The following is a 57,671-nucleotide window of genomic DNA, read 5'->3' as shown; positions in this document are numbered from 1 at the left end:
GACGGCTATATCAAGGTTCTGGTGAACGGTCAGGAAGTCAAATCGATCCGCCTGAACACCGAAACCGGCAAATGGATGGATGTGTCCGTCGATGACCTGAACCTGAAATATGGCGATGTCATCACCCTGAAAGGGTCGGGCAAGGGGTGCGAATATGCGATCATCGACAAGATCAAGCTGTGCCCGTCCGAGCCGGAAATCAAACCGGGTGCGTTGGAAGGCCGCGTGTTCATCGACGCCAACAAGGACGGCATCGACAATAACGAAACCGGTGTTTCGGGTGTCACCGTTCAGTTGCTGAATGCGGCTGGCGCGGTTGTTGCCACGATGCAGACCGGTGCAGATGGTTCCTACAAGTTCAACAACCTGCAGCCGGGCGACTACAGCGTCGTGTTCCCGACCGAAGTCGACGGCATGAAGCTGACCGATGCCAATGTCGGCGGCGATGACACCGTGGACAGCGACGCCAATGTGACCACCGGCGCGACGGGCAGCTATACCGTTCCTGCTGGCGGTCTGGTTTCGCATGTCGATGCTGGCCTCTATGTGCCGAACGCCGGTCCTGATGCGTCGGATGACGCCTCTGGCACTTGTGTCAGCGTTGCGAAGACGGTGAATGTTCTGGCGAATGACACGGATGCGGATGGCGACAGCCTGACGATCACCAAGGTTGACGGCCAGGCGATCACCGAAGGTCAAAGCGTGACGCTGGATGACGGGGTGATTGTGACCTTGTCGACGGGTCAGCTGGTCTTTGATGCCAGCGGTTCGGATTATGCAAGCCTGACCATCGGCCAGAAAGCCAACGCGACCTACAGCTACGAGATCTCGGACGGGAATGGCGGCATCGACACGGCGAATGTGGACATGTCCTATTGCGGTTCGCTGAACACGCTGGAAACCATCAAGGCCAGCCTGCCGGAAGCCGGCGTGATCAAGCTGTCGATGGATACGACCGGGGGTGAATTCTATACCGCAGCCGTTTCGGGCACCGGGGATCAGCGTTTCGACGGCAAATCCTTTGATATCGTGTTCTGTGGCGCAGCCCAGCTGCCGATCAAGATGGGCGTCAATGTGCCTGTGACCTTCCATCTGGCGACCGCGGAAGATGCGCCTGCATCGATCGTGAACGAACAGAACCTGGATCTGGTCAACTGGATCCTGAACCAGGATTTCACCTCGATCGACAATGGCGACGGGACTGGCAAGACCTATACCGAAGCCGAAATTCAGGGCGCCATCTGGGGCCTGACCGACAACTTCCTGTTCGTGAACGAAGCCAACCCGACCTTTGGCACCAAGGCGAATGCACAGGAAATCTACAATCTGGCCCTTGCCAATGGCGAAGGCTTTGAAGCTGGTGAAGGCGATATCATCGGCCTGATCGTCGACCCGACCGCCGCGGCCATCGCTGCCGGAAACAAGCAGCCGATGATCATCGGGGTCGAGTGGAACGATCTGGCAGAAGATTGCCTCTGCTTCTGATCAAGACCGGGGCTGGCCCGATCCGGGTCGGCCCTGTTTCAGTTCCGGTTTGTCCAAGGACCGGGACCGGATCGCACACTTGCGCGATCCGGAGTTTCGATGGCGAAGCGCTTGGATCTTCGCCGCTTTTCAGGAGTCAAGACACGTGAAATACCTTAGCCTTGCTGGCCTTTCGGCCGTCGCCTACAGCCTGATCAACTCGGCCGCTGTGGCGTCGACCTGCGAGATCAACCCGACCATGCCGGAATGCCAGCCGACCGCTGTTCCGGAAATCAGCGCATTGGAAGGCACCGCCGCTTTGGCCGCGCTGACCGCTATCGTGCTGCTGACCTGGGAACGCCGCCGTCGCGCCCACTAAGCTGGTCCGGTCGTCGCGACCCGATCATCGACAGGCCCGCCAAACGGCGGGCCTGATCGTTTCGAAAACTGAGGTCTGAAGTTATCCGTCATGAGTAATTCTCGCGCTATCGACTCTCGTCTGCCCGCCGCGCCGATCATCTGGGTGGGGGTGTTGATCGTGGTGGAATTTCTGATCATCGGGCTGACCTTCAAACATGGCATCGATTTTGAATGCCAGGCCAATTGGGGTGTTTCGGCCTGTGCGACTGCCAGCAAAAGCCTGGCGGCGCTGTATTGCGTGATTGCTGCGGCCGGGTTGTTTGCCTTGTTGCGGCCTGAATTGTTTCGCGCACTTCTGACAGATGCGGGCCGCAGCCCGCACCCGCTGATCCTGAACGCCGCGGGTTTCGTGCTGGCGATGCTGCCGGCGCTTTTCATGCGTGAAGGGTCAGGAACGGCGATGCTGTGGCCGGCCTTTTTGCTGTGGACCTGCGGTATGGGGCTGATCCTGCTGGGGGTGCTTGGCTGGCTGGCCCCGCGCCCTCGTTGGGTTGCGTTTCTGAAACAGGCGGGCTTCCCGCTGCTTGTGGTCATCGCGGCAGGGGCTATTGCCCCGGCACTGGCCGTCAGGCTGCAGCCGATCTGGCAACTGGATACCATTGCCGATCTGACCTTTCGTGCCGTGACATGGCTGATCGACCTGATGGGCTATGAGGTGTTTTCTGATCCGGTGCGCAAGCATATCGGCACCGACGGTTTCGTGATCTCGGTCGCGCCGGTCTGTTCCGGGGTCGAGGGGATCGCCCTGGTCACGATCTTTGTCACGCTGTATCTGTGGCTGTTCCGCGAAGAACTGCGTTTTCCGCGGGCCTTGCTGTTGTATCCTTTGGGGATCGTGGCCAGTGCGCTGCTGAATGTGGTGCGGATCGCGGTCCTGCTGGCCATCGGGATGGAAGGACATCCCGAACTGGCTGTCGGCGGGTTTCACAGCCATGCAGGCTGGGTGATGTTCACCGCCGTGGCGCTTGGTATCATCGTGATTGCCCGCCGCGTGCCATGGCTACACAAACATGCCATGCGGCAACAGGTCGCCGCCCCTGCCGCAAAACCCCTGCCGCCCCTGCGGCAAGACCCGGTGGCGGCACGCATCCTGCCCTTTGCGGTGTTCATGCTGACGGCGGTGATCGTGCCCGCGATCAGCCAGAACCCATCCAGCTTCTACCCGCTGCGGGTCTTGCTGCTGGCGGCGGTTGTGACGCTGGTCTGGCCTGCTTTGCGCGGGATTGTCTGGCGCGTCGATCCGCTGTCCTGGCTGGCCGGGGCTGCCGTGGGGGCCATGTGGGTCGCCATCCCCGTCGCGCCGCTGGATGGCCCGGCCCCTTACGGCGCCATATCGGGCGGACTGCTGATCCTGTGGTTCCTGCTGCGCGGTGTGGGCACGGTCTTTCTGGTGCCGCTGGTCGAAGAGCTGTTCTTCCGCGACTATCTGGAAAGCCGCCTTCGCGGTGCCGCAATCGACGCACCGGCCCCGCTGTGGCGCAATATCATGGCCATCCTGGTGACTGCCGGGCTGTTCGCTGCCCTGCATGACCGCTGGGCCGAGGCTTTTGTGGCCGGTGTGGCCTTTTCACTGGTGACCCGCAGGAATGGTCGCATCGCCGATGCGATCGCCGCCCATGCGCTGGCCAATCTGATCGTCTTTGCCGTGGCCGTGGTGACAGGAAACCTGGCGATTATCTGACCATGATCGAAAGGCGGGGCTGAAAGCCGTGTCCCGGCTTTCAGCGGGTTTCAGGGCAGCCAGTCAAAGGTGCGGCTGATGCCCAGATAAACACGTTCGTCATCATTGTCGTCGTCATTGCGGTTATCACTGGAGGAGCGGGTGATATTTGCCCCCGCGACCAGCGACAGGTCGGAATACAGCGCCCGGTTATAGCTGATATCGAGCGAGACCGTTTCAGCATTCGCATTGTCGCCGGTCTGCACGTCGGTCGCCCGATAATTGATGGCGGCGTTTAGCCCGGAGATTTCGGTAAGCTGGCGGCTGTAGCTGGCTGAAAGAGTGGTATTCAGCGCCTCATCACCATCACTGGCCGTGACAGACCGATGCGTCAGTGATGCCTGGAATTTGGAAATCCGGTTCAGTTCGCGGCTGTAATTAACCTCGAAGATCGGATCGTAATTGCCCTGAAAATGCGTCATGCCAACGGCGGCAGAAAGTTCATAGGTCTGCATTTCAAGGCTGCGACCCAGCATCATATTGTCCCGCCGCCCCGAGGTGCCGGGCGTGGAATCATAGCTTAACCGCCAATCTCCAAGCGGGCGTGACCGGGTCAGCGCCAGACGATAGCTCGGGCCGGTGGCCTCTTCGATCGTGCCATCCTCTTCTTCGCGGCGGATGCGGGTATGGGTGATTTCGGCATCCAGATTGGTCACCTTGTCGATTTGCATCGCGGCGCCAACCCCGGCATCCGTATTGCGGCTGTCGGTGCCGCCATCGGATTCGATACGGGATTGCGTGGCCACGATCCGCGCCCGGATCAGGGGCGTCGGCTCCAGATACAGCTTGATATCCCCGCCATATGTCTTGCTGTCATACAACGAGGCGCTGTCCGTGCTGAGATCGGTATAATCGCGCCGTGAATAGTTCAGGCCAACTTCGCCCCCGATCTTGCCCTGCTGACCAAAGACATAGCCCAACCGGCCCGATTTGGTGGCGACGCTGCCCCGATCCACGCTGACGAATTCATTGGTCACGTCGTCATAGACCAGTGAATCGTCCAGATCGCTTTCGCGATAGTTGAATTCGGTCTCGAAGGCCGAATTCTTTGCCCCACGCCGATAGAATAACCGGGCCTGCCGGTCACCAAAGCTCAGGAAGTCGTCTTCGTCCGGATCCCCCTGATTGATGGGCAGGGACAGCGAAAACTGCAAAAGCTGGGCTCTGGTGCCGGTCTGGATGTTCAGGTCCAGCGGCGTGATGCCAATGACATCGCCATTGTCGACGGCAATCTGCTGGCCAATGGTGAATTCCGCCTTTGGGGCCAGGGCGGAATCCTGATCGCTGTCCTGCGCCCATGTCAGCTGTGGCAGCAGGGCGACCGTTGAAATTGCCAGAACCCGATATCCGAATGCGCCGCCGAAACCGGCGCGCGCCTGTAATCTGGCGCGCTTTGGCATTATTCGAACAGGCTCCGCTCTGGCACGATGATGACATCACCTTCGGCCAGAACCGGATCGAGGTTCATCGTCGCGCCCCGCATGATGGCGGAATAGTTCACCGTGATGACCTGACCGGGCATGGAGGCGCGGCGCAGCTGGATGCGTTTGGTGGCGGCAAAGGGCGTCAGGCCACCCGCCTGCGACAGCGCCTGCAGGAATGTGGTGCCCGGCAGCACGGCCTTGGCGCCCGGTTGGGCGGCCTCACCCATGATATAGATATTGATGACCGCTTCCTCGACCTCTTCCGCGGTCGGCACAGGTTCGATCGGGACGACGTTGACGAAAACCGTTGGCGGCGAGGCCATGATGCCTGCCAACGATTGCGAGATGCGATTGGCGATGGTGGTGGCGGATTGGCCGCCCACATTCATGTTGCCGGCATAGGGGAAGGTGATCGACCCGCCCGGCAGCACGGTCACGGCGCGGTTCAGACTTTCGTCTTCCACGACTTGAATTTCCAGCCGGTCGCCTGCACGGACGCCATATTGCTGCGCCGAGGCAGCAGGGGCAAAGGCCATCACCATGACCAGTGCAATCGAAAGCACCGGTGCAAGGATGAAACGCAGCAGGGTTTTCATTGTCTTGTCCCTTTATCCTGTCATCCTGCGGGGCGGGGATTGGCCCTGAACCGCAGGTGTTCTTTATCTACTAACACATAGCCTTGGCGAAGCGGCAAAGGGTAGAAAAAATACTGCAATCTGTCACTACAGGACCACAATTATCGTGATCCTGCCAAGGGTTACTCGCCCGGAAGGCGATTGAAGCTTCAGTTGTCCGGCGCGGATACCGGTTGGGTTGTGGCGGCGGGGGCAGGGGCGTCAGCCGGGTCTGCCTCCGTTGCCGGGGCGGTCCCGCCATCTGCCGGTTGCGGCGCGGCGGGGTTTTCCAGCCGCGCCAAGGTCTCGCGCGCCTGTGTAATCGACGGTCCTTCCTGACCTTCCGGCAGCATCTCCAGACCTTTTTGCAGCTGGGCCTTGGCATCCTCGGCCTTGCCGATGGCGTCCTGCACCAGTCCCAGATGGATCTGCACCATCGGGTCTTCCGGCAGACCGGCGGCAGCACCTTCCAGATAGGGCAGCGCGGCCTGGCTGGCACCGTTCAGATGCTGGATCCAGCCATAGGTATCCATGAAGGCGGGCTGATCGGTATCCTTCAACCGCCGCGCCACGGTCGAGGCCCGGGTCACGGCCGCCGGATCATTGGATTTCCACGTCGCCAGCAGGCTGGCAAGGTTGTTGGCGATGACGATTGAATCCGAATTCTGGGCATAAAGCTGATCATAGATGGCAATGGCTGCATCGATGTCTCCGCGCCCCTCGGCCAGGCCGGCCTTGCTCCATAGCAGGTCGGGATTGCCGGGCATTGCTTCCAGTGCCTGATCAATCATTGCCGTCGCGCCATCGGTATCACCCTGGGCCACGGCCAGACGCATCAGCATTATATAGGGCCGGGGATCGGTGGGCTGATCCTGAACCAATCTGGTCAGAATATCGCGGGCTGCGGTATCGTCGCCCGCCGCGGATTCGGCCACGGCCAATGTCATACGAACGGCGGGATTGTCGGGCTGCTCCCCGGCCAGTTTCTGCGCCAGCTCCTTGGCCGAGGCCACATCGCCCGAGGCCAGGCGGACCCGGATCAGTTCCAGCCGTGGGCCCAGACCCGCATCGGCCTGTCCGGCCAGTTCTTCCAGATAGCCGATGGCAGCTTCGTTCCCATCGGTGCCCGCAAGGCGGCTCAGTTCCAATTCGTCCGCCATGGTCTTGGCACGCTCTCCCCCCGGCTGGGCGCCCAGTTCGCGCAGACGATTGATGACGCCTTCGGCGCGCGGGATGTCGGGCATGGCCAGATAGGTCCGGCCCAGCAGGTTCAGCAGGTCGATATTGTCCGGCTGCTGACGCAGGGCGGGCAACAACGCATCTTCTGCCGGGCGGTAGCGGCCTTCCTGAAACAGGCTTTGCGCCAGCCGCAGGGCCTGTGCGGGCGCATTGTTGGCGGCATTGGCCGCCTGCGTCAGGTAATCGCGCTGCAGATCGGGCTCGCCCGCGCGCTGATAGGCATTGGCCATCAGGCTCATCGCCTCGATATCGTCGGGATGCTGGTCCAGCACGCTGCGCAAGGACATGATCGCGTCATCGGTTTTATCGGCGTCGATATTCCAGCCGGCCTGCATCTTCAGCGCGGCAGGATGAGCCGGGTTCTGGGCCAGGATTTCATCGACCAGCTGACCGGCGCCCGCCTGATCGCCGGTTGCGTTCAGCATCCGCGCCAGTTGGGCCTGAACGTCGCGGGACCGGTCGCTGGGCTCGGTCACGGTGTCCAGAACCTTGCGGATTTCGGCAATCGCCTCGTCCCGCTTGCCGTCCGAGAAGTCGAACCCGGCCCGCAGGGTCTGGAAGATCAGGGGATCGCCACCTGCGGCGATGATCCTGGTCAGTTCCTCTTGTGCGGCGGGCACGCCACGCTGCATTTCGATAAAGCGGACCAGATCGACCTTGGGCGCGGGATCTTCGGCGGGGGCGGCGTCAGCCAGTTCCCGCAGATAGGCCTCGGCATCGTCGGGGCGGTTATCCGACATCAGGAACCGGACCAGATCGGCCTTGGCTTCGGGATCGTCGGGAAAACGGTCGATGGTGGTGCGCAGATGCTGTTCAATGCCAGGCATGTCGCGCTGCTCCACAAGCAGCGCCAGCCGCTGCTGATAGCGCCGGCGATTGTCCGGTTGCAGTTCAAGCAGATGGGTGGTCAATTCATCCGCACGGTCCAGATCCTTGTCGCGCGCGGCCTTGTCCAGCAGGATGCTGAGCAGCAGCGGATTATCCGGCTGTGACGGGATCAGCGCTTCGGTTTCTTCGGCAATCTGATTGCGGGTCTGATTATCCTGCGCGGCGGTGGCATCGCGATAGCGGCGGGCAATATCCAATGCCTTGACCCGCGGATCATCGACGGCCAGTTCGACCGCGCGGGTCACATGACGTTCAAATTCGGCGACCTGTGATTGATCAAAGGCGATCTGCGACAATGCGATCCGCGTTTCCAGATCGTCGGGATATTGTTCGGCCAGACGCAGATACTGGCTATAAGCCTGTTTCGCATCGCCCCGTGCCAGCAAGGTCTCGGCCAGCTTCTTGCGGGCCTCGTAATGGGTGCCTTCGATGTCAAAGACATTGCGGAACTGGACGATGGCGCGATCAACATCGCCCTGTTCCAGCAGCGCCAGCCCTGACTGGTAATATTCATCCGCGCGTTCTTCGGCCGTTTTGCATCCTGCAAGGGACAGTGTCAGCCCGGCTGCCAGCGCGGCAGGCAAGAAAATACGCAAACCCTTCTTGCGTGAAGGGGCGGTGCGGGGGTCTTTTTTGGCGGTCATGATCTGTCGGTCTCGGGATGAAAACATGGCGGATGCGGCCTCTGCCATCCACCACGCGAAAAATGCGGAACCAGCCTAGTAACCGGTGCCGCGCAAGACGACCAGCACGGTTCGGGCCAGTATCCGCAAATCGGTCCGCAGGGACAGAGTACGGTAATATTCATCATCATAGCGCACACGGGCCACGAATTCCGATTCATTTCGTGCCGAAATTTGCCACAATCCGGTTATCCCGGGACGCAGACGACGATATGTCTGCCCGACATACAAGTGGCGTTGATCCACCATCATCGGGCGCGGGCCGATCAGTGCCATGGTGCCGTTCACCACGTTCAGCAGCTGCGGCAGCTCATCCACCGAGGTTTTGCGCAAAATCCGGCCCAGACGGGTGATCCGTGGATCCTGTTTCAGTTTCTGGGTCCGTTCCCATTGCTCGCGGGCCTCGGGGTCCTGGGCCAGATGGTCTTCAAGCTGGTTTTGGGCATTTTTGACCATCGTGCGCAGTTTCCAGATCCGGAAAACGCGACCGTTCCGTCCGATTCGTAACTGAACGAAGAAAGGGTTGTGTCCGTCCAGCGCGATCAGAAGGGCCAGAATCAACACAAGCGGAAGGCAGATCGGGGCAGCCATCAGAACCAGCAGGGTCTCGAACAGGCGCTTGCCACCATTCCGATAAAGGCCACGCTCATGCATGTCTTCGACGGCCAATGCATGCTTGAACGCGGAAGCGCGAAAATCGATCACCACCAAATTTCCCTTTCTTTGGGGAACACCATGAAAACAACGCATCTTATTGTGCCGGTTTCGCGGCGCAAGACATAGCCCGTCCCCCAGAACAGCAAGACGCTATCACGGAGAACACCCAAGCTGAATAAGCAGTTCAGTCAGCAAAACGTGACGCGCGCGGTTTCGCGCATCATGCTCGGATTTCCGCACATGGCTGCAACTCATGGGATTTCATGATGCAGTAAAAACAACTTTTAGTTGTAAATCCGATCACGACCACGCGCAAAGCCGTGATCGATCCCGGCGGAGTCGTCACAATTTGTTAGATTAAATTTTACCGCCTGCCCCCTATACTGGTCAATGAGGTGCTAAGTAGGTATAGCGACCCGATGTTTTCGATGTGGGTTGTAGGGTGAGCCAGTTTTATCTTGACCATTTCGGCTTCTCGATCCGCCCGTTTTCGATCTTGCCTGACCCCGGCATGTTGTTCTGGTCAGACAAGCATCGCAAAGCTTTTGCGGTGCTGGAGTATGGGCTGATGACGCGTGCACCGCTGACTGTCGTCACTGGCGAGGTCGGAGCGGGGAAAACGACGCTGATTCAGGCGCTTTTGCGCAAGGCCGATGATGATATGCGCGTTGGACTGATTTCCAACGCACGCGGCGATCGGGGTGAGCTGCTGCGCTGGATTCTGAATGCCTTTGATATTCCCGCACCGGCAGATGCCGATTATGTGCGCCTGTTCCAGATATTTCAGGATTTCGTGCTGACCGAATATGCGGCCGGCCATCTGGTCGTGTTGATCTTCGACGAAGCGCAAAATCTGGGGGCCGAAACTCTGGAAGAGTTGCGGATGCTGACGAATATCAACTCGGGCACGGATGAATTGCTGCAACTTGTCCTGCTGGGGCAACCGGAATTGCGCGATATCATCACACGCCCGGAATTGCGGCAATTTGCCCAGCGGGTCAGCGCGACCTTTCATCTGGGCAGCTTTGATGAGGCAAATTCGGTCGCCTATATCCGTCACCGCCTGCGCCATGCGGGGGGAACGGGTGATGAAATCGGCGATGAGGCCGCCCGGCGCATCCATGCCGAATCACGCGGGGTGCCCCGGATGATCAACAAGATCGCCGATCTGTCGCTGGTCTATGCCGCTGCGGCTGGTCTGGCCGCCGTGAATGTCGATCTGGTGGATGAATTGATCGGCGATGGCCTGATCCTGATCGCGGCCCCCGAACCCGGACCCCGGCTGGTGCCGGCCCAGGAAACCGAAAGGAAGCGGGATCTCTCATGATTGATTTGCGCTTTTATTGGTCGCTGCTGATGCGGCGCTTGCCGGTCATGCTGGCCTTGCTGATCATCTGTTCGGCTTTTGGCGTTGCATGGGCCATTCGTGCGCCCTCAACCTATTCCGCCGCCGCCCGATTGCTGGTCGAAGGGGCCCAGATCACCGACAACCGTGAGGCTGCGGCCACCTCGGACGCAGAAACCCTGCAGGTGATCGAACAGCAATTGCTGACGCGTGCCAATATGATCGACGTTGCCAACAAGCTGAATGTGTTTCCCGACAGCGCGACCATGGACCCGGATATGAAAGTCGCGCAGATGATGTCCAATACGATCATCCGCCGTTCGGCAGGGCGGGATCAGGCGACATTGATGTCGGTGGGATATACCTCGACCAATCCGCGCCTGGCCGCTGCCGTCGTGAACGAATATACGACGCTGATCCTAAGCGCCAATACCCGCAACCGGGTCGCATTGGCCGAAGACCGGCTAAGCTTCTATCAGCAGGAAGTGGATCGTCTAAGCCAGGATCTGGATGCGCAGACGGGCAAGATCCTTGACTTCAAGAAAAGCAATGCAAACGCCCTGCCCGAGAATTTGCGCTATCGGCAGGATCGCCAATCGCTGCTGCAAGAGCGGGTGTCCCGGCTGGAAAGCGATCTGGCGGCGTTGCAGGCGCAGCGGGCCGATATGGTGCGGATCTTTGAACAGACCGGCAGTATCGGGATCAATAATGCGACGTCCCAGACCCCGGCCCAGCAGCAACTGGCAACCCTGCAGGCAGAGCTGAGTGCCGTTCTGGCGGTCTATTCCGAAAACAGCCCGCGTGTCACGTCGCTGCGCAACCGCATCGCCGCGACAGAACGCGTGGTGCAGGCCGAAGGCGGCGGCGCTGAAAGCGAGGAAAGCCAGACCGGAAATGCCCTGCTGGATTTGAATCTGGCGCAGATCGACAGCAGGGTTCAGGCCATGACGGTCGAAAAGGCGCAGGCCGATCAGGAATTGGATGAATTGGCGGATTCGATCAATGCGACGGCAGCCAATTCGATTGCCCTGTCTGCGCTGGAGCGTGATCAGGCCAATATCCAGACACGCTATGATGCGGCTGTGGCCAGCCTTGGTCAGGCGCGAACCGCCGAACGGGTCGAGGCCTCGTCCCGCGGTCAGCGGATTACCGTGATCGAAGCTGCGACCGTGCCAACCGTGCCCTCGGGGCCGAACCGCAAGAAGCTGGCGGTCATGGGGATCGGGCTTGGCCTTGCGCTGGCCGGTGGTTTCTTTGCGCTGATGGAATTGCTGAACACGACCGTCCGCCGTCCGGCTGAATTGCGGTCACGATTTGATATCACGCCCTTGGCGGTTATCCCCTATATTGAAAGCCGTCAGGAACGCAGACGGCGTAAAAGCGTTGGCATGGCGGCGATTCTGGCGGTTCTGATCATCATTCCGCTTGGGCTGTGGGCGCTGCACATCAATTATATGCCGCTGGATCTTCTGGCACAGAAGATCGTCAGCCGCCTGGGGCTGGGCTAAGCCGGTCCCGGAAACAGGAAAGTCTTGAACCGCAATGGAAAAGCTGCAAGCCGCCATCGAGATTGCCCGCCGCAAGCGCGAGGCCGAAGGAACTGCGACGCAGAAGGGGCAGCCTGTTGCCGCGGGCCCCGCCGCAGGGGCAGGCGGGGTAAACCCGACGACCGGAACAGGTGCCGGAACAGATGCGAATGCCCTGTGGCACGCCATCCCAGAGGCGGAACTGGACCGGACCGCGCTGCTGAAATCGCGTATCCTGTCGCAGAATGCGTCACAGGAATCGACACCCTTTGACGTTTTGCGCACCAAGATCCTGTATCAGATGCGGCAGAATGGCTGGAAACGTCTGGCAATCACCTCGCCCCTGCCACAATGCGGAAAATCGACGGCGGCGGTGAACCTTGCGCTGGCGCTTGGCCGTCAGCCGGAACTGCGCTCGATGCTGTTCGATCTGGACCTGCGGGCGCCCACGGTGGCCGAGAAACTGGGCCTGCCGCAGCCGCCATCGATCGCGCCGCTTTTGCGGGGGGAACGCAGTTTCGCCGACCACGCCCGTCGCGTCGGCCCCAATCTTGCGCTGGCGCTGTCAGGTGTGCCCGATACCGATCCGACGCGTTTGCTGATGGCTGACAGCACCCGCGAAACGCTGGCCGGGATTCAGCAAAACTATGATCCCGACATCATGATCTTCGATCTGCCCTCGATCCTGATCGGGGACGATGCCCGCGCCTTTCTGCAGCATGTCGACTGCGCCCTGATCCTGGTCCGTGCGGATCAGACCCGCTACGGTGATTTCGACAGCTGCGAGCGTGAGGTTGGCGAATATACCAATGTGCTGGGCGTCGTTCTGAACGCGTATCGCCACGCAGACGGGATGGCCGATGCGGTCGAGGGCGGATCGGCCTAAGGACCGCCCCCCGCCCCGGAAAGTTCAGTTCAGTCCGGCGGCAAGTTTCATCTGCGCGATCCGCCGGGAAAATTCGGTATCAAAAAAATGCGCCTTGGCGAATTTCAATGCGTTCGCGGATTTTTCGGCGATCTGGGCCGGGGCGGCCGCCAGATCCGCCAGCTTGTCAGCAAGGGCTGACCAATCGCCCAAAGGCACCGTCCATCCGGCTTTGCTGTCCTGCGCCAGCGCCCCCCACATCCGATTGGCATAGCCCGCGACCGGCAGTCCGCAGCCCATGTTTTCCAGATAGCTGCAGGACGGGTCGGATTGTCGGTGACAGCTGAGGAATATATCGCTGTTGCGGCGGGCAAAAGGGACCAGTTCGGTCGCGAAATCGACGACGCCGTGCAGCCGGATCTGATTGCCCAGATCATGCCTGGCAATGTCGCGGTGAATGTCCGTCTTCAATGACCCGTCGCCAAAAACATCCAGCACGAAATGCACGTGCCTGTCGCGCAACCGTTGTGCAATCGGGACCAGATCCTGCGACCCTTTCATCGGCTCCAACCTGCCCGAATGGATCAATCGCATGGGCTGCCCCGACAGAAGATATTGCTGGCGGGCCTGCATCTCGTCTTCGGTTGCGGACAGATTAGCGGTCATCCGGTTATCCAGATAGAAAACGGTGTTATCGTTTATCCGGTGATAGATATCTGCGGCGGGATAGCCGTTGGCCTGCAGCCCATGGGAGATGGCAAAGGCCTTGCGGCGGCGATGCTCGGTCAGGGTGATGTCCAGCAGGGATTTGATCTTGGACAGAAAGGACCGGTTGCGATCCAGCATGGTGATCTGCCGCCGGGTTTCCGCAGTATATTCGATGGTAAAGAAAATGCGCTTGCTCTGCGCTTTCCCCAGCTGGGCGAGATGCAGATAGTCCGGGTTGTCGCCACTGACCAGGATGATGTCATGGCCATGCAGATCTTCTGCGGTCAGGTGATGGCGGGCCGGCCGGAACAACAGGCTGAAAGGCAGGTCTTGCGGATCAAAGTGGTCCAGAAACAGCGCACCCTGAAGGGGGGCGCGTAAAAGGCATGCGGTGCGGCCGGGCCATGATGCGGTGTAATATTTCATCCCTTCGACGAATTTCTTGTCAAGCGTCACAGACGCACCATCCGCCCTGCCGCGGGCAGAGGTGATGACCAGAAGATTTAAGGTTGCGTCGGATGTGGCGGATACGGGCATAGCATATCCTTGCAGCTTGTCGGTGGGGGAATCCTGCGCCAAGGGTCGTTATCGGGCCGTTATATTTTATAGACATAATATACATATAAAAGGCCTGCCCGGCTTGCCCTTTGGCACTGAGCGCGGGCAATTTCCCGTCAGTTTCCGCGTCAAGCACGCCTAAAGGGGTGACGTCGCCGGACGAAGGGTCTATGTCGCGCGTTTGACAGGATTTGTCCTGCGCGGGCAGCATGGTGTATCGGTGCGTTTTTCAGACATTCTAAAAGGCGAAGGCCTGCGCAGCCGGGCTTTGCGCGGCACCGCCATCACGTTGGGCGGGACGTTCGGATCGCAGTTGATGCGACTTCTGTCCAACCTGATCCTGACGCGCCTGCTGTTCCCCGAGGCTTTTGGCCTGATGGCGCTGATCCAGACCTTCATGACGGCCCTGCAGATGTTTTCGGATATCGGGATCCGGGTCTCGATCATCCAGAACCCACGGGGGGAAGAGTCCGACTTTCTGAATACTGCCTGGACCCTGCAGATTTTTCGCGGAATGGTCCTGTGGCTGGTGGCATGTGCGTTGGCCTGGCCGCTGGCCTCTTTTTATGACGAGCCGCAGATCCGCTGGTTATTGCCCGTTGTCGGGTTGAATGCCGTGGTCATGGGTTTTCTTTCGACAAAGATGGCAGTTCAAAATCGCCGGTTGCGCCTTGGCCGCCAGACGGTGATCAGCCTTGTCAGTCAGGCTGGCGCCGTGATCCTCATGGTGGCGCTGGCGGCTGTCTGGCCATCGGTCTGGGCCCTGGTCATCGGGGGATTGTTCGGCAATCTGATGACGGTTCTGGCATCCCATATATATCTGCCGGGTGCTCCGTCCCGCCTGAAATGGGATCGCAGCGCGGCCCATGATCTGATGAAATTCGGCCAGTTCATCTTTATCAGCACCCTGGCCGGGTTCTTTGTCAATCAGGGGGACAAGCTGGTTCTGGGCAAGCTGGTCAGCTTTACCGATCTTGGCATCTACAATATCGCCTTCTTCATGGCCGCTTTCCCTACGATGCTGGGACGAACCGTGGCCGAGCGTATTCTGTTTCCGCTGTATCGCCACGCCCGGCCCTCGGAAAACCCCGTCAACCGTCACAAGATCGGCCGCGCCCGTAACCTTGTGGCAGGCGGGATGCTGGCAATGTTCGGGACATTGGCGTTGATCGGCAATCTGCTGATCGGCTTGCTTTACGATGTGCGTTATGCAGCCGCAGGCCCGATGCTGATCATCATGGCGCTGGCGCAAATCCCGACCGCGCTGACATTGGGCAACAGCCAATTACTGCTGGCCGAAGGGGATTCACGCCGTTTTTCCCGGCTGGTGGTTTTGCACGCGATCCTGAATTTCATCCTGATGCTGGGCGGCTTCTGGCTGCTGGGCATGCTGGGCATCTTGCTGGTGCAGGGGGTGCAGATCTTGATCATCTATCCGCTCCAGCAATATTATCTCAGCCGTTACAAGGGGACGCATTTGCGCGAGGATGCCGTTTTCGCCCTGGCCGGCGTGATGATTGCGGCGGTGGCAATCTGGCTGAATTGGGGCGTGCTGAGCGCGTTTTGCAGCACCTCGGTGGCCGCGGCACCGATCCAGACAGGAAGCTGGGCGACGGTGTCACTGTTTCACTGACACCGGTTTCACTGACACTGGCTTCACTGACACTGGCCTCCGCCTTGCGTCAAAAGCTATTTATATTCGATCAGCTTTCCGCCGCGGCCTGTCCACCGCTTGAACCAATATTCGACCACGCCCAAGGCTTCGGGCACCTTGCCCAGCGTCAGAAATGTCGCGCGGGTCAGATCGCCGTCCCGCAGGTAGAGCCGCAGGATTTGCACCGGCCATGCCAGAAGCAGCAGCAGAAAGACCGGATTGATCAGCATCGCGCCCAGCAGGGCCACCAGCGGCAGCGCCATGCCCCAGATCAGCGCCCGGCGCGTCTGGGCGACATTGTGGCGTTCGGGCAGGGCACCGTGCAGCGCGGCCCCTTGGGCATAGGCATGACCTGCCCGGCGGGTCCGCCGCCACCATTGGCCCAAGCGATGGATGTCGGCGTCATGCCGGGTCATTTCCGCATTCAGTCGCCAGATTTGCCAGCCCGCCTGACGCAACCGCACACAAAGCTCGGGTTCCTCACCGGCGATCAGGGTCGGGTCAAAGCCGCCCACCTCGACAAAGGCTGACGCCCGCATCAGGGCATCACCGCCGCAGGACCGGGTCTGGCCGATGGGCGTATTCCATTCCTGATCGATCAACTGGTTATAGACCGAGGCGTCCGCCGCGATTTCCCGGCGACGGCCACAAGCCACAGCCACGACCGGGTTCGAGTTCAGAAATTCTGTCGCCAGCGGCAGCCATTTTGCGTCCAGCACACAATCGCCATCGATGAACTGCAGGTAATCGGGCGCCTGATCGCCCGTGGCCAGCGCCGCGACACCCGCATTGCGGGCACGTGCGGCGGTAAAGGGCTGCGACATGTCCAGCTGCACCACCGTGACGCCACGCGCCCGGGCCTCGGCAAGGCTGTCATCGGTCGAGCCGCTGTCGACATAGACGATTTGGCGAAACCCGGCCGATGCCAGGCTGTCCAGACAGGCAATCAGTCGCTGGCCTTCGTTGCGGCCGATGGCGATCGCGTCCACGACAGCGCCGCAGGTGGCTGTGTCAAAATGAGTTTCAGGCATGAGCCGTTTCAATGGCGAAAGGATAGCACAGGCTTAACGCCGGATGCCCCGGAAAAAGTTGCGCCAGATCCTGCCGGTCGGATAGAAACCGCCGCTCAAGCCGGCGCCGCAATGTCGCGGGCAATTCCGGCCGCGACGTGATCTTGCGGGAATCGCGGATGGCGTTGCGCAGCGGTTTGGGCACCAATGCCCGGCGCAGGGCGGTGGCTACCGGGTTATAGATCAGCACATTCTGGAACGGGATCTTGCGCACCCGCTCGGCCGAGACATTCTGCTGGCCCAGTTCATCATGCCAGAGGACGGGCTGTTGCAACCCGATATGGGCACTGACACGGGACAATTCCCCCTGTGGATCGGCCTTCAACTGCTCCAGACTGGTCAGCATGATGGAATCCGCGCCATAGGCGTCGATCCAGGGTGCGATCTGCCAGGCATAGCGGCCATATTCGACCATTTCGGAATGACGGGCGAATTCGGCGACCGGATCATCGCCCATGCGCCCCTCGCTCCATTCATGGATGTAATGAGAGACGGCGCGTTGCAGCGGGTTGCGGATCATATAGACCAGCCGCAAGGACGGGCAATGCGGGTGCAGCCGGGCAATGGTCTGGGGATGCGTTGGCAGCTTGGTGTAATGGGTTGACGCCTCGCCCTTCAGGTCGTCCGGGCCCGCATTGGCGAACAATTCCTGATACCAGCCCATGCCACGCGCAAAGACCGCATCGTCGGAAAAGAAATTCGGCTCTTTCGGGGTGGTCATGAAGACGCCCGACTGCACGGCCAATTGCGCCTGCAGCGTCGAGGTGCCGCATTTCATCGCACCGATGATGATGAAATCGGGAAGGGCGGTCATCACATCAACCTTTCGGGCGGAAGGGGGCTAACGGACTGCCCGCCCCGATCCACAAATCGCGGGTCTCGTTTTCGGTGGCCTGCGGCACGGGCTTGCCCAACAGACGACGCATCTGTGCGATCCCGCGCCCCAGATACCAGGCCAGATTGGCGGCCAGAAGTCCTGCTTTGCCATGCGCCTGCGTCATGAACCGGCTGCGCGAGCGGTAATAATATTCCGGGGCGCGCTTCTTGGCCTTGGCCAGTTCCTTGACCGGACCAGAACCCCCCCGGAAATGGATCGCAACCGCGTCAGGGGCACGAACAAGGCGCCAGCCTGCCCGGCGGGCCCGCAGGCAATATTCGGAATCCTCGTAATAAAGGAAATATCCTTCATCCATTGGACCGATCGCATCGACCATGCGGCCATTCAGCAGAATGCAGGCGAAACTGGCCCATTCGATCTGGTCGTCCGGAGGCGCCAATGTCAGGGCAACCTCGTGGCGTTTCAGAAGTTTCGTGACGGGTCCGGTCGCGGCACCGCGGATCAATTCGCTTGCAGGTCCGGCAAAGCGGAAACAGTTGATCTGGCCAACGCCATCTTCCCCTTCCAGCCGGGGAACGATCAGCCCCGCATCGGGATGGCGGGCCATGGTGTCGGTCAGCGCAGTGAAGAAGCCGGGCTTCAGCAGCGCATCCGAATTCAGGATCAGATAGCTTTCCGCCCTGACGGCCGCCATGCCACGGTTATGGCCCCCCGAATAGCCGGAATTTTCAGTCGCCTTTACCAGGGTCACGGGGACCGGCGGGCTTTGGGCCGCGATCCATCCCTCGATCCGTTCGGCTGATCCGTCGCCCGACTTGTTGTCGACGACGACGATCTGAATGGCGTCCGGGTTCAGATTGGCACGGGCGATATCGGCCAGCACGGAACGGACGCAATCAAGCGTCATGTCCGCAGTGCGGTAATTGATGATGGAAACGCTTATACGCGGCAGCATCGGACAAACTCGGGAAGCAACTGATCAGGCGGAACGGGCAGCATGCGGCGGATGCCGTTTGACCTGACGGCTATAGGCATTGCGCCGAACCGGCAAGTCATCAGCCATGACGATGGCGTCATCTGGCTGAGAGAGGCGGCCCAGCTCCAGCCGGCCGGCCAATGCCCCCGCCAGCAACCATGTGACCGGCGTCAGGGTGGCATTCGGGATCAGGTCCAGAAGATTGGCCGTCAGGGCCAGGGCGATCCCGGCCGTTGTCGGCGTCAGGGCCAGTTCGCGCCATCGCAGGGCTAGAAAGATCAGGGGCAGGGTCAACAAGCCAAACTCGGCCAGATAGCCGATCCAGCCGCTGGTCCCGATCGACATGACCCAGTAACCATCGGTCGTGCTGATATCCTGACCGGTCTCGTCATAAACCCGGTTGCGTCCCCACAAACCCCATCCGAACAAGGGTCGCTCATTCGCTCTTTCCAGTAGAAGGTCTTCGTTCTTCAGACGGAACGACAGGGAACCCGCCCTTTCCGCATTGATATCTGCGGCAATGTTGACGATTTGCTGAACCGGGATGACATTCGCGCCCCGCAGCATCGGGTAGACCAGCACGATGCCCGCGAAGATGGCAGCGGCCAATATCTGCAGGCGGGTCGGCAGGAGGAAAATGATCGCGCCCAGCAACAGGCCGATCGCCAATGCGCCCATTCCTTTTGATACGGCCAGCGTGGCGAAAAGCCACAAGGTCGCCAGCATCCATGTGATTTTGGGTTTACCGGCGCTACTGCGCCACAAAGCCAGGGCGGCCAGAAAACAACTGCAGAAAAAGATCGCCAGCCACAATCCATGATGCAGGAAGACGACCGGACGAAAGCCCCCGGCCCGGACATGCTGCAACCATTGGTGGGGAAAATAGTCGTAAATGATCCGACTTAGCTGCGGTGACATCCGCACTTCGTAAAGGGTCGGAATCGAATAGATCAGTCCGGCCATCGCCAGCGAAACCAGCAGCAGGCGTTGGGCATCCGGATGTGCGATATATTTGCGGGCAAGAAGGAAGGGCAGCATCGCAAAGATGGTGCTGCCCAGCATGGATGCCGCATCATAAAGACGTAACCCCCCCAGACTGGTGCCACCATAGCGCAGCCCGTCGCCATTGGTGACAACAGTGCCGAAAATGCCAACCACCATCATGATCATCAGGGCGCGCACCATCGGGCTGCGCGGGATGGCACCGTCCAGAACCATCCCGGCCGGCATGGTGCGGGTCCGTGACCGGTTCAGAAAAATCATGGCCGCCACTGCCGTGCAAAGCGCCGTGATCGAGTGCTTGTTCAGAACCGGGATCGCCGGAAAATCGAAAGAGATATTGCCGGGCAGCAAAAGATACCCGCCCACGATGGCCGTGGTCACGGCAACTGCCGGCTGGCGCTTTGCAAACAACCAGAAAATCACCAGCGGCCAGATCAACATGACCAATGAGCCGACGATCATGAGTGTTCCTTTTCCTGTGACACCGGTGACGTCATGGTCGCCGCTTTGCCATCCATCCTGTTGTCCGCAGACTTGCGCCTCTGCGCCGCCGGTCATTACGCGGATCAGATGGCAAGGCAATGTCCTGATGTCGGCTTTTGCGGAATATAGGCGGATAATGCGGCGGCACCTGTCACATTCCTGCGAAGTTGCTCCGGCTCATTTCCACGATCTGCGGCAATCGGGCCTGTATCCGGGCCGAAAGCTGTTGGCGCTGTCGGGTCACGCGGGCCAGTTTGGCATCGCATTCCGCACTGTCCATCAGTGATGGTGCGATGGTCATGTCTTCCAGTCCGAACATTTGCATCAGGCCTTCGAACTTGCCCTGATAGACGGTGCAAAAAGCAGGTGTTCCCATTCCCAATGCGGCGATGGCCAGATGCATCCGCCCGGTCAGGATCAGATCGGTTGCACCCGCTATGGCCTTCATTTCCCATGTATCCAATGTCACGGGCAGGCTGTGCATCCGGTCGGCGAAATCGGCTGACAGGATATCATGCAAAGCTGTCAGCGCAGTGCCGTCACCCACTTTCCCGCCACGCCGGTCATGCGGCATCAGGATGACTGCGCGCTGCGGATCGGCCAGCAGCCAGCGGATGATCGGTTGTGCAACGGATCTGACGCCATCACCCGGCAGGGTGCCGACGGTATGCCCCGACAGGTTCACCCCCATCACGACTCGTCCGATCTGCTGCTGGGCGGTGATCCAGTTGTGACCAGTTCTGGCGGCCCCGGCCCGAAGCTCTGGTTTCAGCAGAAATGCCAGATCGGCCACCAGCGGGACGGGCCGGCCGAAAGCCTTTTCCATCCGCGCTTGCGAGATTGGATCACGAGCGCAGATTTCCAGCCAGCTGGCCCTGCGCAGGGCGGCTGCAACCTCGGGATGGGGGGTTTCCGACCAGCTTGCACCAAAGACGCGGGTCTTGCGGCCGACGGCATGGGCAATGCGCAGCATCCGTAACCGCTTGAACACCTGTGATTTTCCGTAAACGCCATCAAGAATGTCAGCGCCGATACAGCCAATGCCGGGGCAGGTCAGCAACATCCGCGACATGATGCGCAAGATTGTGACCGGACGATGATCCGGTGCCAATATGGCTGTTGCGCGGGTCTGCACGGGGTTGGGGCCGATCACGACCCGACGGCCCATATCTTGGGACAGATAGCAGGCGGCAGCGTCAACCATCGCCTGATCGCCCAGACTGCCTGCTGAAGATGGCGGGATGACCCCGAAATACTGGCCTTCGGGCTGTGATCTGGCTGCAACAGGGATAATCGCTACTCCGTATACACCGCAAAAACATGTATCGGATGAAAGCATCGGGCGGCCATAAAGCAACCTGACTTTTAGGCAGTTTTCCCCATGGTCTGGCCAGAAACTGCTGACAAGACAGCCGCTTCTGGCCAGGACACGCCTTAGGTCATGATTTGGCCATGACCCGGTTGCAGGATCAGCATGACGCCGTTTTCGGTCACGGACAGGCGTGCATCCAGATCTGGCGACAGGTTAGCAACCGTCACATCGGTAAACTGGCCGCTGACCTTTGCCTCGATCAGGGGATAGCTGCCGACAACAACCCCCCGCAGATCCAGATGCAAGGCACCGGCCAGAATGACGCCGGGTGTGACGGCAGGGGCGGCCAGCCCATGAATTCCTGACCGGAAGGGGGCAAGCCTTGGCATTTCTGCGGGCAGGATGGCACCCACGGCCGGCACCCATGTGCTGCGCATATTGATGGCGGTTTGCCGGATCACGATTTCATCCATAACCGGCTGTCCCTGCAAGTCGCGCAGGCGGACATGCCATCCGGTTCTGGAATTGGTTCCAGTCCAGATCAGGTCATCCGGGGCGGTAATCCGCACCGTTTGTGCGCCAGGCTTGTCCACCAGATCCAGCACATGGCTGCCATCGAATTGCGGCCTGGCGCCCGGCACGGGCTGATCGAACTGGTTCATGCGCCTGCCCTGCGCACCGACCGCTCTGTGGGCGACGCCCCATTGATCAGCCCGTGCCCTGTGCGTTTTCGTGCCCTGTGCAAGATCGACCTCGACCGGGGTGCCCCGAGGAAAGTTGAAACCCATACGTGTCATAATGATCCTTCCCTTGAAGGATAATGCCTCGCTCAAACGTCCGCTTGCGGCTGTGGTGTCCGACAGCAGGCCAACCCCACCGTCGGCAAGACTGTTGTCCTGGACTGTGATGATCAGCGCGCCTTTGACATAGGCGCGCAATGTCCCCTGATCATATTCCAGACGCATGCGGGCCTTTGCCCCCGCAATCCAATCGGAACCGACAGGGCCATGTTCGGCGATCAGCACGCCAGCGCCGTTGCTGTGCCGCGTCAGGCGAAACTTTCCAACGCCACCGGCCCATGTCAGGGCATAGCGATTGGCAATGGCAGGATTGCCGGTTTGGACCTGGGCACAGACCGCCACCCCGATCCCGGAAAGCGTGCTGCCATTGGCATAGGCGTTGCCGCAACGGATATCGGCTTCTGCGAATTGCCGCGCCCCGTATAGGGTCGCGCCACGGATGAAGACCGTTCCGCCCGCAGGTTCTGCCTGCCCGGTTGCAGCCCGCAGGGTGATGTTTCCAACGGTCGTCAGATTGGTCCAGACCTCTGCGCTGATCCCGCGATAGGATGCCAATGCCGTATCGGTTGCGGTCGCAAAGCTGTCCAGTCTGGGGGCATGCGGATCATGCAGCAGATCGTTTGATATGACATCGCGCTGCCCATGGGCCTGCACGGCCCGTTCGACCACGTTCACGGTCGCAATGGCCGCGCTGCTTGCCGCCATGTCGGACTGCATCGCATCTGCGACCGGATTGCCATCGCGCAGCCATTGATATTCCAGCGCCAGATCGCCCCGTTCGGGATCATAGGCCCAAAGGCCGGGTCGCCGGACGTGGAATGCTGTCTCATCTTCCGACCACGCAATGACCGGCGGCACCAGAACAACCGGACCAAGGGCCAGCTCTGTGGGATCCACCTGATACTGGCCCGCAAAATCCGCGGGCCGGACAACCGCGACCGTGACGACTTCCGGGCCGGCCAGGGCCACCTGCAGCGTCGCATCCGCCATCGGGACCATCCGCAATTCCCCGGAAACAGGTGCCTTGGCAGACAGGCGCACGGGCGCGGACGCCGATATCTTGCTCCGCCCACCTTGCCGCATGGTTTCAACATAGGTGAAGCTTGCATCCGACAGCAGGACATCCAGCGGAAAATCCGGGCCTGTGCGCCCTGCAATCAGGGTTTCGTCGCGCAGCCACTGCCCGTGGATCACAGGCCAGCCGATCCTGTCCAGACAGACCCAAAGGCCTGGCTGCACCCGCAGGCTGTCATCGCCATCCTGATAGGGTGCAATCCGGGGGGCTGCCAGGCAGACCGCGCCATCGGACAGCAAGGCCGGATCAATCCGATACTGGCCCCCATGATGGGAGTGCGATGACAGATCAAAGGTCAGAATTTCAGCCCCATCCAGCGGCATCGAGGCGATGACCCCGTCGCCGGATGTCAGCAGCATGACGTTCGGCGCGGGCCGCACATGCGACCGGCGCCCAAGTCGAGGCGCAAGACCCGCGCCGATATGAACCCTCACGCCAGTGCGACGATATCGGTGGCCGTGGTCCCGCTGGCCCAGATCCGGCTGACCCGGATCGGAAAGGGGGCGCCCGGAACGACATAGATCCGCCCGGTCGATCCGCTTGTGGTCGTGACCCGAACGAAGCCTTCGGTGCCGACGGCAATGGCACGGCTGACCATGGTCAGATCGGTTGCATCATCCGGGGCCACAGCCGCCAGCCGGGTCGCGGGGCTTTCAAGGCCGGGCACATGATGTTTGAAAATATCGGTCATCTCGGGCTCCCCTTTGCCGCGGGCACAAAAAATTGCACCCGGGCATTTGTATGTATGAGAGCCCAAAAATCCGGTCAGAAGATTAACAGGATCCTAACCTGCCACCCGTTGCCGGGCCTGTGCCGTTGCAAGCTGTCTGCTGCGCAGAAGGAAAAAGCCGCTTAGACAGGCCAGCAAAAAGACTGCCGAAGCAGGCAGGGGAACTGCCGAAGGCATGGTCAGTTCGCGCGTCGTGGTGCCCCCTTCTCCATCCGAAAAGGTGAAAAGCAACCGGTCGAAATTGCTGGTGGTCAACCGAACATGATTGTCCTGATCGACGTCGTAAAAATGGGGATCCACAGGGTCGATATCCAAGCCGAAAAAGCCAATGCTCAGGTTGAATGATCCGACACTTGCCGTCGGGGCCCTTGCGGGCAAGGTTTCAGGCCACAGCACGCCTTGGCGGGCACGGATATCCAGATCCATCATTGCAAGCGAATAATCATTGATGATCTGGCCGGGAAACGTCAGCGAGGGGACAAGGCTGACCCCGCCGGCGAAACGGTCGCTATAGGGGCCGGCCGCGTTGATGGCGTTCGAACTGCCGCCATCATAGGTCATGCCGTTGCCATTGTTGCCAACGGTATTTCCGCTTTGGTTCATGTCCAGGGTGGCAAAGGCCGATTCACTGTAAATCCCCCCTTCGGACACGCCATAGGAATGGAAAGTCAGATGATACCGTTCCCGTGCTGACATGCCGATTGCCGTGGCATCGACCCAACCTTCGATTTCCGCTGTGCCAAACAAGAAGCGCCCGTCCCCTTCGGTGCAAATGGTTGGCGAGCTTGCACAGCTTGCAGCTTCGGCCGGATGTGCAAACGGGGACAGCAGGATTGCCGCAACCAGTGCAATACCTTTAAGGCGGGCGTCATGAAAAACCTCACATTCGCGTGACAACGGCGGGACATTAACAAAGCGTAAATGTTTTGCAGCCGCAAAAGTGTTTTCGCCATCCCTATCGGCAAAGAGCCGCCTTTGACTTCGTGCAAAGTCAATATGATAGAAATTTGTATGTCCTTATTTTCCGGGTGGTTTGAGGACTTCCACAGCTTCTTCGCCGGTTCTGCCGGAATGGGCGGAAATCCGATTGACGGGGGGCGTTCGCCTGCCCAGAAGCCGTGTCATACGACCAAACGCCGGATGGTGCGCATGACCCAAGCAACCCGAATCGCCTATCTGACCGGAGAGTATCCGGCAGTGTCACACACCTTCATCCTGCGCGAAGTGCTGGCCTTGCGGGCTTTGGGCTATGATGTGCAGACCTGTTCGATCCGGCGGACGGGGCCGGAACATCATCGTGGGCCGGATGAAAAGGTCGCGGCGGAAACGACCTTCTATGTGCTGGATGCCGCCAAAAATCCGGGCAACCTGCTGGGCGCGCTTGGTTGGGCGCTGGCCCGTCCGGGGCGGTTCTGGCGCATGATCAGGCTGGCGCTGAAAACGCGGCCTGCGGGGATCAAGGCGACCGTCTGGCAAATGTTCTACCTGCTGGAGGCCATGGTGCTGGCCCATCATTGCGCCCGCGAAAAGATCACCGGCATTCATAACCATTTTGCCATGGCGTCATCCTCGGTTGCGATGCTGGCATCCGAGCTGTCCGGCATCCCCTACAGCTTTACCCTGCATGGCCCGGCTGATTTTCTGGATACCGGGCGCTGGCATCTGGGTGACAAGATCGCACAGGCGCGGTTCGTGGCCTGCATCAGCAATTTCTGCCGCTCTCAGGGGATGTTGTTTTCCGACGATCGGCATTGGCCGCGCCTGCAGATCGTCCATTGCGGGGTCGAGCCTGACCGCTATGCCCCCGCCGACCGTCCACCGGGGCGCGAGGTGCTGTTCATCGGCCGCCTTGCCGCCGCCAAGGGCGTGCCGGTGTTGCTGGAGGCTTTCGCCAAGGCCCGTGCGACCTATCCCGATGCGCGGTTGACGCTGGTGGGCGATGGCCCCGCCCGCAAGGAGCTTGAGGCGCGGACCCGCGAACTGGGCCTGACCGATGCCGTGCGATTTACCGGCTATCTCAGCCAGGACGAGGTTGCCGCCGAACTGGCCCGCTGCGATCTGTTCGCCCTGCCTTCATTCGCCGAAGGTGTGCCCGTGGTGCTGATGGAGGCGATGGCCAGTGCCCGTCCGGTTCTGACCACGCGTATCGCAGGCATCCCGGAACTGGTCGAAGATGGTGTTTCAGGCCGGATCGTTGCGCCGGGCGATGCGGACATCTTTGCCGATGCCATGATCGACATCCTTGCCCAGCCCGAGCGGGCGGCCCGGATGGGTCAGGCCGGGCGGCAAAAGGTTCGGGCCGAATTCGATGTCCGGCAAGAGGCTGAAAAGCTGGGCCGGCTTCTGGCCTGAGCCCGCCAATCTGGAAGGCCAGCCTAGAAGGGCTGCGGCTTGTCGGCACGAATGCCACGCACCCAGTCATAGACATCCAGCATCTGTTCCGCCTTGCGCGACCACAGGAATTTATCGCTCACCCGCGCCTGTGCCGCCACGCCGCGCGGGCCCAGAATTGATGGATCCCTGACGATCTGTTCCAACTGGGCACGAAAATCGGCGATCAGCCGATCGGGCGCATTGACAGGCACCTTGAAGCCCCATTCCGGGCTCACCAACTCGCCCGGGCCTGCATAATCCACGATCAGCGGCGGCAGGCCCAGGGCCATCGCCTCTAACACCACCCCGCCCCCGAATTCGCGGATCGAAGGGAAGGCCAGAAAATCGCACCCCTTCATCGTCTGCGCGACATCCGCATGTTTCAGGTGTCCGTGAAAGGTGATCGCATCTTCGACCTGTTCGGCGCGGGCCAAGGCCTTCAGTTCAGCCAGCATGGGGCCATTGCCAATCAGCTCAAGGCGCAGCGTCCCTGCCCGCAGCAGCGGGGCAGCCGCACGGATCAGCATGTCCGGCCCCTTATAGGGCACCAGCCGCCCGACAAAGCAGGCGCGCAGCGGGATATGGGGCGGACCAGCCGGATTGTCTGGCGAAAACGCTGACCCGACGATGCCGTTTTCCGGAATGTAGATGGTCTTGTCGCGATATTCGTCTGCGATCTCGCTTTGCGTGTGCCGCGATCCGACAAGAATGGCTTTGGCCGCCCGCCATGTCGCCTTGCGTCCGGGTAACAGCTTGACCGCGCCCCGGACCTTGGACAGCCATTCGCGTTCCTTGTTGCGCGCCGCCTCGAACCCTTCTGGCCAGGGAACGCCGCCGTTCAGCGGTCCCATGACAAAGGGCACGCCAGCCGCTGCCGTCTTGCAGCCTGCAAAGCTGGGTTTTACCGGGCTAAGCGGTGTGATGCGATGAACCACATCCCATTCTCCGGCCTTGATCCGGGCGCCGAATTGCTTCCAGACCAGCCGTTCGAAATAAGCGTCCGAGATGACAGTGATCGCCTGCGAAATGGTCCAGCCCTTGTTGCTGGCGCCGCCAACCCCCAGCAATCGGGTCAGCTGCCACAAGGGGCGCGCCACGCGTTCGCTGTTGATGGCGGTAAAATCCCGCCCTTCAACCAGACCTGCGCGCAGGATCGCATCGCGATTGCGGATCTGGGTGACCAGATGCACATCTGCCACGTCGCGCAGGGCGGCGGTCAACGACCAGCCGACCAATGGCACACTGACCATGTCCGGATTGGCGGCCTCTGCCAGCACCAGAATTTTTGGGCGGGGGCCATCGCTCATTCGGGGGCGTTCCACTGCCCTGCCCGGGCGGCCTCGATCTCGGCCACGGCGCGGGCCTTGCCGACCCGCAGGGCGCGGCGCTGATAGGCGCGGATGAAATTGCGCAGCTCGGCATCGGCGTGCTGCGGCTCACGGCGCATCCATGCGCCCAGAAAGCCCTGAATGGTCGCCAGACCGCCCAGCACATAGGGCGGATGCGCCATCCGATACAGACCCGTCGCCACGAAATAGGCCGGGTCCGAGCCCATGTAATACTGCCCGAAACCATGCCGGCGGCGACCCGTGAAAACACTTTTCTGGCTGGAGCCCATTGGCCGAAGATGTTCGAACCGCAGATCGTCGTCATTCCAGCTGACCGCGATCCAGCCCAATTGACGCGCCTTGTGGCAATCAATCGCATCCCACATGACCTCGCGGACGAAACCGCCGATCTGGTCGAAACATTCGCGGCGATAGAATTTGGTCATGCCGACCGACATTTCATCGCCACATTTTTCCGACACCCAATGGCCCCCTTCCGTGCGGAACCACGGCTTGCCCGAACAGGTGCCGATACGTGGGTTTTCCTCCATCCGCTGCATCAGGATTTCGAAGTAGCGGGGCGGCAGATCCAGATCCAGATCCAGCTTGCACAGATAGGGGAAGTCTGACATCCGCACCTGATCCAACCCATGGTAAAAGGCTTCGATCACGCCCGGCCCGACGGCGCGGTGCCCCCGGTCCGGCTTGGTGACAACCTGAATGAAGGGATGGCGCGCCGCATATTCGGCCAGAATCTGCGGTGTCTCATCGGTCGAGCCATCGTCGACAATCACCCATTTGGCCGGTGGCACGCTTTGTCCCACCACACTGTCCAATGTGCGCCGCATGTAATCAGCCTCGTTCCGGCAAGGAGAGACAAGCAAATAGGCGCGGGAGGGGGTGACGACAGACGGCATGGGATACTCTTGGACAATCATACAGGGGCATACAGAGAGCATGCAGGATTTGGGGGGCAAACTCATCTGCTTTTAAGTCTCGAAAGGCAAGCAACGTGCTTGTGATTCGAGCACAAGCCCACCGCACAAAGCTGCCCTTACGTCGATTTTTCTACCTGCGCGTGAAACTTCTTTTCGGCAAGCAATTTTGGCGCGTGTCAGACTTATCATATGTAAACTCACCCCATAAAAGGCAGCATGACGTAAGGTTCACCTATATTAGAAAGCTTGATCGGCAAGAATCTGCCGAATAGATATCCGCCGGTTGGCACCAATGATTTTGAATACCTCGGCCAGACTGAGCGCCCCCCTTGACTGAGGGCCCCGACTGATCCGGGTGGTTTTCAGACCGGTTCCCCTCGTCAGCAAACCATCTGATATATCAATCAAATGTCGAAAATTTCACGATTTCGCGATTTGCAGGCACATCCATTCCGAAGATCCAGATCATCGTAATTGTGCAGGAGACTTCACATTTCTTTACTCAGGATTTGCAGCCATTCCTAAAGGAGCAGATAAGAATATGAACAGTATGCAAAAAATCGGCTGTTATTCGAATCGGAATCCAGCATTATTTGTATGCGCTTAACCTGATAATTTCTCCTTGAGTGCGTGCAAAACACCCCCAAAACTACCGGTGGTAGTGTGACAGTCGGAATTTCCTCAAAACCTGCCAAAAATATCGAACCCCGCCCCATCAGACGCGAATTAAACTTGTTTAAAAATGTCTGAATTGGTAAAAGTAGTGAGATCATTCGGCGCCCGGCCGATACTGATACTATTGTGAACAGGTGAAAAATGAACGTTTTGAAAACCCTTCTGGCTGGCGCTGTTTTGGCCGCATCGGCCGCAGGTGCAAATGCTGCGACCTACTATGCTGACAAGGTCATCAGCAGCGAGTTGGGCGACTGCTACTCCAACGCTGGTCTTCCCATGGGTTGTGCTGGCAGCCGCAGCAAGACCGCCAACGCCCTCGGCGCGGCAGACGGCCTTTTCTACTCGATGGGCTTCGGCGGTACGCTGGTCGTCGGCTTTGCGCAGTCGCTGTTTGATGCCGCTAACGACGTTTCAGCCTTCGAAATCACTTATGACCGTGCAAAAGGCCATGACGAAGCCGTTGACGTCTACTCGGTCCTGGGCGGTGTCGAAACCTATCTGGGTCGTTTGCTGAACAATGTCGCATCGTCTTCGGTTCGTGCAAAAACCGCGTTTGAATATATCAAACTGGTTGATGTCACCGGCGAAGAATTCCCGAACACCAACAGCAACGATGGCTTTGACGTTGACAGCATCTCGGTTGCAGCAGTTCCGCTGCCGGCAGCGGGTCTGATGCTGTTGGCTGGTCTGGGCGGTCTGGCGGCTCTTCGTCGTCGCAAAACCGCAGCCTGATTTTTTATCAGCGCACGAATATCGGAAACCCGCCTTTGGGCGGGTTTTCCTTTTTTGACACCGGCCTGTCCCTTGAATGGGACCCGTTTCGCAATACCTCAGCAAGATGTGAGGCAATCAAAGACAAAATTGTCCAAATCGCATCCCCTTCTCGCGAAAATGGCGCTATTGCGGTAGGATGAGGGCAACGGGTCTGCAGGCCGCGTAAAAGGTGAATGTGTAATGGCATCCAGTGACACGATCAGTTCGCCTCAGGGGCAATTGTCGTCAACCAGCGTTGCCGGTCTGTTTTGGCTGGCCGTTGCGACAATTGCGGCAGGCTGGTTTTTTATCGACGGCCTGGATGCGCTTTTGCTGGCATGGCAAACGCCTGAATACAGCCATGGCCCATTGATCCCCGTCCTGTCCGCGCTGATGTTTCTGCGCGAACTGAAGCAATACCCCCCAAATCCAGGCCCCATCCATGATCGCTGGCCCGGCGTGGCCGTGATTCTGCTGGCCTTTACGGTCGGCGCATTGGGCAAGCTGTCCCAGATCGACGATATTGTCGCCTATGCAACGATCATCTGGGTCGCGGGTATTCTGCTGGTGTCCTTCGGCTGGTCCACGGGCAAGCATTTCTGGCCGCCGGTTCTGCATCTGGTCTATATGCTGCCTTTGCCCGGTGTGCTGTATTACAAGATTTCCACCTCGCTTCAGATGATCTCGTCCGAACTGGGCGTCTGGATGCTGAAGCTGATGTCGGTGCCGGTGTTTCTGGAAGGCAATATCATCGATCTGGGCGTGATGAAGCTGCATGTGGCCGAGGCTTGTTCCGGCCTGCGCTATCTGTTCCCGATCCTGTCTTTCTCTTACATTTTCGCAGTGCTGTATCGGGGGCCGGTCTGGCAAAAGGCCGTATTGCTGCTGTCGGCCGTGCCGATCACGGTCTTCATGAATTCGGTCCGGATCGCGATTGGCGGGATCATTGCCAATTACTATGGGGTCGAATGGCTGGAAGGGTTCACCCATTTCTTTGAAGGCTGGGTCATCTTCATCGCCTGTATCATCTTGCTGTTCGGCCTGGCGCGTCTGATGCTGTTCTTCCATCCCGGCAAACCGACACTGGCCGAAGCGCTGGATCTGGATATGTCGGGGATGTGGACGCAATTGGGCCGGCTGAAGCTGACCCGCCCGTCGCCAGCGATGATTACAGCCGCGGTTCTTGGACTGGCGGCGCTTGGCGCATGGCAATTGGTGCCCGACAACCGTTCCGTGCCGCCCACCCGCACGCCCTTTGCCATGTTCCCGCAGGAGCTGGGCACATGGCAGCAGCGCGGCCCGGAAGAGCGTCTGACCCCGGATATCGCCAAGGCGCTTGCCGCCGATGATTACCGTCAGGCGACCTTTATCCGTGACGCCGCCACACCTCCGGTCGGGTTGTTCATGGCTTTTTACAACGACCAGTCCAAAGGCGGTGTGCATTCGCCGGAAATCTGTCTGCCCTCGTCCGGCTGGGAAATCGCCAAGCTGGAGCGGGTCGATATTGCCCCGCAACTGGGGCAGGACACCCCCTTTCCATTGAACCGCGCAATCATCCAGAAGGGCGAACAGCGGATGATGGTCTATTACTGGTTCCAGCAGGGTGAACGCCGGGTGGCATGGGATTTTGCCGCCAAATTCTATCTGTTGGCCGATGGTATCCGCACGGGTCAGACGGATGGCGGTTTGGTGCGTCTGACCACGCTGATGCATAACGGAGAGTCCGAGGCGGATGCAGAAGCCCGCTTGCTGGACATGACGAAAAATCTGGCCGGACCCTTGCCGCGCTTCATTCCTGTGGATTGATAAACATGTCATCTCCTTGACCAGCAGGGATATGGCTTCCTCCGAAGCTTGCTGCTAAGGCCTTGCCCCCAAGAGTTGTCGTCGAAGCAGCCCGATCGCAGGCGAAAATCAGGGGGCAAGAACCATGCCAAGCGTCATTTCCGACAAATCCATTTTTGACGCCGTATCAGCCCAATCTCGGACAAAGACAGGCCCGATAACGGATACATGGCGCCTGTCCGCCAGTCAGCCTCTGGACCCGGCTGATCGGACCCTGCCGGGCATCGAAATCTTTCAGGATCAGATCAATGCATTCGCCAGCATCGCCCTGCGACTGAACCAGGATTACAGATGGGTGCGGTTGGAACAAAGCATCAACCAAAGCGATCTGAATACCGGGCGCTATCGGGTGGCGCTGACCTATCAATATATCACCGATAAACCCGCCCGGACACCTCGTCTGAAAATCATCGAATATAAAGACGGCGTCGGGCAAACCTATCTGAACATCGCCCAGGATCTGCCCGTCACGAAGACCCCGAAAACTGTCGAATTTCTGGTCGCCACAACCGCCCAGACCTATCCGGACCGGCAATATCGCTTTTGCATCGAGATGGCGAAGACAGGCACTCTCAACCTGCTCGATCTGGAAATCATCCATATCGATGGCGCGATCGCAACCGATATTCCGGGTCTGCCGCCCTACCGGCTGTCTGATCTTCAGGTCAACAAAACGCTCAGCAGCCTGAACGACAGCATGGATTCCAGCCTGCGCAAGAATCCCCAGGGCTGGTTGCCCAAAATGCTGGGTGTCGCCGTGGCGCTGGAAGATTATCAAACGGCCTGGGGCATCTGCAAATATATCCGTGCGCAACACCGCCATGATCGCACCCTGATCGAAACGACCGCCCCCAGGATGCTGGATACCGCCTTGGCCCTTGGCGAGATCGAAGAAGCCAGGAACATGATGCGGGAATTTTCGGCCCTTGGGCTTTGTCCCAATGCCTCGATCCAGTTGTCGCGCAATATCGGTGAACCCGACGTGAAAAACGCGTCCTATCAGTTCCCCTCGGGCGAGACCGATATTTTCAGTCTGAACCGTGCCTTGGAGCGGGGGGGGCAATTATCCTTCGGAGAGATGATCTTCCTGTCCTTGCCGACGACAGAAGCTGCCTTGATCTGGGCAAATTACCAGCGGCAATTCGACGACGAAAGCTATCTGCTTCAGCTGAACAACTATCTGGACAGCTTTGACAGCCCGTTCAGGATCACCTTGGGCGAACATCGTGCCAATATCCTGAATCGTGTTTCCTTTAGCGAAAACAAGCCATTCACCGGAATGACGCATGGGCCGCTGGTATCTGTCATCGTGGCAGCCTACCAGGCCGAAGAGACAATCGGATATGCAATCCGTTCGCTGCTTCATCAGACCTATCAGGACATCGAAATCCTGATCGCCGATGATTGCAGCGACGATGCCACCTCGGAAAGGCTGCGCGAATTTGCGGACGACCCACGGGTCCGCATCTATCGGGGCACTGAAAATCAGGGGCCTTACAATATCCGCAATCATCTGATCGCCGAGGCGCGTGGAGACATCATCACATTCCACGATGCGGATGATATTGCCCTGCCGCATCGCATTTCAACGCAGTTGGAAGAAATGACCCGCCATCAGGCAAAGGTTGCCTTGGGATCTTGGCTGCGAATCAAGGAAAATGGCCATATCGTCGCCTTTCGGGACGGCCGCTTCCTGCGCAACTGTCTGAACAGCATCATGTTTGCCCGGCCGATCTATGATCAGTTCGGACCTTATCGTTCAATCCTCTGCGGTGCAGATTCCGAATTTTACGAAAAACTTCGGGGCAGATTGCCCGCGTCGGAAATCGTCACCGTGCGCCAGCCGCTGGTTCTGGGTCTGTGGAGCAGTTCCTCCCTGACCCGCACAGCCGGGATCGAGGCGGATGAAGCTGGCTATCGCGCCCCTGCCCGCCGCGCCTATGCCGCAGCCATCGGCCGCCAGCGTGTTCTGGGAAAAACCATCCTGCCCGATCAGAAGATCGAAGAGATCACCCACGCCGTTGGCATCTATCGGGCGCCCAAGGGCCTGATCTCGATCACATCATAGGATCATCGAACATGCGTATCGCCAATGTCGCCACCTATCCCGCACGGGAAGAATCCTGTCTGCCGGCGCTGATCTCGATCGCGGTGCAGGTCGATGTGCTGAATATCGCGCTGAACGAATACACCGACGTGCCAAGATCCCTGCGAGGCATCCGGAACGCCAATTTCCATTTTCCGCAGGAAGACCTGAAAGATGTCGGAAAATTCTGCTTCGAGGCACAGGATGATGACGATGTTTTTCTGTGTGATGACGACATCATCTATCCAGCGGATTACACTGACGGGATGATCCATCTGCGTCAGACAACCGGTCTGGAAAACCCGGTTCTGGGTGTGCATGGCGTCATCTATTCCGACTATTATGACGGTCGCAGCCGCAGTGGCCGTCTGGTGCATGTTTTCTATCGCGGTCTGGATGCAGCTGCGCGTGTCAATCAACTGGGCACCGGCACGATCCATATCAAAGGCGCACAAATGCCGGGTCTGGACGTCATGCGCGGCTCATCAGGATATGTCGATATCCGCTTTGCCCGTCATGCCTATGCCAACCACTACCCGATGATTTGCATCGCCCGCGATGCCAACTGGATGAAAGAGTTGCCAAATATCGAGACTCTGTATCACAGTGTCACAAACAGTTTGCCCATCGAAGCCCTGCAGGAAGTTCAAGAATTTGGTGGGCTAAGTAAGATTTTTTTGTGAGGTGCTGTCTTGCCCGTCGATGTTCTTCTGCAGTTTGGAGGAAAAAAAGCCAAACTTGTCGGGCTTGATGCAGACGACCACATCACCAGGGTCATCCAACAAACCGGTGCTTTTTATGAAATCGAACTGCTGACGGAAATCTTTCATCGCGCCATGCCGGATTGGGTTTTCGTCGATGCGGGTGCGCATGTGGGAAACCATACGGTCTTTTTGGGCGCTATTCTTGGTCTGCAGGGCTATGCCATTGAACAGGATGCCGATACCTATGCCCGGCTTGTGGGAAATATTGCGGCGAATGACCTGACCGACAGCGTCCGCCCCATCAATGCTGCGGTCGGGCGTGATTTTGCGCGGGCTTCGGGCATCGGGGGCTCCGCACAGCATAACAGCGGCACCAGAATGATCCACCTGGACAGGGGTGGCGATGTCCAGGTGATCCCACTGGATTCGCTGCAACTGAAGCGGCTGGACCTGCTGAAGGTCGATGTGGAAGGGTTCGAGGTCGCCTGCATGAAAGGGGCCGCAATCACCATCATGCGCCATAAACCCCTGATCATCGCCGAAGCGATCAATCGGCAAAGCTTCGATGATCTGGTGACCTGTCTGGAACCGTTGGGCTATCGCCCCACGCGGCGCTATAACGTCACCCCAACCTATCTGTTCGAAGCCGTCTAAGGACCGAAAACAGGTTATCCGGGCGTGCCGGGTCCGGTGGCAAAGGTCTGGTAGTGGTCCTCATCGGCCGCAGGCCAGTCCTGCAACGCCTCAAGGCAGGACAGAACATTGCGCATCGGCAGGGTTTGCAACTGCACAATGGAATATTCCCACCATTCGGACCGCAATAACGCCTCTCGGATCTGTTCCGGAAAGCGGTATCGCAGGATTTTGGCCGGCACCCCCGCCACAATGGCATAGGCTGGAACATCCCTGGTCACGACAGCATTGGCGCCAATGACCGCACCATGACCAATTTTCACGCCCGGCATGATGACGGCACCATCACCAATCCAGACATCGCAGCCGATTTCCACCGGCAAGCTTTTCTGCGTATGTTGGGCAACACCCAGCATTTCGGCTTCTTCCCGCGTGTAACCGCTGCCCGGTGTGCCGCGCGACAATGCCGGAGAGGTCGAAAGGCCCGTCATGTGGTGATGGCCGGCACCAATCGTGATGCGCCGCCCGATGCTGGAAAAGCGGCCAATGAAAACCTGCCCCCGCAGATAGCCGCCTGCATTCATATAGCTGCCACCGCCAAGAAAAACGGGCGCACCTGCCCCAGTTACATCGCTGCCGAGCAGGCTGTTTTCTTCGAAAAGCACCTGATTCAGATGGCGCCCATCCTTGACGCCAACGGTTCCCAGATCGACCGCCGTCACAAGACGATCTGCCGTCAATCTGCCGTCCAAAAACAGCGCCAGTTTCCGATCAATTTTCATCGCGGTTCAGATATCCGCCGTAAATCCACTTGCCAAGGCCCGATGGGCCGGTTCGGAGCAACTTCCGCTGGTCTATCGAGAATATCCTGACTAAGAGCAGATAAACCATTGGCACTTTGAAAGCTTTACATGGCAGACAACATCTTTCTGGGTCCGGATGCACAGGTTCGCTTTTCGCTGCAAATGCTGCGCGCGTATGAGGGGCGGGGCAAAATCGCGGCTGAGCAGACACCGATCATCGACGGCGTATTCCTGTCCACCGATCCCGATGCAAATGTCACCGGCGAATATGAGGCCAGCGCGGCAAACCTGCTGAAACTGCGGATTCGTCCCGGTAAAAACCCGGCACGCTGGCAAGCCATGCACCTTGTCATGGGGCCGCTTGATCTTGGCGATGCTGCCGTGATCGGTGTGGTCGCGCGCAGTCAGGCGCCATCTTCCTTTACCACGCGGATCTGTCTGCGTTCGGGTCAGGACGGACAGTTCGTTGACACGTTCTTCCCCAAGACCATGGTGTCATTCGCGCAGACCAGCACGCATCTGGATGTTCTGGAAATCAGTAAACTGACAGACCTGCCGCGTCAGGCGCAATGGCGCGATCTGATCCTGTTCTTCCAGGGCAGCGATGTTGATCTGAACCTGCTGGATCTGCGTTTCTTCGTCGTGTGATCCGCATGAGCGTACAGGAAGATCTGTCCATCATCATTCCGGTCTGGAACCTGCCTGAAGACCTGGCCGTCCTGTTGGGCCAGATTGCGGATCTGGGCGTCTTTTCCGAAATCATCGTCGCCGATGACGCCTCGGATCTGGAATGCCATCCCGAAGCCCTTGGCTTTTCGCAGGACCGGCTGGGCGCGCGTCTGATCTATCTGCGTTCGGATCGGCAGCGTGGTGCCGGCCATGCCCGCAACATGGGTCTGGCGGCCGCGACCTCGGGGAATATCCTGTTCTTCGATGCCGACGACCATCTGAGCGAAAATTTCCCGATCATCTGGCGCCAACATCTGGCGGCGGGCATGCCGGATTTCACCATCTTCCGGCACAGCGATACGCGGGTCGAGGAAAGCGAAGGTCGGCAGGGCACATTCCCCTCGGAAGAGGCATTATGGGACCGGGCCCTAGACAAGAACAACGCCGTGGAAATGCTGTCAATCGCGGCACAGGCCGCGCTTTGCACGATCAGCGCCTATCCGTGGAACAAGATCTATCGCCACGATTTTCTGACCGATGCCGGGATCACCTGTTCAGAAACACCGGTGCATAATGATATCCGGCTGCATTGGCTTAGCTTCGCCCGTGCAAATCATATTCAGGCCAGCCGTCTGATCGGTGCGACCCATATCGTGGGCGAGCGAACACACCATCTGACCAGCCGCAAGGGGGCAGAACGGCTGTGCCTGCGCAGCATCCTGTCAGACCTGACGCAAGAGATCAGGAACACCCCCGGCAAATCCATTCTGATCCCGGAATTCATCCATTTCGTCGACAATGTCTCTCGCTGGAACCTGCAGCAGGTCGATGAAGACCTGATCCCGGAATTCACCCGCCTGGCGATTGATGCCTATCTGGACTTTACGCCCGATGAATTCCGTCTTTTTGCCCATTCCCGGCCCGATCGTGCCGACGCCATTGTCCGGTTTCTGCTGAAGGAAGGCGCCTGACACATGACCATCAGCTTTATCATCACCACCTATAATATCCTGCCCTATATCGGGCACTGTCTGGATTCCGTCGCCGCCGTCGCCCGTGCCGGGGACGAGGTCATTCTGGTCGATGATGGCTCAAATGATGGCACGGTGGAACATGTTCAGGCTTTCGCCGCGCAAAACCCCTTTGCCGAAGGGGTGACGTTCAAGCCCATCTATCTGGGCACCAATACGATGGGCGGGGTCGGTATCGGGGCCAATATCGGGCTGAATGCCGCCAGTTGCGATACAGTCTTCTTCGTCGATGGCGATGACTGGGTCGATATTCAAGGCTTCAACAAGGCACGCGCCCACTGGACGCTGCACCCCTCGGACATCCTTTTCACAAACTATCTGGAATTTGACCAATCCAAACAGGCGACAAAGAAGCCGGCGGATTTCCAGAAATGGTCCGGTTTGGATCGCAAGACGCCCTTGGACACGCTGCGGGCACAGGCCCTGACCTTTATCGCCGTGCCCTGGCGAAAATTCTATCGTCGCGACTTTCTGGAGGCCCATAAGCTGCGCTTTCCCGAAGGCGATTTCTTTTTCGAGGATAACCCGTTCCACTGGGCTGTCTGCATGAAGGCCGAAACCATCGGCTTTCTGAACACGATCATCTGCTATCATCGCATCAACCGCCCCGGCCAGACCATGGCATCGACCGGAATAGAACTGACGGCGTTTTTCACCCATTTCGACACGATCCTGAACAACCTGCCCGACGCTGACGATCGGAACCTGCTGTCTGCGGCGCGCTGGCTGTTGTCGAACATGTCCTGGCATGTCGGGCGCCTGTCGCGTCAGGCCTATTACAGCTATGGCACAGCGGCCTCAAAGGCTCTGCAATCCATTCCGGATGCACTTTGGCAAAACGATCTGGCGGCGACCGAGGCCATGAAATCCATCTGGCCCATCGCCAACCGTTTGCGCAGCGGCGACATCAACGGCCAGATCGATGCATGGCAACGTCAGGCAATCGACAACCGCCTGGGCAGCATGAACAGCCATCTGCAAAGATTGCAGACAAACCAGGGCCGCTTGCAGCGGCAGGTTCTGGGGCAGATCGCCGCCGACAGCTTTGAAAGCATTCAGCGGCGGCGGCGCGTGGCCATGCCCTTGCCACCCGATCCGTCCGAATAGTCAGCCGGCGCTACAACCGCTCCAGAATGTGGCGCTGTAATTCCGGGTAATAATCGTCCAGCTGATCGACAGGCACGGCCCAGAGCCGACGCCAATGTTGACGCGCCAGCAACACGCCCCGCATCTGCGGAAACCCTGTCCGCCCGCTGAGCAGGTCCTTCAGGAATTCCCCCAGCAACCGGCGATACATCATCACCTGATAGCGGCTGACCCAGTCATCTGAATTGTCGGCATGACGACGCAGAAAGACGACCATGTTCAGCAACTGAAACGCGATGATCTTCTTGCGATCCATACGCCCGCCTGCCACCTCGAAATGATGCAGTCTTGCCTGAGGCGTGAACAGCACATGCCCGTGCTTTGCATAGCGATAGCTGACATCGACATCTTCATAGGCCGCGTAATAGCGCAATGCGGCATCAAAGGGTTCGGCAATGGCGATATCCCGTCTGACAGTCATCGCACATCCCGGCATGAAGGAAACCGTGTCGACATTCAGCGCCAGCAATGCGGCGGGCAGCGGTTTCAGGCGTGGCCCATCATAGCGCAGAAAGGTTTCCTGCATGCTTTGCATCAGAACCCTGCGATGGAACCAACGGCCAAACCGACTGCCCAGAGCCGCATTTTTCAACGGCTCCAACTCTCCGCGATTGCCGGATTTCTTGCGTTCCAGAACGCGGTTTTCGTCAATGGACAAGACGGGCGGAATATCCGTCAGGTCGGCGCGGATGGCCGCAACCTCTTGCCCTTGATCGGCATCATAAAGCATCAGAATCTGTTCGGCACAGTCCGGATACAGGAAGGAATCGTCGTCGATCAGGAAAATGACATCGCCGGTGCAAAGCGCGATCCCGACATTCCGCTGTGTCGCAGAGGAACGGACCACACTATGCACATAATCCAGCCGGATCGCCGGATGACCGGCCAGGAGTGCTGCAATCGCCGCGTGACTGTCCTGCCAGTCCGTGCTGGCATCGACGATCACGATCTGATCTGGCAGGATCGTCTGTTGCAGTACATGCAGAATAGCGCGCCGCAACGACTGAGCCCGGTTCAGGGTTGCAATGCAAACGCTCCACCCTGTCATGTGATCATCAGCCCTGATTTGGGTCGGGAACGGGAATATTCGGAATGATCCTTGCCGGAACTCCGACAGCGGTTGCACCGGGCGGCACATCCTTCAGAACCACGGCATTCGCCCCGATCCGTGCGCCCGCCCCGATCCGGACCGACCCAAGCACCCGGGCGCCGGCACCCAGATAGGCGCCTTTTTCGATATAAGGCGCGCCACCATCAGCTAGTTGGCCCACAGTCACATGTTGCATGATCAGGCAGCCCGGCTCGATCACGGCACCTGCATGAACCACGATCCCCATCGGATGCGGCATGCGTGTATCAGGCGAAATCTGCGCGTCACGGTGAATGTCGGATGCGCTGAGCAGCGACCAAAGCTTATGTCCCGCCTTACCCGACATGCATGTCAGGCGTGACAGAATACCGCGGCGATCACGGTAGGTCTGGTAGCGTGTGATGGCCCGCAAAAGTTTACGGTCACGGTTATTGGTCAGCATCTGGTTTCTTATCGATCCGCAAATCGCACCGGTGCAAGCTTTGGCAAGGTCTGGAAAATTTCGGCTTCCAGCCCATCAAGGAATTTGTAACGGCGCCGGTATAGCGACCGCTTGTTCGGCTTTATATCATTTTCATCGCGGCGTTCGGATTCAATTGGAAGATGGTAAAAATGCGGGCCGGCCAGTGCGCCGCCGCGATCCTGCCAGATGGCATCATAATCCTGTGGCGCGATCTTCTTGCCGCCAAAGAAGGGGTGGCGATGGTGCCGTTCGCTGTCACGCACGGCCAGCAGGGTCCGCACATTCCAGTGGCGGCACAGGATGCGGCACATCTCGATCAGGAAATCGCGGGGGCGCAGGCCATGCGCGGCCTTGGTCAGGTCGCGATACAGATCTGCCGCCTCATCGGTGTTACGCCCCTGAATGGCCCCGATCAGGCAATCAATCCCCTGCCCACCAGATTCCGGCCCACCAGATCCCTGCTCGGTCGTCTCTTGCCCATCCGCACTGTCGGAAAAGGAAAAGGCCAGCGAATAGGCGCGGAAATCATCGACGAACAGGTTCAGCGTCAATCCCCCTTCGCGCATGAACCATTTCGGCTGGTCCAGGACGATGCGCAGACCGGGATAGGTCGCATCCAGGTCTGCCAGAACCAGCCGCTCATCCGCTGAAAACGGAAAAGGAGCGCCCAGCCGGTCCACGATCCGGTAATGCGCCTGTATCCGTTTCAACCGCTCATCCGCGTCCCAGCCGGCGCACAGATAGGGCCAGACCAGCGGCCCGGCCAGCACAGCCGGCCGTTCCCGCGCCATCATCTGCAAGGAGGGCGACGGATCGCCCGCCAAGGCCGAAAACTGGCGGCGGTTGGCCAGGGCTGCAAGCCAGACCCGCAGGCGAAGTTTCAGATTACCGGGTCCGGCAATCTTGGGCATGGCCCGGCGCAGCAGATCCGTGGTCGACAAGGCCACCATTGTTTTCCTTATTCGTTCCAGAAACGGCGCCTGGTCAGATCGACAAAGCGCCGCACGGTATTGACGCCTTCCGCTTCGCGCGCGCGTATATCTTTGATCATTTGATCGCGAGTTGAACGCGCATGCTCCAACTCGGACGGCGAATTGCCATATGCGACGCCGTAGCGTGCCTTTGCATGTTGCGTCGCCCACTCTTCGCGCGATTTGAACAGACCTGGCACCACGATACTGGTGCAACCTGCGATGGCGGCGAATTGCGAATACATCGTCGCCTCGTCATAGGAATAGAACGTGTCGCAGCGGTTAAAGATCTCGTTCATTTCCTCATGCGACATGCCATCGACCTGGATCGCCTCTGCGGCTTCGGTTTCGGGGATGCGGGGTTTGGCATCGCCCTTGCGCACCAGATAGCAGACGCCTTTGCGATCTGGCCGGTTTTCATTGCGATAGGCGGGATTGATCTTCCACAAATACAGATCGGGCGCACCGCCGGTGATTTCAGGCAGATCCGACATTGCCCCCGCCCTGAAGAACATCTCATCCTGACCAAAATCATATGGGTGTCGTAGACCAGGCTTGTAAAGCAACCAGCGCACGACATTCGCAGCCTTCAGCGGATTGCCGGGGGCCAGTTCAGGATAGACGACAATGGATTGCGATGTCAGATCGCGGCGGCGGGCGATCGGCGTATCCAGATAAGGGTTGGTCAGCATCGGATTACGGGTCAGCCGCCAGCGCATCCAGCCGCGCGGCCCCAAAGGAATGATCGGTCCGATCCGCCACAGCAGGGCGCGTTCCCCCATCTGGTTCAGCTCATGCGCCAGATGGTGCATGAATATGACCCCGCCATTGGTTTCAGACCAGGGCCAGGTGTAGATGATATAGTTCCGCTGTCCCGCCACGCTTAGCCTTCCCCGGCCAGATATTCCTGTTCAAGCTGCAACAGGTCGCGCTTGCGATCACGCAACTTTCGCGCCGGAACGCCTGCATAAATTCCCCAGGCTGGCAGAGGCCGCAGAACCAGTGTCGCAGCCCCAATTGCACAACCATCTCCGATACTTGCACCGGCACTGACGATGCTGCCTGCACCAATCACGACATGCCTGCCAATATCGGTGAATGCAGCATGAACCTTCGTATATTCCTTTGGAACCGTGGGGCCTATCAGAGCTTCGCCGCTATAATCGTCCGAATGTGCAAAAACCTTGACCCCATAGGACAACCCAGTGAATTCACCGATAGAGATCCCAGCCTTGCCACCATTCACAAGACAAAATGGAGAAAGGTGACTGTTGCGTTTCATTTGAACATTACCCGAAACGACACAGAAATCGTCAATGCGGCTGTTATCGCCAATCCGCATCTGCCCGGTTCCATAGAAAACCGCCTTGTCGCTGATCTTCACATTCCGGCCAAGCGCGGCAAATCCCATGCCGTGCAGGGCCTCTTCACTCAGATATGCCATTCAGAACCTCAGGCGTTTGCGCCAAGCCATGCGCGCGAGATGTCGATGACCCGGTCTATCTCATCGCCCAGCGTGAAATACAAAGGCAGGCGGACAAGCCGGGCATAGGTTTCATCCGTCACCGGCAGGTCATGATCGGCGCGGCCAAAGCGCCGCCCGCCGGGGGCGCTGTGCAGGGGGACATAATGGAAGGGGGCGATGATGTCATGGTCGCGCAAATGCGTGATGAAGGCGTCGCGGTCCTCGATATCGCGCATCAGCAGATAGAACATATGGCCGTTGCCCGTCGTCTCTTTTGGCTGACGCGGCAACGCAACCCGGCCACGCGCGGCCAGATCCGCGAAAGCCGCGTGATAGTGGTCGAACAGCCCAAGCCGCGTCCGGCGGATCGCCGGCTCTTGTTCAAGCTGACCATAAAGGAAGGCTGCGACCAGCTCGCCCGGCAGGAAAGACGACCCGATATCGACCCAGGTATATTTATCGACCTGTCCGCGCAGAAAGCGCGACCGGTTGGTGCCTTTTTCGCGGATGATCTCGGCCCGTTCGATCAGGTCGGGGCGCATGACGGTCAGGGCCCCCCCTTCGCCGCTGATGATGTTCTTGGTTTCATGAAAGCTGAAGGCGGCCATATCGCCCAGACTGCCTGCCTTGCGTCCCTTGTATGTCGATCCAAGCGCCTGCGCGGCATCCTCGACCAACAGCAGGTCATGGGCGCGGGCGATATCGGCCAAAGCGTCCATATCGGCAGGAAAGCCTGCATAGTGAACCGCAAAGATGGCGCGGGTTTTGGGGGTGATCGCCGCTTCGACCTGGCTTGGGTCGATGTTCAGCGTATCGGGGTCGATATCCACGAAGACCGGCACCGCCCCCCGCAATGCCACCGCATTGGCGGTCGAGACGAAGGTGAAGGAGGGCATGATGACCTCATCCCCGGGGGCAAGGTCGCAAAGGATGGCAGCCATTTCCAGCGCAGCCGTGCAGGAATGCGTCAGCAGCGCGGTGCTCGCGTCCGTCAGTTCGGCGATCTCTGCATTGCAGAGCTTGGTGAAATGGCCATCCCCCGAAAGCTGCCCCCGACCAAGCGCGTCTTCGAGCAAGGCGAATTCACGTCCGACCAAAGACGGTTTGTTGAAGGGGATACGAGCCATGATCACTTACCACACAAAAAAAATACCGGACGACATTAGCCCGACTTGCCAAGGATCAGCCATATCCTCACCACACAGATTGCGAAAAGTTGTTCTTTCGGAGAAGAGCAAATCCGCTGATGGCGATCAGGACCGGTCCGGTCCATTCCAGAATGCCGTTGGCACGGATCCCCATGACCGGCACGCCCAGCATCTTGTCGAAGTGGTGAAAGCCCACGGCGCGCATCATCACGAAGCCACAGACAAAGACCAGCCCGACGACCGCCAGTCCTGTGCGCGACCAACTGCCCCGCAACATCGCAAGGATGGCCGCCAGAAAGACGGCAGCCAAAGCGGCCAGACCGATCAGGAAATCCTTTTGCACGGTGCGCCGGTCTTCATACCAGCCCTGCATCTTGGCCAGGCAACGCCCGGTGGCGGTCAGCGCCGATTGCAGATCCAGCTGCTTGTTCACCGCCAGAAGCACCATCAGGATGCCGACAATCATCCAGAAGCTGCGTTCGCGGCAGCGCGTTTCCAGTGGAAAGCTCACCCGGCCGGCGACGCGGAAGGCAAGGCCCGCGACCAGCGCATACAGCATGACGGTCAGCCAGCCCAACGGCGTCGGATCACCGATCCCCGGCTGCCAGCTTGCAAAGACGCAAGCGCCCAGATTGTCCATCTCAGTCCTCTTTACGTGTCCTGATCCAGCCAAGAAACGCCTTGTCTGCGCTGCGCAGACGAGGGCGGCCGGTTGCGGCCCACCAGTTACGCCATTCCGCCTGCAGTGCATAGACGTCTGAACCGGGGCGCAGGGCGCGCGCCTCATCCAGCGTTTCGGGCTGCAAATGCGGGCCCTCGCCCGCCTCGATCACAGCCGTGCGAGGGGTGATGCGCAAGATATCGCCGGGTTCTTCGGACAGGATATAATCGGGCAAACGGTTTTCTCGGATCATGTCGCGCAGCATCGCGCGGAAAACACGCACCGGACTGGTCGAGCCGGTCTTCTTGGCCAGCACCGCAACCGAGATGGTCCATTCCGGCTGGCGGCCGCAATGCTTGCGCGCCAGTTCATAGATCCGCCGCTCCAACGGCTTTCGCATGCGAAAGTAATCACGGCTGAGCGTCAGGACGGATCGCGACAATACCGCCTGAAACAGCCATTCCGACAGGGTGATGGCCACGGCGACCATGCGGCCCGCGCGGGTCTTTCGGACAATCTCCCAGCTTTCGATCAGACCAAAGCCCGACGTGACCTCATGCTCTCCGGTGACGATATTGGTGGTGATGCGGGTGCCGGCCAGACGCTCGAACGCGTCGCGCAGACGCTTGTAGCCATCGCCCGAGGTTTCGCGGTTCGTCGCCAGCAGCAGATCATGCGCGGTCAGGGTCAGTTTGCGCGACACCGCCCGACCGGCATTGATCGCCGCCATCAACTGGCTGATGCAGAAGATCAGGATGTCGGCGTCAAAGATCGTGGCCCGCCCCTTGACACTGGGCGTCACCGTCAGCGTCGCCCCGTTATGTTCATAGCTGACCACGCGGCGGTCAGGTCGGGTCGACAGTGAAAAGATCGGATGCTCCATCGAGGCCAGATCGTGCTTGGGCACGGCGGCGAAAAAATCGCATACGAAGAAATCCTGCATCAGCCGGGTCTCGCCCGCGGCCATTGCCGGAGATGATGTGACCATCCCCTGCCCTTTCCTGTCTCTCTCCCGCCGCCAGTCTGTGCCGGTCTTGTCGGGCTGCTGCTCAGCCATGTCATCCGGGTATTCGGGTGTCTTCTGCCCCCTTTCCGGATTCGTCGTTTCATTGACACCCATCCTACTTATCCACAGATCACCGGTCCAGCGATGCGACCGCATCGGGGCAAAAACTTTCGGGGGATCAGAGTCACCCTGTCGGGGGATCAGAGTCGCTTTATCGTGGGATCAGATTCATCTGATGATTATCGACCAGCTAAAAAATGCCTGAAGAACAAAAGACTATCCGGAAATCACGGTCATCCGGATCATGCGTAACTACTATATAACTGGATTCTAACCAGCAGGGCTGACGGATCTGCAACGGTTTTACTCGTGGAACGCCCGGAATTTGCTGAGAAAGGGGATAAATGTTGCGAAATACCTCGCATGTAGCGCATTTATTGGTATGATGCACAAAAGGCGTTACACGGCACCCTATAATGAACAAAAGATCAGGCAGACGGGCAGATGATATGAACAGCCAGGACACCCCTCCTTATTTCAATATTTCGCCCGACCGAGCCTTGTCGATGCTGGGCGATCCGACCGGCACCGATGGGCTGGCGCAGATCGCCACCAACTATCGGCGCGGTCGTCAGGATCTTGTCGGGCGTGGATTGCAGGACGGTGACGGCAAACAGCTTCGCCTGTTTTCGACATGGGAAATCACGAAGTATCTGATCCCGATCGCACCGCAGCATTTCCGCCGCGTGCTGCGCCAACGCCCCGACCTGCCGCAGGGACGATCCGAGACCGAAGGCGGCGCCAAATGGTTCACCCTGGACGAGGTTTTGCGCCTGCGCGCCCATTTCGGGGCCCAAGGGTCGAAGTCAAAGGAATACCTGCCCTACCGGCCCAAGGATCTGCCTGCCAAGATCGTGGCGGTTGCCAATTTCAAGGGCGGCGTCGGCAAGACCTCGACCTGTGCACATCTGGCCATGTCGGCGGCGCTGGACGGCTATCGCGTGCTGATGATTGATCTGGACAGCCAAGGGTCGCTGACCTCTATTTTCGGCACGCAGATCGAGGATGAATGGCAAACCGTCTTTCCACTGCTGGCACGCCACTATGGTGAAACCCTGCGTGTCGATAACCAGCGCCGCATTGACCGGGGCGAGGCACCGGTGGCGATGGATGACAGCCTGGCCGATGCGCTGAAGATCAAGGCCGGTGATCTGATCAAGGCGACGCATTGGCCCAATATCGACCTGATCGGGGCGCAGTTGAATCTGTATTGGGCCGAATTCCAGATCCCGGTCTGGCGCATGGCATCGCGCGGGTGGAAATTATGGGATGCCCTGACCGAGACATTGGCCGCCGATGGCGTGCTGGACCAGTATGATCTGATCTTCCTTGATACCCCCCCTGCCCTTGGCTATCTGACCATCAATGGCCTGGCGGCGGCCGATATCGTTCTGGTGCCGTTCGGCGCATCCTTCCTTGAATTCGATTCCACCGGTCGTTTCTTTGACATGCTGCATTCGACCTTCGCCAGTATCGAGGACAGCGAAAACATCGCCGCCCGCGCCCTTGGCCGGGACGAACTGCATTTCGAATGGGATGCCGTGCGGGCCGTGATGACGCGTTATGACGCCAGCCAGCAGGCTGAAATGGCCGGGCTGATCCAATCCTATCTGGGCCAGACCCTGTCACCACATCGGCAGGATTTCACGGCGCTGATCGGGCAGGCGGGTGAACAGGTTCACGGCATCTATGAGGCGGATTACCGTGACTTCAACCGCGAAACCTATGCCCGCGGGCGCGAGACATTCGACCGCACCTATGCAGCTTTCAAATCGCTGCTGCTGGGCATCTGGCGCCGCGAAGAATTGGAGCGTGAGGCATGAGGGTTTCGCACGCGAAAATCGCCACGCGAGCGGGCAGGAGGGTCTGAGATGGCAAAACGCAAACGGTTAAGTGCCTTTGGCATGGTGTCCGAAGAACAGCCCCAACCGGCCACCCCTCAGCCTGCCCCCCCCGTCGCAAGGGTCGCCGCAGATGCGGCGACGCGGGCCGCATTGGATGCCCTGGCGGATGAGATGCGCATGGCCAGGGATACCGGCCGCCTGCTGGTTGATCTGCCGGTGGCGGCTGTGGATATGGGGCATTTGCATCGTGACAGAATGCAGATGGATGTCGAAGACATGGCTGCGCTGAAAGCCAGTATCGCCGCGCGTGGTCAGCAGACCCCGATCGAGGTCGTGGCTCAAACGGATGGTCGTTATGGGCTGATTTCGGGGGCCCGGCGTCTGACGGCCTTGCGGGCCTTGCTGAATGAAACGGGTGACGATGCCCGCTTCGGTCGGGTCAGGGCGCTGTTGCGCCCCTTTGACAGCGCGCCGGAGGCCTATCTGGCGATGGTCGAAGAAAATGAAATCCGTGCCGATCTGTCCTTCTATGAACGTGGGCGGCTGGCGTATGAAGCGGCACGGATCGGGGTTTTCGACAGCCCGGCGGCGGCGGTGAAAGCATTGTTTGTTCATGCACCAGCGCCAAAGAGGTCCAAGATCCTGAATTTCGTGACCTTGCATCAGGCGCTTGGTCCCGCCTTGCGCTTCCCTGAAGCTATTCCGGAAAAGCTGGGCCTTGCCCTGGTCAGGGGGATCGAGCAGGATCAGAAACTGGCCGCGCGGCTGGCGCAATCCTTGCAGGCAGCCTGCCCAAGCGATGCGACAGAGGAACGCGCCATTCTGGACGCGGCGCTGATGCCCCCGAAATCCGCAGGTGAACGAAAGCCCGTTTCGACCGACATATCGCTGAACATCAAACCGGGGCTGCAGATAAAAGGACGCGCCGGCAAGGTTGTCCTGACCGGCGCGGAGGTGACGGATGATCTGTTGAGCGAACTGGCCCAGTGGTTGAAAACCCGCGGCTGAACGATGCGCCCTGACCGATTTTCGCATGCGAAACTTATTCGGTCAGGCCCAGATCCTGTGATGGGTTGTTGATGACGGGCGCACTGTCGCTGTGCAGCGCATCCCACAGATCCTGCAAGGCTCCATCATTTGAATAGTCGATGAAATCTGCATCGCCTGTGGTGGATGTCCGGATGTTGCCGCTTCCTTTGCCAGCCTCGCCCAGAACCAGAATGACACTGTCATTGGTGTAATTGATCCGAAGCAGGGCATCGCGGTTCTGGCCAAGACCTGCGATCTTGATGTCGTCGAAATTGCCCAGCAACTGATCGGCATCAATCAGAACGACATTGGCCGCGGCCTTGCTTTCGGTCCATGCGGTCAGGTTGATGCGCAAGGTGCCATTCAGAACGACGCCGGAAGTCACGTCCGTGCTTTCGCCGAACGCGCCAGACCGGAATTCCCGGATCTGCCCAAGCCCGTCTGCCTCTGCAACAAATTGGGTCGTCGACCCATCATGCATGCGCAGCACGGCGACAGCGCCATCGTCGCCATCAAAGCCGACTTTTGCCTTGCTGCTTTCGACCGTCAGCATGCTGTTGCGCTTCAGATCGAAACTGTTTCCAGCAGTTGCCAGAAGTGCCTGTGCGTCGCCGCCGATTTTCAGCTCGGTCTTACCGACAAAGGCGCCGGTATTGGCAAAACGCCCGCCATCAGCATGGATTTTCAGCAGGTCGGCATCACGATAGCCCGCGATCCAGACCTGGCCGGCATTGGTGATCTGCAACAGACCACCCTTGTCGCCAACCGAAATATCCCCGTCGATATTGATCCGGCCAGAACTGACCTTGAACTGTCCGAAATTGCCAAAGACAAAATCATCCACATCAGTGGTCTTGGCGGAATAAAGCACGCGGTTTCCACCAAGGTCGATCGTCCCGGCATCCGGAACCTCACCGGTGGACCAGTTCAGCTTGTTGTCCCATCTCATCCCTTCGCCACGATCGTCAGGGATGAAGCGTGCAGTGGTTTCCTGCGCCGCCGCCACCTGTTCTGCACCGATCAGCAGAAACGCCGTCTGGAAAAACTGGTTGATGACATCGGCATCCACCACGCTATCCAGTTTGCCATCAGCCTGATCGCGTAGATAGTCGGCCAGATCCCCAATCGTGGCCGTGTCCTTCCCCAACAACTGGGCTGCGAATTTCTGGATCGTCGCTTGATTCAGGGCCGCGCCATCCAACCCCTGAATACCGGTATTCGTAGTTGGAGACTTTGAAGCAGCCTCCCGAGACATCCAGTTGTAAATGATGGTGTCGTCGTAATAGGTATCGGTCCCGCGCAGATAGGGATTGTGGGTGACGTGTTTTTCCGCCTGTTCCGTCGCGTTGTTCGGGTCGGCCAGATGGGCAATAATGTTTCCGATCAGCGATGACTGCCGGGCCCTATCCTCGATTCCCATCGACAATGCGCCCTGATGCGCCGCCACTCGCTTATGACCGGCAGAGGTAATGAGGTTGTCCATGAACAGCGTGAAATGGCCAATCGGACCTGCATCGCGATAGTTTCCGCCCAGGAAGTTTACAGCGGCATTATTGTCAATGAAGGCATTGTCTTCGATGAAACCGCCCGACCGGATCTGAGCCCCGAATGATGCCCCGCGCATGGTGATATTGTCTCGGAATGTGACGTCGAGATTGTTGTAATCCATGTAAATGTTATGGCTGTACATGCTGGGCGGCATCGGCTTGTCGCCCGCAAGGTTGTAATCGTAACCCTCGCGCCAGCCATTTTTGTCGAAGAAATTGCCTTCCATCAACACACCGCCCGATTTGGCCATGTAAAGCCCGCCCGTCCGGTTAAGATGGGGCGACCAATAGTCTGACCCATTGACCGGTGCGTCGTGGGAAATATCCATGACTTCACTGTTGCGGACAGTGATACGATCCACATTCTGGATATTGAACTCTTTGCCGGTCGCGCGCAGGTTGTCCAGCAGCAGGTTTGCACCTTGCAGCGCCATGAACCCGCCATCGATGTTCAGGTCGCGAATGACCACATGCTTGCTGTCGTATTGATAGACTTTCAGGGTGTCCGTCACGATCGGTGCGGCGCCTGTGCCATAAGCTTCGATCACAACAGGATGCAGCGCACTTTCGCCTTCGCTGCCCCGATGAACCAGCCGACCCAGATCGTCATATTGATAGCCACGTTCCAGCAACAGCCAATTCGAGGTCGGACCTTTGCTCATATGTGTCAGGCCGTACCACAATTTCACCCCAAGGTCCGGGGCCAGGGCCATATCCTCACTGCCGCCATATTCGGGATGGGCTTCCAGCCATGCGGCTGTGATCTTGTCGGCGCCGATCCCTTCGGCCTTGGCGATGTCGGCGGCGGTCAGCCCGCTTTCGGATCCGGTAATATAGACCTTGCGATGGTTGTCGCCATGTTCGATCACCAACCGGTCGTCGGCATCGGTTTCCAGCATATAGGTATCGCCCAGAGACCAGCCCGCTTTTTGCTGGCTGGCGGTCAAGGCAACTTCGGTATTGACTGCGCGGGTGCTGCCGTCGGCATAGGTGATTTCGTAGCTGAAGCTTACGGCATCCGCATCGCCGGGATCTTCCGAAAAGACAAGCGCAAGGCTGTTGTCAGGGTTGACGCTGACATGGCCGTGTTCGCCTTGGGTCAGGATACGGATGCTGGCGATGTCGCCTGCATCCTCTGGCGTGATGATTGCGACACGCCCGGCTTCGGCGGTCAGGGCTTCGTCCCGGGCGGGCAGTTCGGTTGCAGTTTCAGCTGTGCCATCGCCACCCGGATCGGTGCCGCCGCCCTGTTCTCCTGTTTCCGGGTCTGTCGGGACAGGGGTTTCAGGCGTGGTCACAGGCGGATCAATATCGCCATTCCCTGATCCCGTTTCTGTTTCGTTATCGGTCGGCGGGGTAACGACAGGGGTTTCCCCGCCATTATCCGGATCTGTCGATGTGTCGCCACCCGGTTCAACGGGCGTCAGGGTCTCTGGCTCTGGTTTGGGTTCTGTGACGGCAGCAAGCTTGAAGTCATCAGGCAGGTGTTCAAGCGCTTGACTGACACTGTCTTGCAGGTCGCGCCCGGTCAGCGCCTCTGACTGACCTGTGATGCCGACAGATGCGGGTGCACTGGGGGTGGTAATGGTTTCGCTGGCGAAAGACAGCCCAGAGCCCTTGCCACTGGCCCATGCCGCAAGCAGGTCCGAAGCATCATCGATATCTGCAGATGCGGCGCTGGCACTTTCTGCCAATTCCATCCGTGCCTGCTTGATGGAGGGCGGAGCCGACATTGGGTTCGACATCAGGCCGGGGATATCTTGAGACAGCTGTAGGGCCGCCGTACGCAGTAACATCTGCTCATCGCTGGCTGCGCGTGCCGTTTCTTTGGCTTCGGTGGGGGCAGGGGGCACGTCAGACCAGAATGCCTGCGGTGAATGAACCCGTTGTGCCAGGGACGCTTCCAGGGGCTGTATCTGATCGGCAGCAGCCAGTGCCGCTGGACTGGCCGCAGCAATCGCGGTTTGCGTCAATCGCGACAGCTTGACCTCTTCTTCGGGCCGCGCCTGCGATGCAATCGGGCTGATCAGGCCGGGGATAGCAAGTAAGAGATCCCGAAACTGCATGCCGTTTCCTTTTGTCCAGCAAGTTTTCACGAGATGCGCCCGAGTAAATTTCACAGCGCATTAACTTTTGATGGTGAATTAACAGAGATTACAGCACGCGATAGCGTTTACTTCGACATCTACAATACGTCGGCGGATTGACGCCTTGATATTTCGCGAGTGTTTCGCATGCAAAAATTGCGACCCGCTGGCGGTTTCCCGCGCGTTTAGTTCAGAGCCTCTGGCGTCGATATGATGTTCGGTTCGCATCATGACCCTGTGCCTGTTTGTTATTCCGCTGTTAGCTGATTTAACAGACGATTCCTTAAGTTATCCTTAAGTTATGTTGCGTCACCGGCGTGATTTTGTAGCTGTTTTTATGGAATTTGGCGGATTTTGGCACGCTGTCTGGCTTTTGCCCGCCAGCCTCTTGACCCCGATCCTGATGCGCAGGTCGTGACCAAAGAGGAGGCACGGGTTGCCACGCCGCGTTCGAGTGTCTGTCCTGGGCCGACAGAGCCGGTTTGAGGGGTTAAACACTCACCCCCGATAAGGGAACATTATCGGGGATGAGTGGCGCGAAAAGGAAAGGTGCAAGTGATCCGCAGATGGTGGATATGGTGCGGCTATGAGGAATAAATTGCATTGTTTATGTGTGTCTGGTAGTTTGGCTTGCAATGGAACAAAGACCGATCACGGCCAGCATGTTCCTGATCTTCTGTGGCCCAATCTGTGGCCCAAAGGGCTGTGAACATGCCATCCGGCATCTTGCATCAAGGGCGCCCATGCTGCTGACCCGCATTGACCCAGACAGCAATATGGCCCGGTTCTATCGGTTGGAGATCAGCCCGGATCTGCTGGGCGGGGTCGTTCTGATCCGCAACTGGGGGCGTATTGGCGCAGCGGGGCAGGAATGTCGTCAATGGTTCGACGGTCCTGACGATGCGCGGCAGGAATTGCAGCTATGGGCTCGCCGGAAACAAAGGCGGGGATACTGTGTTTCCGGGCCAGTAACCTTGCTTTGAGCCGGGCAGAGGGCGCGCGGACGGCGCCGTCATGGCAATCCACGGCCGCCTTGGGTGCTGGCCTCTGGCTTTCCCTTATTCTGCCGGAACCTTTCCGGTTTCCTCCTTCGGGTGTCCCATGCGGATGCTTTCGATCAGCACATAGATCACCGGGGTCAGGAACAGCGTCAGCAGGAAGGCAAGGCTTAGCCCGCCCACGATCACCGCGCCGATGGCCTGACGGCTTTCCGCGCCCGCACCCGAGGCAAGGGCCAGCGGCACTGCGCCCAGAACCGTGGCGATGGTGGTCATCAGAACCGGGCGCAGGCGGGTGACGGCACCTTCGCGGGCGGCATCCACCAAGGGCTTGCCCGCTTCGCGCAGCTGATTGGCGAATTCGACGATCAGGATGCCGTTCTTGGCCATGATCCCGATCAACAGGATCATCCCCACCTGCGAAAAGATATTCACCGTCGCCCCGGTCATCAGCAGCGTGATCACCGCCCCGGCCAGGCCCAGCGGCACTGTCAGCATGATCGTCAGCGGCGTGCGGAAGCTTTCGAATTGCGCGGCAAGGACCAGAAACACGATGCTCAGCGCCATGACAAAGACCGTCGCGATCCCGCCAGAGCTTTCCAGATAATCGGCGGCCTGTCCTTCCCATGCCAGAACCGCGCCTGCGGGCAACTCTGCGGTGGCGGCTTCGACTGCCTCCATCCCGCGGGCCAGATCGGTGCCAGGGGCCAGATCGGCCTCCATTTCGACCGAAATCAGCCGGTCGTAGCGGTTGATTTCGGGGGTGGTGGCGCCTGTCTGCACATCTGCAAAGGCCGATAGCGGGATCAGATCGCCCCGGCTGTTGCGCAGCAGCACCGACAACATGTCCTGCACGGAATCGCGATCCTCGGGCGTGGCTTGCAGGATCACCGGATATTGCCGCCCGTCATTGGTATATTCGCCGACCGTGCGCGATGCGAACAACACCTGAAGCGTCTGGGCGATGGTTTCGGCATCCAGCCCCAGATCCTGCGCGCGGGCGCGGTCAATTTCCAGATTGGCACCGGGCTGGTTCGCGGCATAGCTGATTTCGACCGAGGCAAGGCGCGGATCGGTTTCCAGCAGCGTGGTCAGATCCTCGGCCCATGCGGCGGTGCGGGTGATATCAGGACCACCCAGCATCCAGCGCACACTGCCCGCAGCACCGCCAATGCCAAGCCCGCCTGCGGGGCGGATGAAGGTCGCGGCCTCGGTGATGCCGGCCAGTTGCGGGCGCAGATCGGCGATGACCTGTTCCACGCTGATATCGCGTTCCTCCCAGGGGGACAGGTTGATCAGCAGCAGCGACCGGCGCAATTCACCCCAGGTGCCGACAATGGCGGTGACATTCTGGACCACGCCCGCGTCACGCAGGGGGATCAGCAGATCCTCGACCTTACGGGTAACGGCATCGGTATAGGCAAGGTTCGATCCCTGCGGGGCGGTGATGGTGATGCGGATCTGGCCGCGATCCTCGTCGGGGGTCAATTGCCGGGGCAGGTGCTGATAGACGGCAAAGGACGCCGCCATGGCGAAGGCGGTGATGGCAAGAATTGGCACGGGCCGGGCGATCATCCTGCCAAGGATCGCGTCATAGCCATGTTCCAGGGCGCGGATCACCCGGTCGACGCTGCGGGTCAGCAGGTTGGGTCTGTCCTCGCGCGGCATGACGCGGGCGGCCAGAACCGGCGACAGGGTCAGCGCAACAAAACCCGATACGGCGACAGCCACGGCCAGCGTGATGCCAAATTCCGCGAACAGCTTGCCGATCTCACCCTCCATGAAGCTGACCGGCACGAAAACGGCGATCAGCACGGCGGTGGTGGCGATGACGGCAAAGCTGACCTGTGACGCGCCGGCGCGGGCGGCCTCGGCCCGGGTTTTTCCCATGGCGCGGTGACGCTGGATGTTTTCCAGCACCACGATGGCATCATCCACGACAAGGCCGATGGCCAGGATCAGGGCAAAAAGCGTCAGGATATTGATGGAAAAGCCAAGCGCCATCATCGCAAGGCCTGCGCCAAAGGCTGAAATCGGGATCGTGACCACCGGCACCAGCGACAGCCGCAGCGACCCAAGGAACAGAAAGATCACCGCCGTGACCAGTGCCACGGCTTCGGCAAAGACCTTCATCACCTGATGGATCGAGCTTTCGATGAACACCGCCTCGTCCGAGGTGACGGTGATCTGCATACCCGCAGGCAGGGTCGGGCGGATACGGTCCAGTTCGGCCCGGACGGCTTCGGAAATGGCGACGGTATTGGCCTGCGCCTGTGGCTGCACGCCCAGTCCCAAGGCAATCACCCCGTTTGACCGGAAGATCGACTCGCGCTGTTCCGGCCCTTCTTCGATCCGGGCGACATCGCCCAGACGCAAGGGGCGGTTGCCCGCATCCCGGATCACCACCTGCCGGAAGGTGTCGGCGGTTGCGAAGCGGGTCTGGGCCAGTACCTGCAATTGCCGGGCGCTGGTTTCGATTTCGCCTGCGGGCAGTTCGATATTATTGGCCTGCAAGGTCGAAATGATGTCGCTGGTGGTGATCCCGTAGGCCGCCATCCGGGCGCGATCCAGCCAGATCCGCATCGAGGGCGAGCGTTCACCATAAATCACGGTATTCGCCACGCCGGGCAGGCGGGCCAGCCGGTCGACCAGAAAGCGGTCGGCATAATCCGACAGTTCCAGCGGCGTCATGTTCGGGCTGGACAGGCCAAGCCGGACGACCGGGTCGCCTTCGCTGTCGTTCTTGTCGACGCGCGGACGCTCGGCCTCTTCGGGCAATTGGTTGATGACCCGGTCGACCGCGTTGCGGACATCATTGGCGGCGCTGTCGATGTCGCGGTTTGTGTCAAAGGTCAGAACCGTGCGCATCCGCCCGCGTTCGGATTCCGTGGCCATCGAGATGATGCCGGCAATCCCGGCCAGCGCCCCTTCGATGACGGTGGCGACCTGATTGTCGACCACATCGGGGGCAGCACCGGTATAGGTGACGCGGACCGTGACCTGGGCTGCCTCGACCCGGGGCAATTCGCGCACCGGCAGACGTGTCATTGCGACGGCGCCGATCAGCACGATCAGCAGGTTCATCACGATGGCCAGAACCGGACGGCGCAATGACAGGTCGGGCAGGCTCATCCATTGCCTCCGGATTTTTCGACTGCGGAGACATTGGCCGGCGAAGAGGGCGCGGGCGACGCGCCGCCGCTGATCTGTTCCTGAACCACTTCTTCGACGCTCATGCCGGGCATGACGCGGTGCAGGTTGGTGACGATGATGCGGGCATCGGGATCAAGGCCGGAAATGACCTCGACCAGACCGCCAAGCTGCTGGCCGGTGGTCACTTCGATCTGGCGTGCCGTGCCGTCCTGCACGACCAGGACCAGATTGCGGTCCCCTTCGACCGTCAGGGCGCGTTCGGGGATGGCGGGCCGGCGATGTTCGTCCAGCACCAGTTCCACTTGCAGAAACATGCCCCCCGCAAGCGCGCGATCATCGTTTGGAATATCGGCGCGCAGGGCGATGGACCGGGTGGCCGCGTCCACGCGGGTGTCAATGCGGGTGATATTGCCCTGAAAGACCCGGTCGGGCCAGGCCGCCGAAGTCAGGTCGATCCGCTGGCCGTGCTTCAGCCGGGGCAGCATGGTTTCCGGGACGCTGAAATCGACCTCGATCACGGACAGATCGTCCAGCGTGGTGATCGCGGTCGAGGTGTCGACGATCTGCCCTTCAACCAGATCGGTCAGGCCGGTGATGCCGGAAAAGGGCGCGCGCAGGCTGCGATCTTCCAGCGCGACACGGGCCCGGTCACGTTCGGCCTCGGCGCGCAGCAGGGCGGCGCGGGCGGTCTGATAGGTGGCATCCGATGCGCTGCCCGACTGGTTCAGCCGTTCCTGACGGGCGAATGCGGCCTGTGCCTCGGTCACGGTGGCTTCGGCCGCGTTCAGATCGGCCTGTTCGGCGCGGCTGTCCAGTTCCAGCAGCAGATCACCTGCCTGCACCTCATCCCCGGATTCAAAGGCGATCCGGGAAATGCGCCCACTGGCTTCCGGGATCAGTTCGACCGCGCGGCGGGCGCGGGCTGTGCCGACGGCGCGGATCGTTTCGGAAAATGTCGTCATTTCGACCGGGATGGTTTCAACCTTCAGTGGCCCGTCATCCCGTTGTGAAAACTGTGCCGCCGGGTTCTGTCGCGCCAGAATGCGATCCGTCAGATACAGCCCGCCCGCCGCTGCGGACAGGATCACCGCCAATCCAAGAGCTGCCTTGACGG

46 protein-coding genes and 1 pseudogene (1 of these 47 running past the window's edge) are annotated in these 57,671 nt (G+C 59.5%); 19 read left to right on the top strand and 28 right to left on the bottom strand.

Annotation, left to right across the window (positions count from 1 at the left end; all coding sequences use genetic code 11):
• From H4P12_RS17955 to xrtE, 3 genes are all read left to right on the top strand, one after another.
• Positions 1–1,485 carry the 3' portion of an SdrD B-like domain-containing protein gene (locus H4P12_RS17955; protein ID WP_187795005.1) on the top strand. Its footprint begins 1,005 nt before the window's first position, so the window shows 1,485 of its 2,490 coding nt (coding positions 1,006–2,490); its start codon lies off the left edge, out of view; its stop codon occupies positions 1,483–1,485.
• 145 nt (positions 1,486–1,630) lie between these two features.
• On the top strand, positions 1,631–1,843 hold the full coding sequence (locus tag H4P12_RS17950; protein WP_187795004.1) for a hypothetical protein: 213 nt from the start codon (positions 1,631–1,633) through the stop codon (positions 1,841–1,843).
• A gap of 90 nt (positions 1,844–1,933) precedes the next feature.
• Positions 1,934–3,565, top strand: coding sequence for an exosortase E/protease, VPEID-CTERM system (gene xrtE / locus H4P12_RS17945; protein WP_187795003.1), 1,632 nt, complete (start codon positions 1,934–1,936; stop codon positions 3,563–3,565).
• Between the two features lie 50 nt (positions 3,566–3,615).
• Here the strand turns inward: xrtE and H4P12_RS17940 are convergent, their stop codons facing one another.
• The 4 genes from H4P12_RS17940 to H4P12_RS17925 all read right to left on the bottom strand — a co-directional run bounded on the left by H4P12_RS17940 (position 3,616) and on the right by H4P12_RS17925 (position 9,157).
• Positions 3,616–5,004 carry a hypothetical protein gene (locus tag H4P12_RS17940; protein ID WP_187795002.1) on the bottom strand — a complete coding sequence of 463 codons (1,389 nt, stop codon included), beginning with the start codon at positions 5,002–5,004 and terminating at the stop codon, positions 3,616–3,618.
• Entirely contained in the window at positions 5,004–5,624 is a 621-nt protein-coding gene (locus H4P12_RS17935; RefSeq protein WP_187795001.1) for a polysaccharide biosynthesis/export family protein, read from the bottom strand. Before H4P12_RS17935 ends, H4P12_RS17940 begins: the two co-directional genes overlap by 1 nt.
• A gap of 188 nt (positions 5,625–5,812) precedes the next feature.
• On the bottom strand, positions 5,813–8,413 hold the full coding sequence (locus H4P12_RS17930) for a tetratricopeptide repeat protein (RefSeq protein WP_187795000.1): 2,601 nt from the start codon (positions 8,411–8,413) through the stop codon (positions 5,813–5,815).
• Between the two features lie 75 nt (positions 8,414–8,488).
• The gene (locus tag H4P12_RS17925; RefSeq protein ID WP_343069858.1) at positions 8,489–9,157 is read right to left on the bottom strand and encodes a sugar transferase; all 669 of its coding nucleotides are present in this window, start codon (positions 9,155–9,157) and stop codon (positions 8,489–8,491) included.
• Between the two features lie 394 nt (positions 9,158–9,551).
• Between H4P12_RS17925 and H4P12_RS17920 the strand changes: the two genes are divergently transcribed.
• From H4P12_RS17920 to H4P12_RS17910, 3 genes are read left to right on the top strand one after another with little or no spacing between them, the layout of a single operon-like run.
• Positions 9,552–10,436 (top strand): ExeA family protein, encoded by an 885-nt coding sequence (locus tag H4P12_RS17920; RefSeq protein WP_343069857.1) that lies wholly within the window; start codon positions 9,552–9,554, stop codon positions 10,434–10,436.
• Positions 10,433–11,962, top strand: coding sequence for a GumC family protein (locus H4P12_RS17915; RefSeq protein WP_187794999.1), 1,530 nt, complete (start codon positions 10,433–10,435; stop codon positions 11,960–11,962). Before H4P12_RS17920 ends, H4P12_RS17915 begins: the two co-directional genes overlap by 4 nt.
• A 34-nt stretch (positions 11,963–11,996) precedes the next feature.
• Entirely contained in the window at positions 11,997–12,866 is an 870-nt protein-coding gene (locus tag H4P12_RS17910; protein ID WP_187794998.1) for a CpsD/CapB family tyrosine-protein kinase, read from the top strand.
• Positions 12,867–12,890: 24 nt separating this feature from the next.
• Here the strand turns inward: H4P12_RS17910 and H4P12_RS17905 are convergent, their stop codons facing one another.
• Positions 12,891–14,090 (bottom strand): glycosyltransferase, encoded by a 1,200-nt coding sequence (locus H4P12_RS17905; RefSeq protein WP_187794997.1) that lies wholly within the window; start codon positions 14,088–14,090, stop codon positions 12,891–12,893.
• A gap of 241 nt (positions 14,091–14,331) precedes the next feature.
• Here H4P12_RS17905 and H4P12_RS17900 point away from each other — a divergent pair, with 241 nt between their 5' ends.
• The gene (locus H4P12_RS17900) at positions 14,332–15,744 is read left to right on the top strand and encodes an oligosaccharide flippase family protein (RefSeq protein ID WP_187794996.1); all 1,413 of its coding nucleotides are present in this window, start codon (positions 14,332–14,334) and stop codon (positions 15,742–15,744) included.
• Between the two features lie 56 nt (positions 15,745–15,800).
• Here the strand turns inward: H4P12_RS17900 and H4P12_RS17895 are convergent, their stop codons facing one another.
• The 8 genes from H4P12_RS17895 to H4P12_RS17860 form a co-directional block, all read right to left on the bottom strand.
• Positions 15,801–16,796, bottom strand: a complete 996-nt coding sequence (locus H4P12_RS17895) for a glycosyltransferase family 2 protein (protein WP_187794995.1) — start codon at positions 16,794–16,796, stop codon at positions 15,801–15,803.
• Complete coding sequence (locus H4P12_RS17890) at positions 16,789–17,649, bottom strand: sulfotransferase family protein (RefSeq protein WP_187794994.1); 861 nt, start codon at positions 17,647–17,649, stop codon at positions 16,789–16,791. Before H4P12_RS17890 ends, H4P12_RS17895 begins: the two co-directional genes overlap by 8 nt.
• Before the next feature lie 4 nt (positions 17,650–17,653).
• Positions 17,654–18,628: a glycosyltransferase family 2 protein gene (locus tag H4P12_RS17885; protein ID WP_187794993.1), complete on the bottom strand. Its 975-nt coding sequence runs from the start codon at positions 18,626–18,628 to the stop codon at positions 17,654–17,656.
• Positions 18,629–18,652: 24 nt separating this feature from the next.
• Complete coding sequence (locus tag H4P12_RS17880) at positions 18,653–20,113, bottom strand: hypothetical protein (RefSeq protein WP_187794992.1); 1,461 nt, start codon at positions 20,111–20,113, stop codon at positions 18,653–18,655.
• A 172-nt stretch (positions 20,114–20,285) separates the two neighbouring features.
• Positions 20,286–21,338 carry a polysaccharide pyruvyl transferase family protein gene (locus tag H4P12_RS17875; RefSeq protein ID WP_187794991.1) on the bottom strand — a complete coding sequence of 351 codons (1,053 nt, stop codon included), beginning with the start codon at positions 21,336–21,338 and terminating at the stop codon, positions 20,286–20,288.
• 230 nt (positions 21,339–21,568) lie between these two features.
• Positions 21,569–23,680, bottom strand: coding sequence for a hypothetical protein (locus H4P12_RS17870; RefSeq protein ID WP_187794990.1), 2,112 nt, complete (start codon positions 23,678–23,680; stop codon positions 21,569–21,571).
• A 71-nt stretch (positions 23,681–23,751) separates the two neighbouring features.
• On the bottom strand, positions 23,752–24,012 hold the full coding sequence (locus H4P12_RS17865) for a spike base protein, RCAP_Rcc01079 family (protein ID WP_187794989.1): 261 nt from the start codon (positions 24,010–24,012) through the stop codon (positions 23,752–23,754).
• 93 nt (positions 24,013–24,105) lie between these two features.
• Entirely contained in the window at positions 24,106–24,948 is an 843-nt protein-coding gene (locus H4P12_RS17860) for a hypothetical protein (protein ID WP_187794988.1), read from the bottom strand.
• A 252-nt stretch (positions 24,949–25,200) separates the two neighbouring features.
• On the opposite strand from H4P12_RS17860, the gene H4P12_RS17855 reads away from it, so the two are divergent.
• Entirely contained in the window at positions 25,201–26,403 is a 1,203-nt protein-coding gene (locus H4P12_RS17855; RefSeq protein WP_187794987.1) for a glycosyltransferase, read from the top strand.
• Positions 26,404–26,426: 23 nt separating this feature from the next.
• On the opposite strand, the gene H4P12_RS17850 is transcribed toward H4P12_RS17855, so the two are convergent.
• The gene (locus H4P12_RS17850) at positions 26,427–27,731 is read right to left on the bottom strand and encodes a glycosyltransferase family 4 protein (RefSeq protein ID WP_187794986.1); all 1,305 of its coding nucleotides are present in this window, start codon (positions 27,729–27,731) and stop codon (positions 26,427–26,429) included.
• Positions 27,728–28,669: a glycosyltransferase family 2 protein gene (locus tag H4P12_RS17845; protein ID WP_187794985.1), complete on the bottom strand. Its 942-nt coding sequence runs from the start codon at positions 28,667–28,669 to the stop codon at positions 27,728–27,730. Before H4P12_RS17845 ends, H4P12_RS17850 begins: the two co-directional genes overlap by 4 nt.
• Before the next feature lie 837 nt (positions 28,670–29,506).
• On the opposite strand from H4P12_RS17845, the gene H4P12_RS17840 reads away from it, so the two are divergent.
• The 4 genes from H4P12_RS17840 (at position 29,507) to H4P12_RS17825 (ending at position 34,732) form a co-directional block, all read left to right on the top strand.
• Positions 29,507–30,097 (top strand): VPLPA-CTERM sorting domain-containing protein, encoded by a 591-nt coding sequence (locus H4P12_RS17840; RefSeq protein WP_187794984.1) that lies wholly within the window; start codon positions 29,507–29,509, stop codon positions 30,095–30,097.
• 222 nt (positions 30,098–30,319) lie between these two features.
• Positions 30,320–31,924: a VPLPA-CTERM-specific exosortase XrtD gene (gene xrtD, locus H4P12_RS17835; protein ID WP_187794983.1), complete on the top strand. Its 1,605-nt coding sequence runs from the start codon at positions 30,320–30,322 to the stop codon at positions 31,922–31,924.
• 124 nt (positions 31,925–32,048) lie between these two features.
• Entirely contained in the window at positions 32,049–34,031 is a 1,983-nt protein-coding gene (locus H4P12_RS17830; protein WP_187794982.1) for a glycosyltransferase family 2 protein, read from the top strand.
• Positions 34,032–34,042: 11 nt separating this feature from the next.
• Complete coding sequence (locus tag H4P12_RS17825; RefSeq protein ID WP_187794981.1) at positions 34,043–34,732, top strand: hypothetical protein; 690 nt, start codon at positions 34,043–34,045, stop codon at positions 34,730–34,732.
• On the opposite strand, the gene H4P12_RS17820 is transcribed toward H4P12_RS17825, so the two are convergent.
• Positions 34,712–34,879 (bottom strand): hypothetical protein, encoded by a 168-nt coding sequence (locus H4P12_RS17820; RefSeq protein WP_246449372.1) that lies wholly within the window; start codon positions 34,877–34,879, stop codon positions 34,712–34,714. The two genes, H4P12_RS17825 and H4P12_RS17820, sit on opposite strands and share 21 nt — an antisense overlap.
• A gap of 6 nt (positions 34,880–34,885) precedes the next feature.
• Between H4P12_RS17820 and H4P12_RS17815 the strand changes: the two genes are divergently transcribed.
• Positions 34,886–35,407, top strand: coding sequence for an FkbM family methyltransferase (locus tag H4P12_RS17815; protein ID WP_246449371.1), 522 nt, complete (start codon positions 34,886–34,888; stop codon positions 35,405–35,407).
• A 184-nt stretch (positions 35,408–35,591) separates the two neighbouring features.
• Here H4P12_RS17815 and H4P12_RS19305 read toward each other — a convergent pair.
• Positions 35,592–35,757, bottom strand: a pseudogene (locus H4P12_RS19305) (DapH/DapD/GlmU-related protein); the annotation flags it as partial.
• Positions 35,758–36,297: 540 nt separating this feature from the next.
• Here H4P12_RS19305 and H4P12_RS17805 point away from each other — a divergent pair.
• The 3 genes from H4P12_RS17805 to H4P12_RS17795 are packed head-to-tail and all read left to right on the top strand — an operon-like array spanning position 36,298 to position 38,996.
• Positions 36,298–36,837: a hypothetical protein gene (locus H4P12_RS17805; RefSeq protein ID WP_187794978.1), complete on the top strand. Its 540-nt coding sequence runs from the start codon at positions 36,298–36,300 to the stop codon at positions 36,835–36,837.
• Positions 36,838–36,842: 5 nt separating this feature from the next.
• On the top strand, positions 36,843–37,829 hold the full coding sequence (locus H4P12_RS17800) for a glycosyltransferase family 2 protein (protein WP_187794977.1): 987 nt from the start codon (positions 36,843–36,845) through the stop codon (positions 37,827–37,829).
• A 3-nt stretch (positions 37,830–37,832) separates the two neighbouring features.
• On the top strand, positions 37,833–38,996 hold the full coding sequence (locus H4P12_RS17795; RefSeq protein WP_187794976.1) for a glycosyltransferase family 2 protein: 1,164 nt from the start codon (positions 37,833–37,835) through the stop codon (positions 38,994–38,996).
• A gap of 10 nt (positions 38,997–39,006) precedes the next feature.
• Here H4P12_RS17795 and H4P12_RS17790 read toward each other — a convergent pair whose 3' ends face one another.
• From H4P12_RS17790 to H4P12_RS17755, 8 genes are all read right to left on the bottom strand, one after another.
• Positions 39,007–40,083 (bottom strand): glycosyltransferase family 2 protein, encoded by a 1,077-nt coding sequence (locus H4P12_RS17790; protein WP_187794975.1) that lies wholly within the window; start codon positions 40,081–40,083, stop codon positions 39,007–39,009.
• Between the two features lie 7 nt (positions 40,084–40,090).
• The gene (locus H4P12_RS17785) at positions 40,091–40,567 is read right to left on the bottom strand and encodes a serine O-acetyltransferase (RefSeq protein ID WP_187794974.1); all 477 of its coding nucleotides are present in this window, start codon (positions 40,565–40,567) and stop codon (positions 40,091–40,093) included.
• 8 nt (positions 40,568–40,575) lie between these two features.
• The gene (locus tag H4P12_RS17780; protein ID WP_187794973.1) at positions 40,576–41,535 is read right to left on the bottom strand and encodes a DUF535 family protein; all 960 of its coding nucleotides are present in this window, start codon (positions 41,533–41,535) and stop codon (positions 40,576–40,578) included.
• 11 nt (positions 41,536–41,546) lie between these two features.
• The gene (locus H4P12_RS17775; RefSeq protein WP_187794972.1) at positions 41,547–42,440 is read right to left on the bottom strand and encodes a hypothetical protein; all 894 of its coding nucleotides are present in this window, start codon (positions 42,438–42,440) and stop codon (positions 41,547–41,549) included.
• Between the two features lie 2 nt (positions 42,441–42,442).
• Entirely contained in the window at positions 42,443–43,003 is a 561-nt protein-coding gene (locus tag H4P12_RS17770; protein WP_187794971.1) for an acyltransferase, read from the bottom strand.
• 8 nt (positions 43,004–43,011) lie between these two features.
• Positions 43,012–44,151 carry a dTDP-4-amino-4,6-dideoxygalactose transaminase gene (gene rffA, locus H4P12_RS17765; RefSeq protein ID WP_187794970.1) on the bottom strand — a complete coding sequence of 380 codons (1,140 nt, stop codon included), beginning with the start codon at positions 44,149–44,151 and terminating at the stop codon, positions 43,012–43,014.
• Positions 44,152–44,218: 67 nt separating this feature from the next.
• On the bottom strand, positions 44,219–44,812 hold the full coding sequence (locus H4P12_RS17760) for an isopropylmalate isomerase (protein ID WP_187794969.1): 594 nt from the start codon (positions 44,810–44,812) through the stop codon (positions 44,219–44,221).
• Position 44,813: 1 nt separating this feature from the next.
• A complete protein-coding gene (locus tag H4P12_RS17755) occupies positions 44,814–45,800 on the bottom strand; it encodes a replication initiator protein A (RefSeq protein WP_425498237.1) in 987 nt (328 codons plus the stop codon).
• A 548-nt stretch (positions 45,801–46,348) separates the two neighbouring features.
• Here H4P12_RS17755 and H4P12_RS17750 point away from each other — a divergent pair.
• Both H4P12_RS17750 and H4P12_RS17745 read left to right on the top strand, forming a co-directional pair.
• The gene (locus H4P12_RS17750) at positions 46,349–47,722 is read left to right on the top strand and encodes an AAA family ATPase (protein WP_187794968.1); all 1,374 of its coding nucleotides are present in this window, start codon (positions 46,349–46,351) and stop codon (positions 47,720–47,722) included.
• 48 nt (positions 47,723–47,770) lie between these two features.
• Positions 47,771–48,751, top strand: a complete 981-nt coding sequence (locus H4P12_RS17745) for a ParB N-terminal domain-containing protein (protein ID WP_187794967.1) — start codon at positions 47,771–47,773, stop codon at positions 48,749–48,751.
• A 34-nt stretch (positions 48,752–48,785) separates the two neighbouring features.
• Here the strand turns inward: H4P12_RS17745 and H4P12_RS17740 are convergent, their stop codons facing one another.
• The gene (locus H4P12_RS17740) at positions 48,786–52,385 is read right to left on the bottom strand and encodes a right-handed parallel beta-helix repeat-containing protein (protein WP_187794966.1); all 3,600 of its coding nucleotides are present in this window, start codon (positions 52,383–52,385) and stop codon (positions 48,786–48,788) included.
• Positions 52,386–53,149: 764 nt separating this feature from the next.
• On the opposite strand from H4P12_RS17740, the gene H4P12_RS17735 reads away from it, so the two are divergent.
• The gene (locus H4P12_RS17735; protein WP_223115889.1) at positions 53,150–53,389 is read left to right on the top strand and encodes a WGR domain-containing protein; all 240 of its coding nucleotides are present in this window, start codon (positions 53,150–53,152) and stop codon (positions 53,387–53,389) included.
• Positions 53,390–53,464: 75 nt separating this feature from the next.
• On the opposite strand, the gene H4P12_RS17730 is transcribed toward H4P12_RS17735, so the two are convergent.
• Together H4P12_RS17730 and H4P12_RS17725 are read right to left on the bottom strand one after the other, a co-directional pair.
• Positions 53,465–56,536: an efflux RND transporter permease subunit gene (locus H4P12_RS17730; protein WP_187794964.1), complete on the bottom strand. Its 3,072-nt coding sequence runs from the start codon at positions 56,534–56,536 to the stop codon at positions 53,465–53,467.
• The coding region (locus H4P12_RS17725; protein ID WP_187794963.1) for an efflux RND transporter periplasmic adaptor subunit at positions 56,533–57,671 on the bottom strand (1,139 nt) is incomplete at its 5' end. The genes H4P12_RS17730 and H4P12_RS17725, both read right to left, overlap by 4 nt.

This window comes from Paracoccus amoyensis (genome assembly GCF_014490725.1).
GTDB classification, from domain to species: domain Bacteria; phylum Pseudomonadota; class Alphaproteobacteria; order Rhodobacterales; family Rhodobacteraceae; genus Paracoccus; species Paracoccus amoyensis.
This window is presented reverse-complemented; position numbering and strand designations above follow the sequence as displayed.

What these genes read in the sequence shown, in the direction of transcription:
- H4P12_RS17730 (WP_187794964.1), bottom strand. Translation starts at nt 56,536, where the DNA reads ATGAGCCTGCCCGACCTGTCATTGCGCCGTCCGGTTCTGGCCATCGTG.
- H4P12_RS17850 (WP_187794986.1), bottom strand. Translation starts at nt 27,731, where the DNA reads ATGAGCGATGGCCCCCGCCCAAAAATTCTGGTGCTGGCAGAGGCCGCC.
- H4P12_RS17745 (WP_187794967.1), top strand. Translation starts at nt 47,771, where the DNA reads ATGGCAAAACGCAAACGGTTAAGTGCCTTTGGCATGGTGTCCGAAGAA.
- H4P12_RS17760 (WP_187794969.1), bottom strand. Translation starts at nt 44,812, where the DNA reads ATGGACAATCTGGGCGCTTGCGTCTTTGCAAGCTGGCAGCCGGGGATC.
- H4P12_RS17785 (WP_187794974.1), bottom strand. Translation starts at nt 40,567, where the DNA reads ATGCTGACCAATAACCGTGACCGTAAACTTTTGCGGGCCATCACACGC.
- H4P12_RS17805 (WP_187794978.1), top strand. Translation starts at nt 36,298, where the DNA reads ATGGCAGACAACATCTTTCTGGGTCCGGATGCACAGGTTCGCTTTTCG.
- H4P12_RS17890 (WP_187794994.1), bottom strand. Translation starts at nt 17,649, where the DNA reads ATGACCGCCCTTCCCGATTTCATCATCATCGGTGCGATGAAATGCGGC.
- H4P12_RS17770 (WP_187794971.1), bottom strand. Translation starts at nt 43,003, where the DNA reads ATGGCATATCTGAGTGAAGAGGCCCTGCACGGCATGGGATTTGCCGCG.
- H4P12_RS17935 (WP_187795001.1), bottom strand. Translation starts at nt 5,624, where the DNA reads ATGAAAACCCTGCTGCGTTTCATCCTTGCACCGGTGCTTTCGATTGCA.
- H4P12_RS17795 (WP_187794976.1), top strand. Translation starts at nt 37,833, where the DNA reads ATGACCATCAGCTTTATCATCACCACCTATAATATCCTGCCCTATATC.
- H4P12_RS17830 (WP_187794982.1), top strand. Translation starts at nt 32,049, where the DNA reads ATGCCAAGCGTCATTTCCGACAAATCCATTTTTGACGCCGTATCAGCC.
- H4P12_RS17895 (WP_187794995.1), bottom strand. Translation starts at nt 16,796, where the DNA reads ATGCCTGAAACTCATTTTGACACAGCCACCTGCGGCGCTGTCGTGGAC.
- H4P12_RS17735 (WP_223115889.1), top strand. Translation starts at nt 53,150, where the DNA reads ATGCTGCTGACCCGCATTGACCCAGACAGCAATATGGCCCGGTTCTAT.
- H4P12_RS17930 (WP_187795000.1), bottom strand. Translation starts at nt 8,413, where the DNA reads ATGACCGCCAAAAAAGACCCCCGCACCGCCCCTTCACGCAAGAAGGGT.
- rffA (WP_187794970.1), bottom strand. Translation starts at nt 44,151, where the DNA reads ATGGCTCGTATCCCCTTCAACAAACCGTCTTTGGTCGGACGTGAATTC.
- H4P12_RS17905 (WP_187794997.1), bottom strand. Translation starts at nt 14,090, where the DNA reads ATGCCCGTATCCGCCACATCCGACGCAACCTTAAATCTTCTGGTCATC.
- H4P12_RS17885 (WP_187794993.1), bottom strand. Translation starts at nt 18,628, where the DNA reads ATGCTGCCGCGTATAAGCGTTTCCATCATCAATTACCGCACTGCGGAC.
- H4P12_RS17865 (WP_187794989.1), bottom strand. Translation starts at nt 24,012, where the DNA reads ATGACCGATATTTTCAAACATCATGTGCCCGGCCTTGAAAGCCCCGCG.
- H4P12_RS17880 (WP_187794992.1), bottom strand. Translation starts at nt 20,113, where the DNA reads ATGATCGTCGGCTCATTGGTCATGTTGATCTGGCCGCTGGTGATTTTC.
- H4P12_RS17940 (WP_187795002.1), bottom strand. Translation starts at nt 5,004, where the DNA reads ATGCCAAAGCGCGCCAGATTACAGGCGCGCGCCGGTTTCGGCGGCGCA.
- H4P12_RS17825 (WP_187794981.1), top strand. Translation starts at nt 34,043, where the DNA reads ATGCGTATCGCCAATGTCGCCACCTATCCCGCACGGGAAGAATCCTGT.
- H4P12_RS17855 (WP_187794987.1), top strand. Translation starts at nt 25,201, where the DNA reads ATGACCCAAGCAACCCGAATCGCCTATCTGACCGGAGAGTATCCGGCA.
- H4P12_RS17840 (WP_187794984.1), top strand. Translation starts at nt 29,507, where the DNA reads ATGAACGTTTTGAAAACCCTTCTGGCTGGCGCTGTTTTGGCCGCATCG.
- H4P12_RS17875 (WP_187794991.1), bottom strand. Translation starts at nt 21,338, where the DNA reads ATGGTTGACGCTGCCGCCTGCTATCTGTCCCAAGATATGGGCCGTCGG.
- H4P12_RS17870 (WP_187794990.1), bottom strand. Translation starts at nt 23,680, where the DNA reads ATGCTGCTGACATCCGGCGACGGGGTCATCGCCTCGATGCCGCTGGAT.
- H4P12_RS17755 (WP_425498237.1), bottom strand. Translation starts at nt 45,800, where the DNA reads ATGGCCGCGGGCGAGACCCGGCTGATGCAGGATTTCTTCGTATGCGAT.
- H4P12_RS17750 (WP_187794968.1), top strand. Translation starts at nt 46,349, where the DNA reads ATGAACAGCCAGGACACCCCTCCTTATTTCAATATTTCGCCCGACCGA.
- H4P12_RS17815 (WP_246449371.1), top strand. Translation starts at nt 34,886, where the DNA reads ATGCCGGATTGGGTTTTCGTCGATGCGGGTGCGCATGTGGGAAACCAT.
- H4P12_RS17915 (WP_187794999.1), top strand. Translation starts at nt 10,433, where the DNA reads ATGATTGATTTGCGCTTTTATTGGTCGCTGCTGATGCGGCGCTTGCCG.
- xrtD (WP_187794983.1), top strand. Translation starts at nt 30,320, where the DNA reads ATGGCATCCAGTGACACGATCAGTTCGCCTCAGGGGCAATTGTCGTCA.
- H4P12_RS17910 (WP_187794998.1), top strand. Translation starts at nt 11,997, where the DNA reads ATGGAAAAGCTGCAAGCCGCCATCGAGATTGCCCGCCGCAAGCGCGAG.
- H4P12_RS17790 (WP_187794975.1), bottom strand. Translation starts at nt 40,083, where the DNA reads ATGACAGGGTGGAGCGTTTGCATTGCAACCCTGAACCGGGCTCAGTCG.
- H4P12_RS17820 (WP_246449372.1), bottom strand. Translation starts at nt 34,879, where the DNA reads ATGAAAGATTTCCGTCAGCAGTTCGATTTCATAAAAAGCACCGGTTTG.
- H4P12_RS17800 (WP_187794977.1), top strand. Translation starts at nt 36,843, where the DNA reads ATGAGCGTACAGGAAGATCTGTCCATCATCATTCCGGTCTGGAACCTG.
- H4P12_RS17845 (WP_187794985.1), bottom strand. Translation starts at nt 28,669, where the DNA reads ATGCCGTCTGTCGTCACCCCCTCCCGCGCCTATTTGCTTGTCTCTCCT.
- H4P12_RS17740 (WP_187794966.1), bottom strand. Translation starts at nt 52,385, where the DNA reads ATGCAGTTTCGGGATCTCTTACTTGCTATCCCCGGCCTGATCAGCCCG.
- xrtE (WP_187795003.1), top strand. Translation starts at nt 1,934, where the DNA reads ATGAGTAATTCTCGCGCTATCGACTCTCGTCTGCCCGCCGCGCCGATC.